Raw genomic sequence first — 57,671 nt, forward strand, 5'->3', positions numbered from 1 at the left:
CAGCGGGTTGACCGCGGCCGCGCGGCTTAGCGCGAAGCGGGCGTCGGCCGCGCGTGCGGTCAGGCGGTCGGTCGGGGTGCCTGCCGACGGGGTCTCCCGGTCCGGCGCGATCACCTCGAGCGCCGGCGGAATCCCGATGCCGTTCAGGCCCATGGCGGTGATGTCGTTGTCCTCGATCCGGATGCCATAGACGAAGGCAAGGCGCGGGTCCGGGCCGGTCTGCTGGCGGTTCAGCGTGATCTGCATGAGCACCAGCGAGCCCATCCCGAAATTGACGATCTGCACAATCTCGGCGCTGTCGATGCCGAACCCCGCGCTGACCGAGGAAAAGGTGTGGCTGCCCTGCTGGCCGGTACCTTCGATGGCGAATTCGCCCGCCGCCGAGGTGGTGAAGCTGCGCGGATCGCCCGTGGGCGGGGCGATCCGCAGCGTGACGCCCGCCGCCGCTTCGCCGTCAGGGCCGATCACCGTTCCGCGGATGGCGATGACGCTGCGGCCGAGGTTCACCGACTGGGTCAGAGGCCCGCCGCCGCCGTCCTCTCCCTGCGGAGGCAGGTGGCTGCCGCCCAGCGTGATGCCGTTGCCCGCCCCCCCGGTGATGCGGTTGTCGAGCACGCCGACGCGCTCGGCGCCCGCGCCGATCTGGATCCCGCCCAGCGCCCGGTAGGGCGGCGGCACGATGGCGGTCAGGGTAAAGCCGAAGACGAATTCCACGAAGCCGATCAGGAATCCGATATTGGCATAGACCAGGTCCGCATCCGCACAGGGGTCGTTCGGGTCCTCTGGCTGGTCGGGGGTGTCCGGGTCCTCGGGTGGGCGGGGTGTTGCCTCGGCGGGTACCACGCCGATGTCGTTGTCCTCGATCCGGCTGTCCTCGGCGGCCAGATAGACCGCCACGCCCGCGCCCGCCTTGTCGAGCATGCGGATCCGGTTCTCGCGGATCACGATCTCGGTGCCGCCCTCGACCTGCACCGCGCGGGTGCAGGCGACGATGCGGTTGCGCGCGATCCCGAACTGGCGCAGCGCGCCGTCCTCGATTTCCTCGGCCAGGACCGCGACCCCGGCCAGCGAGATCATCTCCATGTCGACAAGCTCGATGCACTCGCTGTCGATCACGTGGAAGATCGGCATGTCGCGGGCGCCCTCCCGCGGGATGACGCGGGTGTGCTTGCCGCAGCCCTCGATGCGGATGTTGCCACGTTCGGAAATCACCGCATTGGTCTGGTGCAGGCCCGGAAGCAGGCAGATGCGCCCGCCCGCCGCGGGCAGGCGGTCGATTGCGGCCTCGATCGAGTCCTCGTCGCCATGGGTGCTGCGCCCGTCGCCTACGGTGATGGTGCAGCAATGGCAGGGGTCGGTCAGCGGCGGAAAGCTGTCGCGGCAGTCGTCGATGTCGTCGGCACTGGCCTCGACCGGCGGGGCCGAGGCCCAGGTGACGATGCCGAGCGGCGCGCGGTGGTAGCGGATCGCCTGCGGCAGCGCGTTGTCGGGCCAGGTGGAGGGGTCGAACTCGGTGCCTGCCGTGCGCGCCTGGAACAGCCAGCGGTCGCCTTCGCGATAGTTCGTGCCGCCCGGCGCGACCGGCGAGAATTCCAGCCGGATGCCGTCGGCAAGGTCGGTCGGCCCGTCGTCGAAATCGGCGATGTCGCCGACCCCGTCCCACAGCCGGAACACAGCGTGGTTTCCGGCCGCAGCGGGCCAGGTTCCGATCGGGTCCGTGACGGTCAGCAGGTCGTCGGTCATCGAGACGGTGGCCTCGAACGCGACGCGCCAGCAGCCGGTGGCGCCGTCCCGTTCCAGCGCCTGCAACAGGAAGCCGCTGACGCCGGCGGCGTCGATCATGGCGCGGTTGTGGGTGATGGCGATGGTGCCCGCCACCGGATCGAACCGGCCACGGCCCATCAGCCCGCCGCCCAGGCGCGACCAGACGAAGCGCGTCCCGCCGCCCCGGGGTGCTGCAACCTCGATGCAGTAGAGTCGGTGGCCGTCGCCAGTATAGCCGCCGCCCGCCTCGACCGGGCAATCGCCCGCGATGGTGACCGCGGGCGAGGGCGTGACGGTCAGACGCCCGATCGTGGCCAAATCGTCCCGGAGGCTGGGGCCGATGGTGGCGCAATCCTCGTCGTCACCGAGGCGGCGCAGGCGCAGCCGGTGGCAGACTCTGACGCGCCCGGTCGTGTCCACGCCGCCCAGTGCGGGTTCCAGCAGTGTCTGGTGGTCCTGGAAGGCGCTGACGGCATCCTCCCAGACCTCGAGGATCACGGCGTCGCGCGTGCCGGCCGCGACGGGGCCGGGGGCGGGCTGGAACGGTGGCGGCAGGTGGGTGGCCGTCGCGGTGGTTTCCTGCCCCAGCAGCAGCGGGATGCCGTCGACCCAGACGCGGCCGGGCTGGCAGGTGATCTCGACGCCGGTCGCCGTGGCCGAGGCGGCGGTGATGCGGAAGCTGTCGCTTTCCTCGGCGGGCACGGCCACGCGCCCCGGCCCGAAGGCATCGCGCCCCATCAGCGTGCGGAGGCTGCGCGCGATCTCCTCGGCGGCGTTGCCGTCGCGGTCCAGCCGGACGCGGCCCTGCTGTTCCAGAACGCCGGTGTAGTTGTCGAGCGGCCGGTGATCGAACCAGGAGAAATCGCCCTTCATGATCGTGCCTCCTTCAAGTGACCGTCGCAAGGATCGGCCGGACGCCCACGGGCGTGAACTCGCGCAGCCGAATGTTGAGGTTCTTCCATTTGTGCGTGTTGAGCAGGAACCCGTAGGCGCCGATCTCGTCGGCGCCGGGGCCGTCCTCCAGCACCTGCCGCGCGGTGCGGATGCGGTGAAGCTGGCAATAGCCCGGCTGGTGATGGGTGATGGAGGTGAACGCGAGCGCCGTTCGCGACCCGAAGACGCAGGCGAAATGCGGCGGCAGGCGGTCCATGTCGCCCGAGAAATAGCCGTAGGACAGGCAGCCCGACTGATGGTCGCGCACTTCCAGCCGGTCGCGGAACAGCCCGCCCTGCCCGCTTGCAGCGCGCACGCGGACGGGACCCAGGATGGTGGCGCCGTCGATCGCCAGGATCGGGCCGAAGCCGGTGTCGGGGTCTTGCGTGGCGGCGATGGCGCGGCCAGTGCCGCCGTCCACGATGCTGTCCTTCAGTGTCAGGCGATAACGCGGCCCCATCGCAATCGGGCCCGCGACCGAGCGGACAAGCGTGACCTCGGGCAGTTCCTCGAAGGCTTCGAGATCGGCGGCGACGGCGAAGCCGAGATCGGGGGCGAGGTGCAGCGCGGGTTGCGGGGCGGCACGGGTGCCATCGGCGGTTCCGTCCAGCACCAAGTGGCCGCCAGGGTCCAGCGTCACGCCATGGAATGCAAGCGCGTTGACGGCGGCGCGGGCGACGATGGCCTCTGCCACGGGGGCGTTCCGGAGCGTCAGGACGGCGCCGTCGATGCGGATGTCGAGCGCGCGGACAAGGCCCTGGTCGGCCGGGTCCGCGGGGCGCATCCTGAGCGGCTGGCGGAACTCGATCACCGGGCGCTGTCCGGTGCGGGCACGGATCCAGAAGGGGCGCGCAAGCGTCAGCGTAGGGCCATCCTCGTCAACGATGTCATCCACGGCGGCCAGGTTGACGCGGTGCGTCATCGAGTCGGTGATCTCGATGATGCGGGGCGGGCCTGCGGTCGCCAGCCCCGACAACGCGGCGCGCAGGCCGGTGCCGCCGGGATGGGCGGTGACCGCGATCACCTCGGGGGTGCCGAGATCCGGCCAGATCGTGTCGGGGAAGCTGCGCGCGACAGGATGGGCGCCAACGGGGCCGGGGGCCGCATAGGCAAACGAGATACGCAGGCGGTTGCGCAGCGCCGCGCCCTCGGTGGTGTCGTCGGCGATGCCCAGCAGGACGCGGCCCCGCACCGGGTCGATGACGATCTCGCGCTCGCGCAGCGGGGTGGCGAGACCCTGTTCCCAGGCGCAGAGATTGGCGCCGCGCGTGGTCCATGCCGTGCCGGCGAAGGCACTGGCGGGCAGGTGCAGCGTCAGGCCCACCGCGGCGTCACCCGGATCGTCCGGACGGCTGCCGTCAAAGATGTCGACGGCGACGTATTCGGCCGCGTTGCCCGTGGGCGGGCCGTCCTGCAACCGCGCGGCGGGCATCGGTCCGGGCGTGCGGTCGGGCACCGAGAAGTCGGGGGGCTCGGCCCCGGGGTCGTAGCGGAAGGTGTTGAAGAGGCGCAGCGGCCGGCCCAGCGGTTCCACCACATAGCGCGCGGCGAAGGGCGCGTCGCCCGGCCCCGGAGTTGTCTGCGCGACGGTCTCGACATGGACCGGGCGGGTGACCGGCACCAGGAAATCCCTCAGCCGCCAGAGGAACAGCGCCATGTTGGGCAGGTTCGGACGGGCGTGGATGCCCCTGGTCGGCTTGAGGTCGGCAGTGCGCGCGAAGCCGTCGAAGGCGCTGCCAAGGAAACTTAGCACGCCGGGATCGCGCAGGGTCACGGTGCCGTGGCGGACCGGGTCCGCGATGTGATGCGGAAGGGCAAGGGGCGGGATGCCGCCCCGGTCGGGGCGCTGGTGGTTCAGATGCTGGGTCCAGACCAACCGTTCGCGCAGCTCGACCGCATGGGCCGCCCAGCCGGTCAGGTTGAAGGCGAGCGATTCCATCGCTCCCAGTGTCCCCCGGCGGCGGCGCAGCGCCACGGTGCGGGCGGTGTCCGCGCGGATCGTGAACGGGTCGCCCTTGAGCGGCGTGACGCCCAGCAGGTCGCCGATATAGGGAACCATCCAGTCCGCGCAGGTCTCGATGAACTGGTCGTGGTAAAGCTGGTCGATATCCGCGTCGATGCCCTGCAGGATCTCGTCCATCAGGCCGATGAACGCTTCGAACTGGCCCGCGCCGGCGGGGTCGGTATCGCGGGTCCGGTAGAGGGCGGGCAGTCGCTCGAACAGGGGTGTCCAGGTCATTCGGGGCACTCCGCATCAGAGGTGACGGTGCTGGCCGAAAGCGTCAGGTGCAGCGCGGAAAGAACCAGCACCTCGGCAGGCGCCGCCTGTAGCCGCGGCAGCAGCGCGGCCTTGGGTGGCACCGACAGGTCTTCGGGATCGTCCGATGTGGCGGGCAGCTTGCCGAAGGCAACGGGCCTGACCCAGACGATGCCGGGGACGGCCTGCGCCGCGCCGACCGCCTGCGAGATGTGGACGTCCTGCCCGAAGCGGCGAAGCGGCAGCGCGAAGAGGCCGGTTCCGGGGGCGCCCGTGCCGTCGGAGGGGTCTGTGCCAAGCGCAGTCCTGACGGCGGCGTCCAGATCGGCGCTGCGATAGGTCGGGTCATAGCCCAGCAGAAGCGACAGGTGAACCCAGCGGCGCCGACCCGGGACGACCTGAAGCGGATGCCGGGCGGGGCCGCGGCACCGGTCGGCGTGGCGCAGCGCGGCCGCGGCGGCGGCGACCGACTCGGGGCTTTCGTCTTCGGTCAGAACGGTGAGCGAGATCGAGGGGCGTTCGGCCTCGGCGGCGAACACGGCGCCTGCCTTGATCACGCCCGGAACCATCAGGGCCTCGGCCTCGTAATCCGCAAGCCCGACCAGCCGCCCGAGGCTTTGCATCCGGCCCGGTGCCGCGGCGCGGGCGGTTTCAGGCCCTTCGGCGGCCGCCCCGCCGGTGACCGGCCCCGGCATCAGGACACCGGACAGCGGCTTGAGCCGGTCCTTGGCCTTCGGTTCCTCGCCGTCCGCCAGATCGCCCGCGGCCCCGGCGCCGACGCGCCATGCGGCAGTGACGTTGTTGCGCCCCGAGGTGAGCCGCGCGCCCGACAGCCCGTCACCGAACTGCACCACATGGCCGCCCTCGCCGTCGGAGCGGACCACGTAGACCTCGGCATCGGCCGCCTGACCGAAGAAGGTGGCCACGCGCGTCCACAGCCGCCCGTCCACCCGGACCTCGAGTTCCGGTGCATAGGGCGGCGTGCGGGCGCTGTCGGGCAGGAAGGTGAGCGGGGATTTCGGGATAGCGAAGGTCTGGAAGGCAAGCCGCGCATCGCCCGAGCCGATGACCGCCTCGGCCTGGCTTTCGCCCTGGGTCGCGGTGACGATGTTGCCGTGGGCCGTCACCACGGGATCGGTTTCCGAGAAACCGGCGGCGCCCGACTTGGGCACCGCGCCAAGCGCGATCGGCCAGATGCGCCTGTCGCCCTGCGGCCCCTTCGGCGTGGCGTCGAGCTCGGGCTGCTTTTCGGCCACCGTGATCTCCTCGGGGGTCTCGGTGAGCCCGGCGAGCAGGATCGTGCGGCCCGCCAGCGCCTCGGCCTCTTCGCGGGTGCCGAAGAAGTTCACCTTGCCGTCCGCGACCGATGATTTTTGCCTGGGAGGCGCGCGCAGGATCATCCGGGCGCCGGTCGTCTCGTGCAGGCGCAGGCGGCGGATGTCGTGGGTCTCGGCGATGGCGACGACCTGCGCCTGAACCTGCTGGATCATGCCCTGAACCATCACCTGCATGGCGCCGGGCCCGGTATCGGATTGCGTCTGTATTTCCGCCACGATGTCGGGCAGCGATCCGATCTTCGACATGGCGCCGGTCTTGCCCTTGGCGATGGCACCGCCCTTTGAGATCGCAAGCTCGAACATCTCGGCGTCGATGACCTGAAGCCCAGGCGTCGCCTTGGCCCCGAACGCGCCGATTTCACTGGCCGAGATGGCGGCCAGCGTATCGGTTCGCAGCGCGGCGCTGAGCTCGATCAGCGACACGGGGGCGGTGGCGTTGGCCCAGAGTATGTCTCGCGGGGTGACCCGCTCCACCCGCCGGACGAAGGCGAAGTCGCGCGCCGTGGGCAGGACGGTGCGGCCGGTGCAGACGATCGTGCTGCCGGTGGCCAGATCGTCCACCTCGCTGTCGAGCGGTATCTCGCGCGCCTTCAGCGCCGAGTGGTAGGTGTTGCCCGCATGGTTCGACCCGGTGGCGCGGAAATAGGTGGTGTCATGCGAAAAGGTCTTTGGCGGATCCTCGCGGAAGGTGAAGAACTGGCGCGGCGCATCGGCGCCGTAGTGGCGGAAGGTGCGGCCAAGCCTGTAGGCCGTCACCTCGGCGGGATGGCTCTCGCGCACCGCGCCCTCCAGATGCAGCGTCACCCGGTCGAGATGCTCCTCGGTTTCCCTCACCACCAGGATTTCGTATGGGTCGAACGGACCCGAGAGGATCAGGATGCGATCACCCGCCGCGATGCCGTGCCCGGCGCGGGTGGCCAGATCGGTGGCGGTGCCCAGCCGGATGATGTCGAGCGCCGTGGTGCCGGGTGCGATCGCCTGCGCATCCTGGCGGCGGCGATAGAGGTGGAAGCTGCCCAGACCCGGCCATGCGGTGATCGCCGCGGTGCTCTCGAAGACGGCGGGCTTGTCCGCACCCTCAAGCTTCGCCTGGAAGCCAAAGCCCCTGGGCACGATGACCGGGTCCGCGCCCCGCAGGTCCAGCGCGAAGCGCGCGGTACCGCCCAGCCCCGGCGCGGGCCGGTAGCCGGTCAGCTGCACGAGGTCGAAGATGCTTTCCTGCCAGGCTGCGGTGCCGAGCCTGGTCTCGTTCGCGTAGAGTTCCTGATAGAAGGTGAGGATGTCGCCGAGGATCGCCGCGCCCTCCAGCAGCGCGATGCCGGGCTCGTCGGATTTCAGATGCGTCCAGCCCGAAAGTGCAGGCTCCTTCACCAGCCGGTCAAGTATGTGGCCGCGCATCGAGCCATAGTCGCCGATGCGGTAGGCAAAGCGCGAAAGGCCGGGGCGGTTGGCGACCGTTGCGGGGAAACGGGGCGGGCGGGCGCAGTCGTGGTTGCAGCTCACTGTCGGCCTCCCTTCACCTCGATGGTCATGCGCCCGAACTCCAGGGCGTTGGGGTCGTTGGCGACACGGATGATCTGGTTGGCGCCGACGTCGATCCGCAGCGCCGTGGGCGGGGGCAGGTCGTCGGCTTCGAGCACCAGCGTTTCGAGCGATGGCCCGCCGGCCTGGTCCCAGAGCCGCATGCCGACCTTGATCACCCGGTCCACGCCCTCGACGGCAAGCGCGCGGGCGATGATCTGGCTGGCGTGCAGGCTCTGGCCGAAAACCCAGTTGTCGGGGTGGAAGAAGCCGCGCGCGCCGGTCGAGGTGTAGCCTTCCGAGAACGCCTCATCGAGGTCGGCCGCCAGATCTTCGGGCCAGAAGCGCGGCGCGGCACAGACGACAAGCCGGATGTCCAGCGGCACGAAGTCGGGCGCGCGAATCTCGATATCCTCGCCGATCAGGCGTACATGGTCGAGATGCCTTGCCGCGGTCTCGCGCTGCGCGGCGCTGAGTTCGGTCGTGCCCCTGGGATCGAGCGTCACACGAACCGTGCGCCAGCTTCCGGTCCAGCCATAGGCCGCGGCGGCCCGCTGGACGAAGGGCAGTTCCTCGGCGCGGCGCTTGTAGTCGTTCAGCGTCACCGCGCGCAACTGGCGGGCGCGGTAGGCCTCGGGCGCGCGGCGGCGGATGACCTCGGGGGTTTCGGGCAGGCGGCCATTGGTGACGTCGAACGGGTTCCACAGCCGGGTGATCTGGGGGAAGGCGCCGGTATCATGGCCAGAGATGCTGCCCGCCCCGACATTGCCGTCCGGCCCGCTGCCGGTTTGGTAGCGCGCGGCGACATAGCTTCCTGGCGGCGGTGCCTCGCCATTGGGCGCGCGCCCGAACCGGATGGTGCTGCGGCCGAGTTCGTCTGTCTCGACAATGAAATGGTTCGCGTCCGCGCGGCTTTGCACCAGGTCGATCTGCTCGCCCCAGTCCGGGATGCCCTCGACCGAGACGCCAAGCGTGCTTTCGGGAGGGGTCTCGCCGCCGGGCGGGGTGTCGCGGTAGGCAAGCGGCCCCTCGGGCAGCGGGCACAGCCGCCCCCAGCGCGATTCCCGATAGGCGGCCTCGGTGATGCGGCCGAACGGGTAGTCGGTCGTGAACGCGGTGCGCTCGGCGCTCAGCGCTGCGGCGAGCGCCGCGTCCAGCGGGCGGGCGGGATCGGTGAACAGCGTGAGGTTGGGCCGGCCGTGCGCAATCTGGATTAGGTTACCGTGAAAGAGGCTTACGCCATCTTCCGGATCGGCGCCCGGGCAGCGCGCGACAAAGCAGAAGCGGGTGCCAAGCGCATCGGCACTGTCCCATTCGATGCGGACCATCCAGGCATCCGCGACGGGATCGTGCCGGGTCTCGGCGCCCGTCAGCCGCAGCAACTGGCGCTGCTTGGGATCGCGGCCGGCCGCCCGGCCGGTCTCGGGGTTCAGCGCCTCTTCGAGCAGCAGCGGGGTTTGCAGATCGCGCAGCAGGTCGCGCAGGTCGGTGGCCTGCGCCCCGGTCATGGACTGGCCGGGCAGCGTCACGTCCGCGGCCGTCGAGCCCTTTTCGAGCGCGCCGACCAGATTGCCCCAGGTGTAAAGCTCCAGCCGGTTCAGGTCCGGCTGCATCCGGCGCACCGCGCTCGTATCGTTGAGGAACACCTGGGATGCGGCAGTCAAGGTCCGGCCCGTCCAGCAGGCGAAGCTGGCGGGCAGTTCGAGATCGGTCGAGACCTCCATCGCCGCCCAGGTCGTGGCCTGGTTGCCCTGGTGGATGTGGTAGTCCATCAGCCGCGCATGGCGGGCCAGCGACAGCCGCTTGCGGGCGCGCGGGAAGAAGGCCTCGGCCGCTACCCGGTCCTGCTTGTCCGCCAGTTCGTCTCCGGCCGCGGCAAGAAGCCCGATCACCACCTGGTCGAGATCGGCCTCGGATGTTGGCTGCCAGCCGGGCACCCTTTCGGCCATCGCGGCGATCAGAAGGTGCCGGAACGAATGATAGTCGCGCGCCAGATAGTCAATGCGCGGCAGCGCGTCGGGCGCGTCGGGCGCTGTCCGGTCCGGGCGGCAGTTGAGGTTGAAGCAGCCGGGGCGGAACTTGAAGCCGATCCTGGCGAAGATCGGGTCGAAGAGCGGCGAGAGGGCCGTGAGCGTGTAGGTGGAATAGTCGCCGATCGGTTCGACGGTCAGCACGAGGCCCGGTGCGGGGCCGGGACCGGCGGCGATGGCGGTGACCTGGACCTGGCCCGGCAGCGGCCCGCCCGGTCGCCGCCGCCCGCCCGTGATCGCGAACAGCTGGTTGGCGGGCACGCCGCCGTCACCATGTGCGTTCAGGATGCCGGCCAGGGCCACATCGTTGAGGAACTCGGCCGTCAGCAGCGCCCGGGGCGGGGTGGCGGCCTCGTCAAGCTCGACAAAGACCAGATCGAAGCCGTTCAGCCCGGTGAGGTCCCTTGCGCGGTCGCGGCGTTCCTCGTCGTTCAGGATCTCGGCCATCACACGTCTCCGCTGCCCGATATCCCGTGCTCGAAGCGCAGCCGCCGCGTCTCGGACGTGTCGGCCAGTTCGTAGACCAGATCGACCGAAAGCGTGGTGTCAGTGGCGTCTGTCACAAGCTCCCGCACCACCAGCCGCTCGCCCAGATAGAAGCTGAGCGCCTTGCTCAGCCGCGCCCGCGCGAGCCCGGCGGTGACCTCGCTGTTGGCCTCGAACACCAGCCGTTTCAGCCCGCCGCCAAAGCGGGGCAGGAACGGCCGTTCGCCGGGATCGGTCAGCAGAAGCTGGATCACCTCGCCCCGCACGTGGTCGGACAGATCGGCGGGCGTTCGGGGGCGGCCGTCCTCGCCGATGGTGAAGGGGAAGCTCAGGTGCCGTCCGCTCATGGTCTCACTCCCAGTCGAATTCGAGCTGGTGATCGTGGCTGGTGCCGCTGCCGCCGGCCTGTTCCTCGGTGGTCTCGATGTCGTCGCGGTGGTCGTGCAGGTAGCGCAGCATCCCCCGCGCAATGGCCACGAACATCAGCCGCCGGTCCTCGACGCTGCGGGTGTCGGTGGGCAGGCCGGTGTCCTTCAGGCTGGCCCAGAGCGCCACGAATTCCGCGTCCATCGCCCCCGCGAGCGTGTCGGTCTGGAGGTTGCTGACGGTGCCGGCCCTGAGCTTCGCCATGGCATCTCATCCTGTCTTGACGCGCGTCGACAACAGCGCGGGCGTGGGCGGGATCTGGGGCGCGACCGGCGGGGCCGGGGTGACGGGAATCCCGATCACCGTCTCGCCGGGATGGGTGTGGGCGTTGAACGCGGTCACGAGCTGGTTTAGGTAGCTCAGCAGGTCGTCGCCAAAGACCAGCGGGTGGCGGGCGCCGTCCACCAGTTCGATCTGCGGGGCCTCGACCACCACCTTCGTCGCGGCCTTGACCTCGATCTTGCCGTCCTGCGCGGTGATCGTGATCTTGTTGCGCCCGTTGCCGTCCGAGATCACCAGCGTTTCGCTGTCGTCGTCGAGCGCCACCTGAAGGCCGCTTTCGGTCTTGAGCACCTTGGTCGGCTGCGCGCCCGCGCGGCCCTCTTCGGGGTCGGGCGCGTCCCCCTCGGGCCACCAGCCGCCCGACCAGATCGGGAGGTTCACGTCGCCCGCCTCGAACTCGATCCAGACGCCCGCATCCACGGGCGGCACCGCGAACAGGCCCGCATCCGGCCCGACATAGGGGGCACAGGGCAGCGCCCAGGCGGTCAGCTCGCCGCCGGGCAGGATCGCCGGAACGCGGGCGCGGATCCGGCCCATGCTGCGGGGATCGTCCACGTCGGCCACCAGGCCCTTGTACTTGCCGAAATGGCGGCCCTGTTGCTCCTCGATGAAGCCAGCCACCAGCCGCTCGAACGACAGACCGCGCATCACACGATCCCCCCGGGCAAACCGCCGCCCGCCGCCGAGGTTGCGTTGCGCCGCAGAGTGAAGGTCTGGGTGTAGCCCATGTCCTTGAGGCTGTGGCTGACTTCGCTGACCAGATAGCGCCCGCTCAGCCGTGTCCCCGCGCCCGCCACCGCCACGGTGCGATAGGGGCGCAGGACGCCCGGGTAAATCTCGGCCGAGACCTCGCCGTGGCCGGACCATGCGAAGGCGCCGCGATCCACGCTGGCCTGCACCGCCGCATCGAGCAGGGTCCGGTCGCCCCCCGGCGCGGTGGCGAAGACGATGCCGGGGCCGGTGTCTTCGGTGGCCGCCGTCTCGCCCAGAAGCGCATGGGCGGTGGCCTCGGCCTCGGCTTCCAGCAGGTCGAGACTGGCGGGGTCCACGTCATTGGCGCGGGCGGTGACGCCGGACAGCACGTCGAGTTCCAGCACCAGCCTGTTGACGTTGCGTTCCAACCCGGTGAGGACCAGTTCGGGAAGACCGTCGTCGTCGAGCGGCAGTCGGCGGAAATGGCCGGTGCTCTGGCCCGGCGCGCTGCCGGGCTCGACATGGACGACCATGTTGGCCTCGCGCGCAAGGCGCCTGAGCAGCCCGAAATCGGTGCCCCGCTGTGTGACGACCCGTTCAAGCGAGGGCGCGCCCACGCCGCTGGTCTCGGTCTCGGCCGCGATGCCGTACTCGCCGAAGACCTGCGCGGCGATGTCCTCGGGCGACATGTCCTCGAACAGCCGCGCCCGGTCGGTGCGGTTCATCATGGCACTTTCGTCGTTGACCACGATCACCGCCTGGCTTTCGTTCGGGCCGCCCGCCAGTTCGAACCGCTGCGCCACCACGCGCCCCTCGATCAGCGGTACGAAATCCCCCTCGCCCACCTGCACCTCGATGCGCACGCGGGTCAGCGGCCGGATCGCGTCGTCCAGCGCGCCCGGCCAGTCGCCGGTGTCGTCGCGGCCGAGCGGGATGGTGATCTGCGCCTCGGTCACCATGTCGATCGCCTGGTCGACGCGGATCTCCTCGATCAGCGCCAGCCGCGCCTCGTCGGCGGGGCTGTTGTCGAACCAGAGGCGGTACGCGGTGATCGCCATCGCTATCGCTCCGGCACGGCGATGACCCGGCCCACGGGCACGAGCAGGTCGTTCGCCTCGAGTTCGGTATTGGCGTCCGCGATGTGCCAGAACCGGGCGCCGTCGCGGAAGCAGCGGTCGGCGATCACGTCGAGCTGGTCGGCGGCGGTGACGGTCAGCGGCTGGCCGGCGGTATCGGGCAGGCTGCGCAGCTTGACGGCGGTGACGTCGCGGCCCGCGGCATCCTTGACGGTGACGGTGGGTGTCTTGGCGTAGCGGCTGTCCTTGGTGAACATTGGGGCCTCGTCAGAACGGGATGATGTCGGGGGCGTCGGTGATCGCCTTGCCGAGGTTCAGCACGGCCTGCGCGTCCTTAAGCGTCTTCATGTATTCGTTGGCGCCCTGGCCGATGATGTCGTCGCTGTCGGGCGTGAAGGTCACCACCTGAAGGCCCAGCGCGACTTCGGCGCGGATCGGCACCAGCCCGCGGCTGAACAGCGTCTCGCGCACCGAGAACGAGGTGATCTCGACCGGCAGCACCCGGGTCAGCCCGGCCACGAAGATCAGCCGCGGCAGACGTTCGGGCGGGATCGCGCGCGTGGGCTGGCTGGCACCGCCGCCAAGGGCCGAGCCCACGGCATCGACGATGGCCCCCAGCAGCTCACCGGTGCTTTCGGGGAAGACCATCTTTTCCAGCGCGGCCAGTTGCGGGCCGACGCCGAAGAGTTCCGCGCTGCCGTCGCCCTTGTCGAGGTCGTCGGCGGCGTCGAACTTGAGGTTCAGGGTGAAGCTTTCGACCGGGGCGGAATGGGCGCGGTGGGTTTCAAGCTGGCGGGCGGGCACGTTGTCGTCGGGCTGGCGGCGCTGGATGCTGAACTGCCGGTCAAGCTCCTCGACGTTGTACTGGAACACGACGATGTTCGGGATCGGACCGAGGAAGGTTTCGCCGTACTGGATAAGTGCGCCCTTGGTGAGACGGGTCATTGCGGCGCCTCCGTGCTGGCCCGCGCGCGCGGACGTCCTTCGGACAGCGCCGCCGTCAGCCGCAGCGCGATGGCCTCGCGCAGCGCGGCCACGTCGCCGGGGTCGGAGACCTCCAGATCGGTCAGGTCGATCCGGAACACGTCAGCCGTAGGCAGCGCCGAGACCGGAAGCCGCGCCAGCCGTCGGCCCAGTTCCTGCCCAAGCCCGTCGAGTGCCGCTTCGGCCACCGGGCGGGCCACCCCGCGCAGCCGGATCGAGAGGCTTTCCAGATGCAGCCGGTAGGTCATGCGCGCAACTCCTCGATCTCGTGCCAGTAGCGGCCGAAGGCGTCGGCGCCGGACTTGCGACTGAGCTTGTCCAGTTCGCGGCGGGTGGCGATCAGGACGTCGGCCATTCTGACCGAAGGCGTCTCGCCCCGCGCCGCCGCCTGAAGCGCCGCGTTCATCGCGATCGAGCGGATGTGGCCGCCGGTGATCTGGAACTGCCGGGCGAGGAAGGCGGTATCGAGGTCCGAGGCGTCGATCGCGGCGGGAAAGACGCTCTGCCAGATCGCCAGACGTTCCTCCGCGCCCGGCACCGGGAACTCGATGACGTAGCGCAGCCGCCGGGTGAAGGCCTCGTCCAGGTCCTTGCGGCGGTTGGTGGCAAGCACCGAGACGCCGGTGAAGCTGTCCATGCGTTGCAGCAGGTACCCGGTCTCGACATTGGCGAAGCGGTCGTTGGCGTCCCTGACCTCGGTGCGCTTGCCGAACAGCGCGTCGGCCTCGTCGAAGAACAGGATGCAGCGCACTTTCTCGGCGGCGTCGAAAACGCGGGCGAGGTTCTTTTCGGTCTCGCCGATATACTTGTTCACCACCTGGCTGAGGTCGATCCGGAAAAGCGGGAGGCCGGTTTCGCGCGCGATCACCTCGGCGCCCATGGTCTTGCCGGTGCCGGGCACGCCCGCGAACAGAAGCGGGATGCCTCCTTCGCCCAGCCTGCGCGCGCCGTCCCAGTCGTGGCGCAGTCGCGGCGCGCCCGCGATGGCGGCGATGGCCTCGTCGAACTGGCGGGCGATGGCCGGGGGCAGCACGATGTCGGCGCGGCCGTAGCGCGGGACAAGCGGTTCTGCGAGACCGTGGAAATCGACGCTGCACTCGGCGCGGGTGGCGGTGGCGAGTTCCTCTGCGTCAAGCCCGTTTCCCGCGAGGGCCAGGACCAGGCGCGCGGTCTCGCCTGTTTCCAGCCGGAAATCGCGGGCGATCCGCGCGGCGTGCCGCGCCAGGTGCGGAAAGGCGGTCGCAAGGCGGGCGGCTCGGACGGCCTCGGATTGCGGCGGTATCGGTACGACCGGCCCCAGCAGCGCGGGTGGCAGTGCGGCCGCGTGATCGCGCGCAGTCAGATGCAGGAAGAGCCGCAGCCCCAGACCCTCTGCCGCCCCTAGCGCCTGCGCAAGCGCCTGTGCCGCGTCCCGGGTGGCAAGCGGGGCCTCGGTCACGAGATCGCCCTCAAGCACCCAGGCCAGAAGGACATGCCCGGACAAGGCCGCGGGGTCCGTGAGCGCGGAGGCGAAAACGGTGCGCTCGGCGGCAAGGCAGGCCGCAAGGCCCGGTGCATCCGCGGCGGCGGGCCCGGTGAGCACCACGATCTCGAGGCCATCGGGCGCCTGTGCGAACCGACGGGCGATCGCCGCGGATGCGCCGGTGCCGCGCGGCAGGGGCCTGAGGCCAAGCGCCTCGGGCGCGGGATCGGCGGCCAGCAGCCGGGCAAGCGCCGGGGCGGCGGCCATCGGCGCCGCAAGCGTCGGCGCGTCGATCAGGCCGAACCGGCGCAGCGGTCGCGCGGGGTCGGCCGCTGCGAGGATGTCGAGCGGCTCGTCCCAAAGCCGCTGCGCAAGCGCCAGCGACGGTGCGCTGCGGCCCGCATCGCCTTCCAGTAGCGCCACAACCGGGCCGAGTGCCCCGTCGATCATCGGCAAAAGGGCCAGCGCCAGAACGAAGCATTCGGCAGGCTCCAGCCCGGCGCGGTCGGCGAGGCGCGCGAACCGGCCCCCGGAGGCGGGCGCGCGGCCCAGCCGGTCGGACAGGAACCGTGCCGCGACATCGTGTGCGAAGAAGTCGGCGCGCGCCTCGCGGTGCCGCAACAGGTCAAGCGACATTTGCGCCGGATCGCGCTCGTCTTCGCCCGTGCGGCGGCTCCATGCCACTTCGCGCCGCAGCCTCAGCACCGCCTGCCCGGCCCACCAGGCAAGCCCCGGATCGGCGATGCGCAGCTCGGGGGTCAGCCGCTCCGGACCGAACGGGTCGTGAGACAGGGGGGCGGAGATGCGGCTCATGTCCAGTTCACCTCCGGTGCATCCGCGGCCTGCTCGCCATTCACGCGGATCAGGATGCGGTAGGGACCGGGTGGCAGCGCATCGACCTGGGGCACCGTGACGCTCAGTGCGGTCTGGGCAAGGCTGCCCGCCACCTCCACCAGAAGGCGCAGGTCGCCCGACCCGTAGAAGCCTGCGAAGATGCTGTCGCCGGGGCCGCCGAGGCGGCTGCCGTTCACGGTCAGGCTGCCGAAAAGCGTGCCGCCCGCGCCGGGGCTGAGCGCCCCCGCGGCCGCCCCGGTCACCACGGGGCGCAGGCGGCCCAGCACGGCGTTGGACGTTTGCCGCCGCCCGCCGGGCAGGAGGCGCACCAGCGTCACCGCGTGGCTGCCCGACGACAGCGTCGCCGGCACCGCGACACGAACGGCACGGTTCGTCACGTCCGCCGGGGGCACGGCAACGCAGGTCTCGCCGAAGCAGACCTCCACCTGGTCCGCCCGCAGATCGCCGCCCTCCAGCATGACGGTGGCGCCCGCCTCGAAGCTTTCGGGCACGATCCGGTCCAGCCGCGGCCCCATCGACGGCAGCACCAGCACGCCGGGCGTTGCGGGCGGGCCGACAGTCCGGATCAGCGGCGCGCCGCCCGTGCCCGAGACGGTCGTCAGCATGACCGGTCGCACCTCGAACGCCGCCGACAGGCGATAATGCTCGTCGGTGCCCTGCATGACCGAGGACAGCAACTCCACCTCGGACTGGTCGAAGCTGATCTTGATCGGCTCGGGATTGTCCAGCAGCGCAAGTTCCGAGGGGCGCTGCATTTCGATGGCCCTGAGCGCCAGCATCCCCTGGCCCAGAAGGTCGAGCGCATCCGAACTGTCGCTGTCGCGATTGGTGTCGACGGCTGTCATCAGGAACTTCAGGCACAGCCAGATCGGCACGTCCTGGCCCCGGTCGAGCGGCGTGTTGCGCATGTGCGCGTCGTGGCGGAAGGCGTAGAGGAAGAGGTTGAGCTTGGGGCCGGCATCGCCGAACAGCGCCGACTGTTCGGGGCGGCCGACATCGACGGTCGTGGCGTCGGTGCGTGCGGCAAGCTGGATGGCAAGCCGGCGCGTCACTTCCCCGATGGCGTTGCGGGTGGCGGTCAGAGGCATCGCTCACGGCCTCCGCAGGTAGTTGCGCGCAAAGCCGCGGGTGCCGCTCCAGACCCCGGTCACGGCAGGTTTTGCCTGTGCCGTCCGGGGCCTTGGCGCCGCAGGGGGCGGCGGCGCAGGCGGTTCCATCGTCAGGATCACCGCGCCGATGGTGACCTCGACATCCGGACGAGGCCGCGGACCGGCAGGGGGTGACGCCGCGGGCATCGGGACGACTGGTTGCGAATACGGCGCGGGCCGCAGCGCGACGCCGTCGGGCATGTTCGGTGCCGTTGCGCGCTGCTCTGCGGTGGCAGGGGCGGCGGGCCGCGCCGTGGGCAAGGGGGGCTCCGCAGCCGGAGGCCTCGGCAGGGGGTCGGATCGCGTCGGCAGGGGCGCGGCCTGTTCGTCATCGTCCGCGCCTTTCGGGGGATTGGCGGTATTCCGGTTTGAAGGCTGTGCGGGATGGACGATGGTCCTGGCTGGCTCCGGGGCGATCGGCGGTTCTACCTCCGCCGCCGGTGACAAGGACGGGGGAGGAGCTGGCCCGACCGTGGCCGGGGGGTGCCGAGGGGGCGACTGGTCCGGCGGAGGGGGCTCCGGCCGGACGGGCGCCGTGAGGTCGAGATCGCGTCCCGGGGCCTCGGCGAACGAGGGCCGGGTTTCCGTTGCCGTGCCATCTGATCGCGGTCCGGACTGCGGGGATGCGCCGGGGCTTGGCGGGCCGGTCGCAGGTGCCACCGGCGGTGAAACGGTCGCCGATGTGGCCTGTGCCGGAACGGACGGCGCCGGGACGTCCGGTGCGGTGGATGCGCCGCCTGCCGCCTCGGTCGCGACGCCTGGCCCCGGGAGTGCCGCCGCGCCGGATGGCCTTGGCGGCGCGTACAGGGCGATGCCCCGCTTCGGCGGCGGTGGCGCCGGGCGGGCAAGGCTGACGAGGCGGCGGAAATAGCTCATGCCGCCCATGCCTCCCGTATTCGCGCGATGTAATGCCGGCGCCGCCCCGCCGGCAGCGCCATGATGTCGGGTTCGGTCCAGTTGTAGGCCAAGGCAAGAACGTGGATTTCATCCATCAGCCGCCCCGCCTCGCGCGCCAGTTCGGTGACAAGAAAGGTCTCCAGAACCAGCGGCTCGGCGATGTCGCCACCGCACCCGGGACAGGCACCGCTGAGCTCCAGATCGCCAAGCGGGTCGGCCTCTGCCAGCGCGGCCTCGGCCTCGGCCTCCCAGCCGCCCCGTTTGGGAGGGGGACCCTCGAAAAGGATGTGCGCCAGCCGCTCGGGCGCCGAGTCCCCGAGGTCCGCAAGGTCCACGGGGCACGGCAGCCGCAGCCGCCCCGCCTCGAACGGAACCGCCTTGACGCGCCAGTCTTGCCGGAACGCGGTCAGGTCGATCTCCAGGTCCAGCCTCTCGTCGCAGGCCGGATTGCTGCATTGCGTCGTGATCGAGCGGACCGGGCCGTTGGTGGCCACCGCCACGGCCAGCAGCCCCTGCCGCCGCTTCGCCAGGGTCCAGGCCGCGATCTCGGCCCCGGCGATGCCTTCGCCCTGGGGCGTGGACAGGCACAGTTGCAGGATCGCCCCGATGACGCTGCCCGTCGGCCGTTCGAAATCGACCATCAGATCCGCCATGCCCGTGCCGAACGGACGGGCGACGAGGCCTTCGGCCTCGGTTCTCTCGCCTGCCGGTGGCCACAGCACGAAGGTCATGGCCCGCTCACCCTTCCGTCGGTTCGGTGACCGACTCGTCACGTTCCCAACGCTCCACTTCCAGCGTGAGGGATTCCACCGCCACAGCGTTCTGCCCCGCGTCGAGATCGGGAAGGGCGGTATAGGACGAGGGCCAGCAGCGGAACAGGCGGTAGCTGATCGCCACCTGGCCTTGCAGGTTCAGCAGGTTCACGATCAGGTCGCGCTTGTATTCCCGAAGCTCGGCGTTGGACGACCCGTCATGGGGGTGCACCCGGGCGGCCCAGCGTTCGAATTCGGGGTCGTGCGTGATCCCGCGCTCCAGCGTCACCGCCTCGTACTTGGTGCGGCCGGGCGACTTGAAATCGTAGGTGTTCCCGCCGCCCGAACGATAGTTCACGACTTCAGTGGTCCGCTTCAGCGCGCCCATCTTCGAGACGCCCATCACCATGCGGCCGTCCAGCATGACCTGGAAGCGGAAGTTCTTGTACGGGTCGAAACGGTGAACGTTTACGGTGAATCCCTGTGGCATGTCAGACTCCTTGGCAGCGGGATCAGGTCTCGACCTGGCCGACGATCTGGCGGAACCGGATCACGACGAACTCGGCGGGCTTCAGCGGCGCAAAGCCGACCTCGATGTTGACGATGCCCTGATCGATATCGTTCTGGGTCGTGGTCTCGCGGTCGCACTTGACGTAATACGCCTCGCGCGGGGTGGCCCCCTGGAACGCCCCCTGCTGGAAGAGCCCGTTCATGAAGGCGCCGATATTCATGCGGATATTGGCCCAGGTCGGCTCGTCGTTGGGCTCGAACACGACCCACTGGGTACCGCGGAACAGACTTTCCTCCAGCATGAGCGCCAGCCTGCGGACCGGGATGTAGGCCCATTCCGAGGCGAGCGCGTCGGCGCCGACCATGGTGCGCGAGCCCCAGGCGATGGTGCCGTAGACCGGGAAGGTGCGCAGCGCGTTCACGCCGAGCGGGTTCAGCACGCCGTTCTGGCCGTCATTGACCTGCGCGTCGAGCTGGCTCACGCCGTCGAGGTTGGTCTCGATCCCGGCGGGGGCCTTCCAGACGCCGCGGGCCGTGTCCGTGCGCGCCCAGACGCCCGCCATGGTGCCGCTCGCGCCGACGTCGCGCAGGCGGAAGTCGTCGGTCGGGTCGGGGATCTGGACGCGGGGATAGAAGATCGCCGAGTTCGCCGATCGCAGCCCGGCCGCTTCGAGATCGGCAATCAGGTCGGTCATCTCGGTCAGCGTGTTGGTGCCGGACGGGATGTCCAGGACGCACATGGCCCGCCGCTGTTCGCAGTAGTTGATGGCGTTGGCATAGACGGCGTTGCGGTTGGTCTCGGTCAGGTCTGCCGCGGCGGGCAGGCACAGGATGTTGAACAGGTCGACATTGTCGAGGGCGAACATTCCAGTGGGCGGTTCCAGCGCGTTGGAACCGATGATCTCGGTGGGGCCGGGCAGGGCGCCATCGGCCCCAGCCTCGAGTTCGTATTGCTGGGCGCTGACAGTCTCGTTGCCCGCATTGAAGTCGAGCGCGGCCGCGGTGCTGGTGCCCGCGACGGTGATCGTCTCGTCGGGATCGTAGCCGGTGCCGCTGCGTCCGGTCAGAAGCCGCAGCCGGGTATTCTCAAGTGTCACGCGGGCGCCGGCGAAGGTCGGGTTGCCGGGATCGGCGGCGCGGATCGCCGCCTCGACGCGGCCGCGCAACTGGCTGAGCGTGGTCACGTCGCCCGCATCCCATGTCAGCGTGGCCGTCGCCGTCGCCGCGCCGACCACGAGATCCAGGGTCTGGTCGCCGCCAAGCCCGTTGAGCGCCGCCTGGCTGAGACTGAGCGGACCGCTGACGGTGCCATTCGCGGCCGGGCGCACCGTCCCGTCGGGGCTGCCGATGACCGCCACCTGCACAAGCTGCGACTCGTCGTTGACGATGGTCTCGACGAAGCGCGCGCTTGCCGCGTCCATCGAGAGGTTCAGGAAGGTCTCGGACAGAAGCCCCCGCGCGTTGCCCGCGGTCGAGGCAAAGCGGATCACGCGCATGTTGAAGCGCAGGTCGGTGGCGTTCGCGTCCACCACGTTGTGGTCGATCTCGACCCGCAGCGTGTCGCCCCAGACGCCCGGGTTCGCCGCGGTCACGGTAAGGATGTCGGTCGGCGTCGCGTCGGCGATGTCAATGGTCGAAGCCGCGAAGGCCCCCGAGGCAACGCGAACCACCCAGGCTTCGGGGCCGCCATTCAGGAAGAACTGCGGGATGGCAAAGCTTGCCTCGGACCGCGTGTCGTAGCCGCCGAAGACCCGCTGGAAATCGCCGGTGCCGAAGATGCGCACGGGCGTGTTCATCGGCCCTTCGCGGAAGAAGTCGACGAACGCGCCGACGCTGGTGGCGACTGACCGGATCACGCGCCGCCCGCTGGGAATTTCCTCGATGTAGACGCCCGGTGCGCCAAGTCTCTGTGGCATCTCTCTCACCTCCGTGGCCGATGTTCCGGGGGCCACCGGCGAGACGTCCGCACTGTGCCCGCGCAGGCTGCAGCAAGCCGCGTGCCAGGGTTCGGTGCGGAGATGCCGTTGAATATTCGTGAAAAACTGGGATCGAGTCGGTCGGTCTGGGACCATTTTGACCCGGTTCGGGTTCCCGGCGTCCCGGCTTGGCGCAGGCCGGCCGGACACCCGATCGGATGCGCGGCTGACCCCAGGCCAGCGGCGCGGATCAGAAGAAGGCCTGCACTCCGGTCTGGGCCCGGCCAAGGATCAGCGCATGCACGTCATGCGTGCCCTCGTAGGTGTTCACCGTCTCGAGGTTCTGCGCGTGGCGCATCACCGCATAGCCGATCTGGATGCCGTTGCCGCCATGCATGTCGCGGGCCATCCGCGCGATGTCCAGCGCCTTGCCGCAGTTGTTGCGCTTGATCAGGCTGATCATCTCGGGCGCGGCCCGGCCCTCGTCCATCAGACGCCCGACGCGCAGTGCGGCCTGAAGCCCCAGCGCGATCTCGGTCTGCATGTCGGCCAGCTTCTTCTGGTAAAGCTGCGTGCCGGCCAGCGGGCGGCCGAACTGCTTGCGGTCAAGCCCGTAGCCGCGCGCCCTGAGCCAGCAATCCTCGGCCGCACCCAGCACCCCCCAGGCGATTCCATAGCGGGCGCGGTTCAGACAGCCGAACGGCCCCTTCAGCCCCTCGACATCGGGCAACAGCGCCTCGTCGCTGACCTCGACGCCATCCATGACGATTTCGCCCGTGACCGAAGCGCGCAAGGACAGCTTGCCGTCGATCTTGGGGGCCGAGAGGCCCTTTTGCCCCTTGTCCAGCACGAAGCCGCGGATCGCACCGCCGTGGGCGTCGGATTTGGCCCAGACCACGAAGACGTCTGCGACGGGGCTGTTGGAAATCCACATCTTCGACCCGCGAAGGCGATAGCCGCCGTCGATCCGCTCGGCCCGTGTCTTCATCGCGCCCGGGTCGGACCCCGCCTCGGGTTCGGTAAGGCCAAAGCAGCCGATCCACTCGCCCGAGGCGAGTTTCGGCAGATATTTGCGCCGCTGCGCCTCGGAGCCATAGGCGTAGATCGGGTACATCACCAGCGACGATTGCACCGACATCATCGAGCGATAGCCCGAATCCACCCGCTCGATCTCGCGCGCGATCAGGCCATAGCTGACATAGCCCGCGCCGATCCCGCCGTAGTCCTCGGGGACGGTGACGCCCAACAGGCCAAGCGACCCCATTTCGGCAAAGATCGCCGGGTCGGTCCGTTCCTGTGTATAGGCATCGACGATGCGGGGGGCCAGCCGGTCCGCGGCGAAGGCCCGGGCGGTGTCGCGGATCATCCGCTCGTCCTCGTCCAGTTGCGCATCGACCAGCAGCGGGTCGTCCCAGCAGAACGATGCCATCTGCGGCGCGTCCTTGGGCTTGAGCGGCGATTTGTCCAGCATGCTGCGTCCTTCCTGTCGCGGGCCGTTCCGGCCAATGGCGGCGATCCTAGAGACGCCCCGGTCTGGCCGCCAACGAATAGATTTGCAAAGATTATGAGTTTGGCGCATGAACTCTGTTGGCGCCGCAGACCCGGGATCCCGATGCGCAAGACCTATCTTCCCACGGTGAACGAACTCGAGGCCTTCGTGGCCTGCGCCCGGCTGGGCACCACGACGATGGCCGCTCAGGCGTTGAACCTGACGCAGAGCGCGGTCTCGCGTTCGCTCTCCACGCTGGAGGCCCGGATGGGCGTCGCGCTGTTCGACCGGGTGCGGCAAAGGCTGGTGCTTTCGGCTGCGGGGCGGGCGTTCCTCGACCGGGCCGAGCGGTTGCTGCACGATCTCAACGAGGCGTCGGTGGGGGTCATGGCCTTTGGCGGCAGCAGCGAGGTGTTGCGCATGGCGGTGTTGCCCAGCTTTGCCCGAAGCTGGCTGATTCCGCGCCTTGCCGGGTTTGCCCGCACCGCGCCCGAGATCGGTCTGGACATCTCGGCCCGCCTGTCGCCGGTGGATTTCCAGGCCGAGGCCGTCGATCTGGCAATCATGCGCACCCAGCATGAACCACCGGGGACGCGGCGTGAGGATATCCTGGCCGAGGAATTGGTGATCGTCGCGGCCCCCCACCTGCTCGGCCAGCGCACGATTCTATCGGAAACGGAACTGCTCGACCTGCCGCTGCTGCAGCAATCCACCCGCCCGACGCTCTGGCTCGACTGGTTTCGCGACAGTGGAATCGACCCGCGTCAGGCGCTGCGGGGCGCCCGACTCGACCATTTCGACATGATCCTCGACGCAGTCGCGGCCGGCATGGGGGTCGGTCTCGTGCCCGAGATTGTCGCCCGCGGGGCGATGGAGCGGGGTCACGTCCGGCAGGCGACGGTGCGGCGCATGGTCACGGGCGAGCACTATGCCCTGATCCTGCCCGAACGCTCGCTCGAGAGCCCTGCGGCGCAGGCCTTCCGCGCGTGGCTGCTGCGGGAAATCGCCGGTTGAGGGCGCCCCCGCTGGCGGCCCGCCAAGCCCGCTGCGGCAGCACATTCCGGCGTGGTTATGCTTTCGGCGCATGACGCCGCCCTTGGCTTTGCGTGGCTAGTTCGTCGATACTGCCTCCGCCGCGCCGCCCCCGGGAAGGGCGCCGGCACCGGGTTTCGCCATGCCGGGGCCCGGAATTCCTTCAATGGGACCCCGGAAACGAGCGGCGGTTCGCGCCGGATCGGACGGGGTCGACAACCCCAGGAGACGACCATGGTTCTCAAGATCATAGCCTCGCAATGCACCGTCTGCGGGGCCTGCGAACTCGAATGTCCCAACGAGGCGATCAGTTTCACGAACGATATCTACGTCATCGACCCCGCGACCTGCACGGAATGCGAGGGGCTGTTCGACAGCCCGCAATGTGCCTCGGTCTGCCCGGTGCCCGATACCTGCGTGCCCGCCTGAAACACTGAAAACGACCTGGCCGCCTTCGCGTTCGGCGCACCGGGCGATGGATCGGGTCCATCCGCCAGCCATCCGGGACCCCTCGTGGCAGATTGGCGCTGGTCAAGGGGCCCCTGAAACGCTTGACACGGGGGCGGCCTGCCGCAAAATAGGTAAAGCGGTACCATAATGCATGCCAGCGGAACGAACCGGCGCGCTCCTCTCGGGGGCGAAGATGGACCGGGCGTCCCGGAAAGCGCAGCCAGCGAGGCCGCGAAAGGGAGGACGGATGAGCTTTCTGAACCTGGAGGATCGCGCGGCCGCCGCATGGCCCATAGCTCCTGATGGCGCATTGGCGTTTCCGCATGGTTTCAACGTGGCGCGCGTGTTCATCGACCGCCACCTGGCCGAGGGCCGGGCGGCAAAGATCGCCGTCCGGACCGCGCAGGGCGACACCAGCTATGCCGAGCTGGTGGCGGGCGTGAACCGGGCCGCCAATCTTCTGACCTGCCTTGGGATCGCGCAGGGCGAACGGCTGCTGATGATCGTCAAGGACTCGGTCGCGTTTCTTCAGCTGTTCTGGGGGGCGATCAAGGCGGGTGTCGTTCCGGTGCCGCTGAACACGATGCTGAGGGCCAAGGACTATGCCTTCATGATTGCCGACTCGGGCTGTGCGGCGCTGGTCTATTCGCCCGAGTTCGCCACCGAGGTCGAACCGGGGCTGGCAGGGGCCGCGCATCGACCCGGCGTCGTCATGCGGGCCGAGGGCGCGGAGGACGGTTTCGCCGCCCGTCTGACCGGGCAGTCCGACCGGTTCGAGGCGATACCGGCGTCGGCCGAGGACGATTGTTTCTGGCTCTATTCGTCGGGGTCCACCGGAAATCCCAAGGGCGCGGTCCATCGCCACCGCGACATGGTCGTGACCTCGGAATTCTACGGGGTGCGGACGCTTGGGGCCCGCGAGGATGACGTGTTCTTCTCGGCGGCAAAGCTGTTCTTCGCCTACGGTCTGGGCAACGGCATGACCTTTCCACTTTGGGTCGGGGGCACGTCGGTGCTTCTGGATGCGAGGCCGACGCCGCAAAGCACCTTTGCCATGGTCGAGCGGTTTCGGCCGACGCTCTATTTTGGTGTTCCGACGCTCTACGCGGCCCAGATCCACGCGCTGGACGAGGTGCGGCCGGATTTCTCGTCTGTGCGTCTTTGCGTTTCGGCGGGCGAAGCCCTGCCGGCAGAGACCTTGCGGCGCTGGAAGGATCGTACCGGTCTGGACATCCTTGATGGCATCGGCTCGACGGAACTGCTGCACATCTTCATCTCGAACCGCCCGGACGACATTCGCCCGGGCACCAGCGGCCGCATGGTCGAAGGCTATGATGGCGCGGTCTTCGACGACGAAGGCAATCGCCTGCCCCCGGGGGAATCGGGGCGGCTGATGATCCGCGGCCTGTCGGCGGCGCGGTGCTATTGGAACAACCCGGAAAGGACCGCCAGCACCATGCTGGGCGAGTGGCTGAACACCGGCGACACCTATATCTGCGACGCGGACGGATACTTCACGTATTGCGGCCGGTCCGACGACATGCTGAAGGTCGGCGGCATCTGGTGTTCGCCCTTCGAGATCGAGGCAGCGCTGATCGAGCACCCGGACGTGCTGGAGGCCGCGGTCGTCGGCAATCCCGACGCCGAGGGCCTGATCAAGCCCGAAGCCTATGTGGTGCTGGCAGATGGCGTTCGGGGAACCTCGTCACTGCAGCACACGCTTGCGCAGCACTGCAAGGCGCGGCTTGCGCCCTACAAGTTTCCGCGCCGGTTCCACTTCGTCGACGACCTGCCCAAAACCGCCACCGGAAAGATCCAGCGGTTCCGCCTGCGGACGCAGGTCTAGACCGTGCTCGATGGCTGCATCTACGCGGGGGCTCGCACGCCGTTCGGCCGGCATGGGGGGGTGCTGGCCGCGGTGCGGCCCGACGATCTGGCCGCAGGCGTGATCGCTGCCGCGCTGGCGCGAACGCCCTTTGCGGCCGAGACGGTCGAGGAGGTGATCCTCGGCTGTGCCTGCCAGTCGGGCGAGGATGCGCGCAATATCGCCCGCCACGCCGCGTTGCTGGCGGGACTGCCGGTCGAGGTGGCCGGGGTCACGGTCAACCGGCTGTGCGGGTCCGGCTTGTCGGCGGCGGTGGATGCGGCGCGGGCGGTCACGCTGGGCGAGGCGGACATCGTGGTGGCGGGCGGCGTCGAGTCGATGACCCGCGCGCCGTTCGTGATGGGCAAGTCGGCCTCGCCCTTTGCGCGCAGCATGGAGGTCTACGACTCCACCATCGGTGCGCGGTTTCCGAACCCGCGCTTCATGGCGGCGTGGGGCAACGACACGATGCCCGAGACCGCCGACAACATCGCCCGTGAGATGGCGATCACCCGGGACGAGTCCGACCGCATTGCTGCCGCCTCGCAGGACCGTGCGGCACGGGCGCAGGCGGCCGGAATCTTCGCCGAAGAGATCGCCCCGGTCGAGGTGACCGGGCGGCGCGGTGCCACGCGGGTGGACGAGGACGAACATCCCAGGCCCGAAACGACGCTGGACAGCCTCGCCGCGATGCGCCCGCTGACCGGGGGCGGCGTGGTGACGGCGGGCAATGCCTCGGGCATCAACGACGGGGCGGCGGCGCTGGTGATCGGTGCGCGCGCGCTGGGCGATCGGTCTGGGATCGCGCCCCTGGCCACGATCCGGGCCGCCGCCGTGGCGGGCGTGGCCCCGCGGGTGATGGGGCTGGGCCCTGCGCCCGCCTCGGCCAAGGCGCTGGCGCGGGCGGGCCTGACGCTCGCCGACATGGACCTGATCGAGGTCAACGAGGCCTTCGCGGTTCAGGTGCTCGGCGCCTGCCGGCTGATGGGGCTCGACCCGTGGGACACGCGGCTCAACCCGAATGGCGGGGCCATCGCGCTGGGCCATCCGCTGGGCGCGACCGGGGCACGGCTGCTGCTGACCGCGGCGCTGGAACTGAACCGGCGGGGCGGGCGCTATGCGCTGGTGACGATGTGCATCGGCGTGGGCCAGGGGATCGCGGCGGTCATCGAGCGGGGGTGAACCCGCTCAACCCAGGGCAAGGCGGCACTCCATGATCCCGTGTTCCGCTGCGGGGTGCACGTCGAATCCGCCGCGCCGGGCAAGCCGCAGCATCGGCTCGTTGTCGGTCAGAACCTGCGCGCCGATCTCAGCGGTGCCACGCGCGCGGTGATAACGCACGATCTTTTCCAGCAGGATCCGGCCAAGCCCCGTTCCCTTGAGATCGCTGCGCACCAGGATGGCGAGTTCCGCGCGAAGGTTGTCGGAATCGGTCGATGTGCGCACCACGCCCAGTGTCTCGGGCCGGCCGTCGGTGCCGGTCCGGGTGGCGATGAAGGCCATCTCGCGGTCGAAGTCGATCTGGGTCAGGCGGGCAAGCTGATGGTGGCGCAGCTTCTGCGTCGCGCCGAAAAACCGATAGCGCAGATCCTCGGGGCTCATCCGGCCGATCAGATCGGCATGGGCGGGCTCGTCCTCGGGGCGGATGGGCCTCAGCAGGACCGCGCTGCCGTCGTAGAGCGTCGCGGTCTCTTCCAGGCCCGCCGGATAGGGCAGGATCGAAAAGCGGCGCAGCGGGCTGTCGTCCACCGCCGCCACCCGGATGCGCGCGTCGACCGCGATTACCCCGTTCTCGTCGCAGAACAAGGGGTTGATGTCGCAGGCCACGATCTCGGGATTGTCCACCAGCATTGCCGAGAGCCGCACCAGCGCTTCGGCGATGGCGTCGCGGTCGGCGGCGGGCCGCAACCCGTGGGAGTCCAGCCGGGCCGAAAGGCGGGTGCGGGCGATCATCTGCCGGGCCAGCGCCATGTTCAGGGGCGGCAGTGTCACGATGTGGTCGCGCACCAGTTCCACCGCCCGGCCGCCTTCTCCAAACACCAGAACCGGGCCGAACAGCGGATCGCAGGCGATGCCCATCATCAGTTGTCGCGCGTTGGGGCGCAGCACCATCGGCTGGATCGCAAAACCCTCGATCCGGGCCTTTGGGGCGGTGCGGCCGACCCGGGTCAGGATGCCTTCGGCGGCCGAGCGCACCGCCTCGGGCGTCTCGATGTTCAGCGCGACGCCGCCCACGTCCCATTCCCGCGGCAGATCGGGCGAGGAGATGGTCAGCGCCACCGGAAAGCCGACGCGCGCGGCCGCCTCGGCGGCCTCTTCGACGGTGGCGGCAAGCGTGCTGCCGACCGTCGGGATGCCGTAGGCGGCGATCAGTGCGCGCGTGTCGGGGTCGCCCAGGGTGCCGCCTTGCCGGTCGAGACCCCGGGCGATGATCGCGCGCGCGGTCTTGCGCCCCTGCTGCACGTCGGCGGGATCCGCGGGCGGGGTCTCCAGCAGCATCGCCTGGTTGCGGCGGTACTGCACGAGGTGGCCAAAGCCGTGGATCGCCGCGCCGATCGAGTTAAAATTGGGCAGCCCCGCCTCGGCGAACAGCCGCAGCGCCGGATCGGCCGACTTTCCGCCCAGCCAGCAGGCGAGAAGCGGGCCGTCCATCCGCCTTTGGGCGTCGATCACGCGAAGCGCGACCTCGCGGGCGTCGACGATGGGGTTGGGCGAGTGGACAACCAGCACGCCATCGACCTCTCCCGCATCGAACAGCACCGCGAGCGCAGCTTCATAAAGCTCCGCGGGCGCTGTGACCCCCAGATCGACCGGGTTCTGCGGCACCCAGCCCGCGGGCATCAGCCGGGCGAGGCGTTCCAGCGTGTCCGGCGCAAGGTCGGTCGCCCGGCCAGCCGTGGTCGAGTTGATTTCGTCCAGGGCGATCTTGGCCGCGCCGCCCCCGTTCGACAGGATCGCCAGCCGCTCGCCCCTAATCTGCTTGGACCTTGCCAGCGTCTCGACCGCTCCGAACAATTCGTCCACGGTGTCCACCCTCAGCGCGCCGGCCCGGCCGACCGCGGCGGTGAAGGTCTCGTCGGGCGAGGCCAGCGCCTCGGCAAGAAACGGGCCGATGGCGCCGCTCGGGCGGTGGATGCGTCCGCCGCGGGTCAGAAGCACCGGCTTGTTGCGTGCGGCGGCCCGGGCGGCCGACATGAACTCGCGCCCGGCCACCATCTCGTCGATATGCAACAGGATCGCCTTGGTCTCGTCGTCGTTCGACAGGTGGTCGAGTACGTCGGAAAATCCGACGCCGACCGAATCGCCCAGCGACAGGACGCAGGAAAAGCCGATGTCGCGCGGCTCGGCCCAGTCGAGCACCGCAGCGCACAGTGCCGCGGATTGCGAGACGAAGGCGACGCGGCCGGGTTTCGCCGAGAGATGCGCAAAGCTCGCGTTCAGATGCGCGCGGGGTACCACCACGCCGAAGCTCGCCCCCCCGAGGATGCGTAGCCCGTGCGGTTTGGCCGCGGCCAGCATCGCGGCCGGGTCGGCGTCATCGGCGGCGACGATCGCGGCGCGGGTGCCCCGGCGTCCAAGCGCGTCGATCAGGGCGGGCACGGCGGTCCCTTGGGTGCAGATCACCGCCAGATCGGGGCAGAGCGGCAGCTCCTCGATGGTCGGATAGGCCAGAACCCCGGTGACCGACCGCCAGCGGGGGTGCACCGGCATGATCGGCCCTTCGAACCGCCCCGCCAGCAGGTTGCGCATGACGATGTTGCCCAGCGAAAGCGGCCGTTCCGAGGCGCCGATCACGGCCACCGAACTTGGCGCGAACAGGCCGGACAGGTTCAGGATCGACATCGTTCCTCCTTGTTCACCGGACCGGGATTGGCCGCGCCCGGACCCGTGGCGGGACTATGGCGCAGGATTGGGCGCTTGACAAACAGGTAAATAGGTACTACTATGCGTAAATACAGAGGGCCCATCGCCACCGCTGGCGCTTGGCCAATTACGCGAGGGGGAGGAGCCATGCTGAAAGCGCCATACCGGTGGACCATGACGGCTGCGGGGGATCCGTTGTCCCGCCAGCCGTTGCAGTTGGATGCGCCCGCCCCCGGCCAGGTGGTCGTCGAGATCGCCGGGTGCGGCGTCTGCCACACCGACCTCGGATATTACTATGACGGCGTGCGCACCAACCGTCCCCTGCCGCTGACGCTGGGCCATGAAATCTCGGGCCGCGTGGTCGAGGTAGGTGCGGGCGCCGACGTCTGGCTCGGCCGCGCGGTGATCGTGCCTGCGGTGATGCCCTGTGGCGAATGTGATGCCTGCAAACGCGGCAAGGGCACGATCTGCCCGAACCAGGCGATGCCCGGCAACGACATCGAGGGCGGCTTTGCCTCGCATATCGTTGTGCCGGCCCGCGGGCTTTGCCCCGTGGATGAGGAAAGGCTGGCCAAGGCGGGCCTGACGCTGGCCGATGTCTCGGTGGTGGCCGATGCGGTGACCACGCCCTATCAGGCGGTGGTTCAGGCCGGTGTCGAGCCCGGCAGCCTGTGCATCGTCATCGGCACTGGCGGGGTGGGCGGCTATTGCGTGCAGATCGCCGCGGCGTTTGGCGGAACCGTTGTCGCCATCGATGTGGACCCCGCCAAGCTGGAGGCGATCGCCCGCCACGGCGCCTCGGCCACGTTCAACGCCCGCGACCACGACGCCCGCGCGCTGAAAAAGGCGATCCTGGCCTTTGCGGCCGAGAAGGGCCTGCCGACGCGGGAATGGACCATCTTCGAATGCTCGGGTTCGGCGGCGGGGCAGACAACGGCGTGGAACCTGCTGGTCCATGGCGCGACGCTGGCCGTCGTGGGCTTTACCATGGACAAGCCCGACATCCGGCTGTCGAATCTGATGGCCTTCCACGCCCGAGCGCTGGGCAACTGGGGCTGCCCGCCCGAGCTTTACCCCGGCGCGCTGGATCTGGTGCTGGACGGCAGGATCGAGCTTGGCGCCTTTGTCGAGCAGCATCCGCTGGACGAGATCAACCAGGTCTTCGCCGCCGCCCATGACCACAAGCTGACGCGCCGCGCGATCCTCGTACCCTGAACCCCATTCCGACAGCCAGAGAGGAAGACAGCATGTCTGCCCATCCCGCCCCCGCCCTTTCCGAACCGGCCCGCGACCTGAAGGATCACAACATCGTTCCCGAAACGGTGGTTCCCGGCATCCTGTATGAAAAGCGCCCTGCCCGCACGCCGGACGGCGCCGTGGTGCCGGGTCTGTTCAACGCCTGGATCACGCTGGACAACCCGGCGCAGTTCAACTCGTACACGACAGAGATGGTGAAGGGCACGATCTTGGCCTTTCGCGCCGCCTCGAACGCACGCGACGTGGTGGCGGTGGTGTTCACCGGCGCGGGCGACAAGGCCTTCTGCACCGGCGGCAACACGAAGGAATACGCCGAGTACTACGCGGGCAACCCGCAGGAGTATCGGCAATACATGCGGCTTTTCAACGATATGGTGTCCGCCATCCTGGGCTGCGACAAGCCGGTGATCTGCCGGGTGAACGGCATGCGCATCGGCGGCGGGCAGGAAATCGGCATGGCCTGCGATTTCTCGGTGGCGCAGGATCTGGCGCGATTCGGGCAGGCGGGGCCCAAGCACGGCTCGGCCCCCATCGGCGGCGCGACCGACTTTCTGCCGGTGATGCTGGGCTGCGAGATGGCGATGGTCTCGGGCTCGCTGTGCGAACCGTGGTCGGCGCACAAGGCGTACCGTCTGGGCATGATCACCGACATCGTGCCCGCGCTGAAACTGGACGGGCGGTTCGTGCCGAACCCCACCGTGGTCACCGACCGCTGGCTGGACGAGTTCGGCAAGATCGTCCACGGCGAGCCGCGCACCGGCGAAGAGGCTGCCGCGGGCCGCGAGGCGCTGAAGCGCGGCACGGTGGACCTTTCGCTGCTGGATGCCAGGGTCGAGGAGTTGTGCGCGAAGATCCTGCTGACCTTCCCCGACTGCTTTACCAAGACCATCGAGGAACTGCGCAAGCCCAAGATCGAAGCCTGGAACGCCAACAAGGAAAACAGCCGGGCGTGGCTGGCGCTGAACATGATGACCGAGGCGCGGGCGGGTTTCCGTGCCTTCAACGAGGGCTCCAGGGACGACCGCGAGATCGACTTTGTCGGCTTGCGCCAGGCGCTGGCCGCGGGCACGCCCTGGACCGATGACCTGACCGAAAGCCTGATGCCGAAAGCGCGCGGGGCGGCGAAATGACCGCGAAGCCCCTGAAGGTCTGGCATGACCGGGACGGGCGCCTGCTGCGGCTGCGGCTGGCGCGCCCCAAGGCCAACATCGTCGATGCGCCGATGATTGCGGCCATCGACGCGGCGCTGGCCGAACACCTGGATGACCCGCGCCTGCTGGGCGTGCTGATCGACGCCGAGGGGCCGCATTTCAGTTTCGGCGCCAGCGTCGAGGAACACCTGCCCGGCCAGTACGAGGCGATGCTGAAGGGCTTTCACGCCCTCATCCTGCGGATCGTCGCCGCGCCGGTGCCTGTGCTGGTCGCGGTGCGCGGCCAGTGCCTGGGCGGCGGGATGGAGGTTGCCATTGCCGGAAACCTGATCTTCGCCGACCCCGACGCCCGCTTTGGCCAGCCGGAAATCGTGCTGGGGGTGTTCGCGCCGCCCGCCTCGGTCATCCTGCCCGAACGGATTGCGCGCTGCGCGGCCGAGGGGATGCTGTTCACTGGGCAATCCATCTCGGGCGCCGAGGCGCACCGGCTGGGCCTTGTCCATACCGTGACCGAGGACCCCGAGCGCGCCGCGCTGGACTGGTTCGACACCGGCATCGCCCCGCACAGCCCGTCGTCGCTGCGGCTGGCGGTGCGCGCGGCGCGGGGCGACTACGTTTGCCGTGTCCGCGACCGGCTGGCCCAGGCCGAAGACCTGTACCTGACCCACCTGATGCAGACCCCGGACGCCGTGGAGGGCCTGACCGCCTTTCTGGAAAAGCGCCCGGCCCAATGGGAGGCCCGCTGATGCCCGCCACCACCGCAGAGACCGTCGCCCGCTGCCAGACGCTGTTCGACGACCTGGATTTCACCGCCGCCCGCGCCTGGAAAGAGGCCGCACCGGGCCGCAAGGTGGTGGGCTTCCTGCCGGTCTATGCGCCGCTGGAACTGATCCACGCCGCGGGCTGCCTGCCCTTGGGCATCTTCGGCGGCGGCGACCGGATGGAGGTGATCCACGGCGACGCCTTCTATCAAAGCTATATCTGCCGCATCCCGCGGTCCACCGTCGAACTGGGCGTGACCGGGCGGCTGGATTTCGTGGACGGGATGATCTTTCCCTTCGTCTGCGACGTGATCCGCAACCTGTCAGGCATGTGGAAGATCATGTTCCCGCAGGTCTGGACCAAGTTCTTCGACACGCCGCAGAACTTCGACCCCGAGGTGGGCGGAGCCTATTACATCGAGGAACTGAAGGAACTGCGCGAGGGGCTGGAGCGGCTGACCGGCCGTCCGATCACTGACGCAGCCCTGCGCGCCTCGATCCTGCATTACAACGAGAACCGGCGGCTGGTCCGGGCAGTCTATGACTTCCGCGCCAACGCGCCGTGGAAGGCGCCGGCCTCGGAGGTCTATTTGCTGATGCGGGCCGGGCTGATGATGCCGGTCGAGGACCATAACGGCATGCTCGCCGACTACCTTGACGCCGCCGAGGCCGAGGATCGGCCGCGCCGGGACAACGTGCGGATCGCGATCTACGGCTCGTTCTGCGAACAGCCCCCCCTGAACCTGATCAAGTCGGTCGAGATGGCCGGCTGCTACGTGGTCGAGGACGATTACGCGCTGGTGAACCGCTTCCTGACCGAGGACGTGCCGGTCGATGGCGACCCGATCGAGGCGCTGGCCACGGCCTACCTGACGAAGTCGGTCGAGACCTCGTGCAAATACGTGCCCAGGGAAGAGGACAAGGGCCGGTTCCACATCGCCCAGATCCGCAAGGCGCGGGCCGAGGGGGTGATCTACGCAAGCCCGTCATTCTGCGATCCCGCGCTGCTGGATCGTCCGATGATCGCGCGGCGCCTGACCGAGGCGGGGATCCCCCACATCTCGTTCAAGTACGCCGAGAATTCCGGCCAGATGCAGCCCATCCGGGAACAGGCCGGCACCTTTGCCGATTCCATCAAGCTCTGGAGCTAGGCCATGTCCGATGCCGTCAAGGAACCCTCGATGCTCCTGCAGAAGGAGCTGATCGCCCGCAATTACGACGCCATCACCTCGGCACGCGAGACGGGGCGCAAGGTGTCCTCGACCTTCGTGCCCGGCAACCTGAACGAGCTGCTGCTGTGCTTTGGCATCGTCAACAACCTGCCCGAGATCAACGCCATCCAGAACGGGATGCGCAAGCTGTCGGGCGACTACATCATGACGGCCGAGAAATCGGGCCATTCCGAGGACGTGTGCACCTACGTCAAGGCCGACATCGGCATGATGGGCAAGGGCAACATCGCGCCGAACGGCAAGCCGTTCCCGAACCCCGACGTGCTGCTGCTGTCCTACACGGGCTGCTACACCTTCATGAAGTGGTTCGAACTGCTGCGCGAAGAGTACAAGTGCCCGACGCTGATGCTGCATGTCCCCTACGAGGGCGACGGGCAGTCGACCAAGAACATGCGCGACTACATCGTCAAGCAGTTGAAAGAGGTCATCATTCCCGGCCTCGAAGAGGTCTCGGGCGTCAAGTTCGACATCGACCGGCTGCGCGAGGCGCTGCGCAATTCCGCCCGGGCCGAGGATGACCTGGTCTGGGTGCTGGAACAGGGCAAGCGCACGCCGTCGCCGATCGACGCCTATTTCGGCGGCGTCTATTACATCGGGCCGATCTTCACCGCCTTCCGCGGCACGACCGACGCCATCGACTATTACCGGACGCTGCGGGCCGAGGTGCAGGCCCGCGCCGATGCCGGGCTCGGGCCGCTGATGCCCGACGGGACCACGCTGAGCGAGCAGAAATACCGGCTGGTGGTCGAGGGCCCGCCCAACTGGACCCATTTCCGCGAGTTCTGGAAGATGTTCTCGGACGAGGGCGCGGTCGTGGTGGCCTCGACCTATACCAAGGTCGGCGGAATGTATGATTTCGGCTTCCGCCACGATCCGGACAACCCGTTGGAGTCGCTCGCGGATTACTGCCTGGGCTGCTACACCAACCGCAATCTGCCCAGCCGCGTCGAGATCCTGACGAAGTATATCGAGGAGTATCAGGCGGACGGTTTGCTGACCAATTCCATCAAGTCGTGCAACAGCTTTTCGGCCGGTCAGCTGATGATGATGCGCGAGGTCGAGAAACGCACCGGAAAGCCCGGCGCCTTCATCGAGACCGATCTTGTGGACCCGCGCTACTTCTCGGCCGCGAACGTCAAGAACCGGCTCGAAAGCTATTTCCAGATGATCGAACAGAAGCGCCGCGGCGGATCGCGGGCCGCCTGAGGGAGACCATACATGCAGTGCTTCATCGGAATCGACCTCGGCTCGACCACCACCAAGGCGGTGGTCATGGACGAAAACCTGCAGGTGCTGGGCCGCGGCATCACCAATTCGCGGTCGAACTACGACACGGCGGCCAAGGTGTCGAAGCAGGAGGCGATGATCGACACCCGCCTGACGCTGTTCCGCCGGGCACTGGCGGACGTGCCGGGGGCGGCCGGGCATGTCGACGAGATCCTCGCCGATCTGGAACGCAACTTCCGCCGCATCCAGTTCCTGGAACAACTGGAGGACCTGGAGGCCACCGCGATCGGCAACATCCGCGGCCCCCGCTTCGAAGGCAGGGAGGCCGCCGTCCGCGAGGTGCTGGAAGAGACCTTCCGCCGGTTGCGCGACAAGTCGGCCGCACTCTTCGCGCCCGGCGCCCGGCGCAAGTCCGACTTCTTCCGCGATCTGGCCGGGGCCGATTTCATGCAGGTCGGCGAGGCGGTCAGCAAGGCGGCGGGCCTGCCGTTCGACCTGATCCTGAACCTCTACGACAAATCCATCATCGAGGTGGAAAACCGCCCCCCCGCCGGCGAAATGGAGGCCAAGTTCCTGCGCGCGCTCGAGTCCGGGACGATGGAGGCGGGCACCATCGCAGCCCCCGTCCAGGCGGCCCTGGCGATCCCGCTGGAAGAAACCTATGTGGTCGGCACCGGCTATGGCCGGGTGCGCCTGCCCTTCCCGAAAGAGCATATCCGCTCAGAAATCCTGTGCCACGGGCTGGGCGCGCACATGATGTATCCGGGCACCCGCACGGTGCTGGACATCGGCGGGCAGGATACCAAGGGCATTCAGGTCGATCCCGCGGGCATCGTCGAGAATTTCCAGATGAACGACCGCTGCGCCGCGGGCTGTGGCCGCTACCTGGGCTATATCGCCGACGAGATGAACATGGGGCTCCATGAGCTTGGCCCGCTGGCCATGGCCTCGACCAAGCAGGTGCGCATCAACTCGACCTGCACGGTCTTTGCGGGCGCGGAATTGCGCGACCGTCTGGCGCTGGGCGAAAAGCGCGAGGATATCCTGGCCGGTCTGCACCGGGCGATCATCCTGCGCGCGATGTCGATCCTGTCGCGCGCGGGCGGGGTCAAGGACCAGTTCACCTTCACCGGGGGCGTGGCCAAGAACGAGGCCGCGGTGCGCGAATTGCGCAAGCTGATCAAGGAAAACTACGGCGACGTCCAGATCAACATCGACCCGGACTCGATCTACACCGGCGCGCTGGGCGGGGCGACCTTCGCCGCCCGCGCCGTCCTGAACTGAGGGAGGACCCCCATGACCGCCATCATCACCGCAGGCATCGACATCGGCTCGGGTTGCATCAAGACCGTGCTGTTCCGCGTCGACGGCGAAACCGTCGAATGGCTGGACAAGGACGTGGCCCGCATCCGCAACCGCGATCCGTTTCTTCTGACCGACGAAACCTATGACGCGATGCTGGCCCGGCAGGGCCTTTGCCGCGAGGATGTCGCCTATGTCGCCTCGACCGGCGACGCCGAGGCGCTGCGGTTTGCCACGGGGCATTTCTACTCGATGACGACGCATGGCCGCGGCGCGGTCTACCTGAACGACCGGGCGCGCTCGGTGCTGGATATCGGCGCGCTGAACGGGCGGGCGATCCGGATCGACGACAGCGGCAAGGTGCTGGGCTACCGGATGACCAGCCAGTGTGCCTCGGGGTCTGGGCAGTTCCTCGAAAACATCGCCCGCTACCTCGGCATCGCCCAGGATGAGATCGGCCAGCTTTCGAAATCGGCCGACGCGCCGGAAAAGGTGTCCTCGATCTGTGCCGTGCTGGCCGAGACCGACGTGATCAACATGGTTTCGCGCGGCATTTCGGCTGCGAACATTCTCAAGGGGATCCATGTCTCGATGGCGACGCGGCTGGCCAAACTGCTGAAGGCCATCGGCGCGACCGAGGGTGTCGTGCAGATGACCGGGGGGCTTGCGCTGGACGAGGGCCTGGTCGCGGCGCTGAACGAGGCGCTGGCGGCCGAGAACATGGCGCTGACGGCCCAGAGCCACGCAGACGCGATCCATGCGGGTGCGATCGGCGCTGCCCTGTGGGGCGCGTTCCGCCACCAGAAGCTTGCCCTTCTGGACGAGATGGCCGCCTGACACGGCCTTGGCGGCGCGCCGGGGCGCGGCGCCCTTTCCCGTCTCCGAGCTTTGACGAGGTCCCACCATGACGCGGCTGGCCCGTGAGTTCCATTCGGTCGTCTGCATCAAGCAGGTGCCCGACAGCGCGCAGATCCGCGTTCACCCGGTGACCAACACGATCATGCGCCAGGGCGTGCCCACGATCATCAACCCCTACGACCTCTTCGCGCTGGAAGAGGCGATGCGGCTGAGGGACGAATACGGCGGCACCGTCACCGTGCTGACGATGGGTCCGCCGATGGCAGAGGACGCACTGAGGCGTGCGCTGGGGCTGGGTGCGAACAGGGCTGTTCTGATCACCGACCGGCGTTTCGCGGGCTCGGACACGCTGGCAACCTCCTTCGCGCTGTCGAAGGCCCTGACCAGGATCGGCGAAGAGCACCCGATCGACATCGTCTTCACCGGCAAGCAGACGATCGACGGCGACACCGCGCAGGTCGGCCCCGGCATCGCGCGCCGGCTGGGGCTGAACCAGTTGACCTATGTTGCCGCCATCGACGCGCTCGACCGAGACGGGGCCACGATCACGCTGCGCCGCCGGTCGGAAGGGGGTGTGCAGGTGCTGCGCTCCAGGCTTCCCTGCCTGATCACCATGCTGGAAGACACCAACACCCTGCGCCGGGGCACGATTCAGGACATGCTGCGCGCCGCGCGTGCGCCGGTCACCACCTGGTCGGCCGAGGAGGCCGGGATCGCGGATCCGATGCAATGCGGGCTGCGCGGTTCGCCCACCGTGGTCAAGCGGGTTTTTGCGCCGCGGCCGCGTGCGGACAAGGCCGAGATGGTGGTGGTCGAGGGCAAGACACCCGCGCAGACCGCCGACGCGGTTCTGGACCTGCTGTTCGCGCAGAGCCCGAACCTCGAAGCGGCGCTGTCCGCCCGATTCAAGTCCTGAGGAGATCGTGCCATGGCTGACGCCCCCCAGCAACCCGCCGGCGGCCGCGCCGCGATGCAGATGCAGCTTGCCGCGAAGTTCAAGGATTACAGGCACGTCTGGGTGTTCGTCGAGATCGAGCGGGGGTGCGTCCATCCCGTCTCGTGGGAGTTGATGGGCGAAGGCCGCAAGCTGGCCGACGACTTGGGCGTGGATCTCTGCGCCGTGGTTCTGGGCCCCCGCACCGACGACACCAAGGCGGCCATCAGCCAGACGTATCACTACGGCGCGGATATCTGCTACATCTGCGAGGATCCGCTGCTGGCCGATTACCGCAACGAGCCCTATACCCGGGCGCTGACCGGCCTGGTCGACAAGTACCAGCCGGAAATCCTGCTGCTGGGCGCGACGCCTCTGGGCCGTGATCTTGCGGGGTCGGTGGCGACCATGCTTCAGACGGGCCTGACGGCGGATTCGACCGAGCTGAGGATCGCCGACGACAAGTCGCTGGCCGCCACCCGGCCCACCTTCGGCGGCACGCTTCTGTGCACGATCCACACGCTGAACCACCGCCCGCAGATGGCGACCGTTCGCCCCCGCGTGATGGCCATGCCCGAGCCCGACCGGTCGCGTACGGGCCGGATGGTCTGGCACTCGCTCGGGATGGCCGAGGGCGACATCGTCACCAAGGTGCTGGAATTCGTCTCGGACGCCCGGATCGAGAAGGCGAACTTGGCCTATGCCGATATCGTCGTGGCGGGGGGCATGGGGTTGCGGCAACCCGGCAACCTGGCGCTGGTGCAGCGGCTGGCCGAGGTGGTGGGCGGCGAATGGGGCGTCTCGCGGCCCCTGGTGCAGAAGGGCTGGGCGCCCGCCGAGCGCCAGATCGGCCAGACCGGCACCACGATCCGGCCTAGGCTCTACATCGCGGCCGGCATCTCGGGGGCGATCCAGCACCGGGTCGGGGTCGAGGGCTCGGACCTGATCGTCGCGATCAATACCGACCCCGATGCCAGGATCTTCGACGTCGCCCATCTGGGCGTGGTGGCCGATGCGCTGACGATACTTCCGGCGCTGGCCGATGCCTTCGCCCGCCGGCTCCCGGGCCGCGCGCTGGCAAGCTGAGGAGGACCTACCGATGCCTGTGGAACATTTCGATGCGATCGTCGTGGGGGCCGGGCCTTCGGGCAACGCGGCCGCCTACACGATGGGCAAGGCGGGGATGAACGTGCTGCAGATCGACCGGGGTGAATATCCCGGATCGAAGAACGTGCAGGGCGCGATCCTTTATTCCGACGCGCTGGAACGGATGATCCCCGACTTCCGCGAGACCGCACCGCTTGAACGTCATGTGGTCGAACAACGGTTCTGGATGCTGGACGAAAAGTCCCATACCGGCACCCATCACCGGTCCGACAGCTTCAACGAGGAGCGGCCCAACCGCTATACCATCCTGCGGGCCCAGTTCGACAAGTGGTTCGCGAAACAGGTGCGCGCGGCGGGTGTCACGCTGATCACCGAGACCACGGTGATCGAGCTGGTCCGCAATGCCGAGGGCAGGGTGATCGGCGTGCTGACCGACCGCGAGGGTGGCCCGGTCCATGCCGACGTGGTGGTGCTGGGCGAGGGCGTGAACGGGCTGGTGGCGCAGCGGTCGGGGTTGCGCCCGGAACTGCGGCCCCAGCATGTCGCATTGGCGGTGAAGGAGACCCACTTCCTGCCCGAAGAGACGATCCGCGAACGGTTCAACCTGTCGGACGAGAACGAGGGCGTGGTGATCGAGGTTCTGGGCTCGGTCAGTTCGGGCATGGTCGGTACAGGGTTCCTGTACACCAACAGGGAGTCGATCTCGATCGGGGTCGGCTGCCTCGTGTCGGACTTTGCCGAGAAGCAGATCCCGCCCTACGCATTGCTCGACAGGTTCAAGAACCACCCCTCGGTCCGGCCGCTGCTGAAGGGGGCCGAGATGAAGGAATACGTCGCCCACCTGATCCCCGAGGGTGGCTATGACGCGATCCCGAAACTGACCGGCGATGGCTGGCTGATCGTGGGCGATGCCGGGCAGTTCGTGAACGCGGTGCACCGCGAGGGGTCGAACCTGGCGATGACCACCGGCCGGATCGCGGGTGAGTGCCTGGCGCGGCTCAAGGCCGAAGGCCGGCCTGCGACCGAGGCGAACCTCAAGGTCTACCGCGACGCGCTGGAACAGAGCTTCGTCCTGAAGGACCTGAGGAAATACCGGAAGATTCCGAAGCTGTTGAAGCAGAACCGCCAGCTCTTCACCACCTGGCCCGCGGTCATCAATCGTTCGATGCAGGCGTTCCTGCGTGTGGACGGGCGCGACAAGCGGGCGAAGGAGGCAGAGATCCTGCGGGGCCTGAAGACGGCCCGCGGCAACTGGCTGAACGTGGCGGCCGACATGGTCAAGGTGGCGAGGGCATGGCGATGACGAACAAGGCTGCGGAAACGACGGTGCCGCGGATGGAGGAGCGGCTTTACCAGAACCGCTACATGGTGGACGAGGGCAACCCCCATGTGCGCATCCTCCCACGGCAGGGGGGCGACAGCCCCGAGTTGCGCGCGCTGGTGAACATCTGTCCGGCGGGATGCTACAGCCTGAACGAGGCGGGCCGGGTCGAGGTCGCCGCCGATGGCTGCATGGAATGTGGCACCTGCCGGATCGTCTGCCAGGGCACAGGCGAGTTGGACTGGTCCTGGCCGCGCGGAGGCTATGGGGTGCTGTTCAAGTTCGGCTGACGGGGAGAACCGAAGCTCCGGGCATCGAGCCCGGAGCTTCGGTGTCGGAGCCGCCCGGGGCGGCCCTCCGGCCCGGTCATAGCGGACGGCAGAAGCTCAGGCGTTGCGAGGGCGTGAACCCGGCCGTCTCGAAGAAGGCCATCAGGCCGTGGGCGTTCCAGTCGACGCGGGTGTGCAGCGTTTCGACATTGAGCGAGGCGAGGTTCGCCAGAAGCTGGCGCAGCAGCGCCGCGGCCACGCCCCGGCCCTGGAAGGCGGGCTCGACCCCGATCGTGTCCAGCACGGCCGAGGGCGCGGTGCGGCCGTACTCGCCGTAATCGACCCGCGCCATCACGAAACCGGCGAACTCGCCCTCGATCTCGGCCACGAGCGAAACGCGAACCCCGCTTTCGCCCAGCATCTCGGTCAGCTTGGCCTCGTAGTACCGGGTGCGGGGCTCGCCGCTTCCGTTCAGCTTGCGGTCAATCGCGACGACCGCGGGCAAGTCGGTCTCGAGCATCGAGCGAACAGGCAAAGGGTCGCGGCTGAACGCTTCGGCGGAATCGCTCGACGGATCGCTGAAGTCCTTTTCGCAGGTGTTCATGGACCTTCCTCAGTTGGCAACAGGGCGGTGCAGGACAAGGTGCGGGGCAAGGGCAAAGCCCGACGCAGCGAAGAACCGGACCATCTCGCGGTCGCTCCAGTCCGCCTCCGAGCGGATCTCGGTCACGCCCTGGGCGCGCAGGTCGGCCTCGAGCGCCGCCATGAGCGCCCGGCCGATGCCGCTGCCGCGCTGGGCGGGGTCGGTGGCGATTGCATCGATGACCGCGGCGCGCGCGGTGCCGCCGAATTCCCCCTCTTGCAGATGGGCGGAGACAAAGCCCGCCAGGGCGCCGCCGCGCTCTGCGACAAGCCAGGCAAACCGGCCGGCATTGGTCGCAAGCCTTGCATGGCGTTTTTCGAAGAAACCGCGGCGGGAACGGCCGGTCAGTTGGCGGTCAAGCGCGATGGCCGCCTCGATATCGGCGGCGACGACGGGCCGGACCGTGATGGACGCATCGGACAATTCTCACCCCCTGACGGCTTGTTTTCGCTAAATGGGTACGTTAATACCTATTTTGAGCGGCGTCAAGCTTTCGAGGGGCACAGATGGCAGCCACAGCGGGATGGGACTGGGCCGGGCGGCGGGCTATCGTGACCGGCGGCGGGCGCGGAATCGGACGGGCCATTGCCGAGGGGCTGGTGGCAGGCGGGGCCGAGGTTCACGTCTTCGACCCCGCCGGAGCAGAGGGACCGGAGGGCGCCAGCATGCACGCGGTCGACGTGACACAGCCGGCCTCGGTGGCGCAGGCGGTCGGCGGGCTTGGGCCTGTCGAGCTTCTGGTGAACAATGCCGGGATCACCCGGGACCGTTCCATCCTCAGGATGACGGACGACGAGTGGCGGCAGGTGATCGACGTGAACCTGTCCGGCGCCTTCCACATGATCCGCGCGGTGGCGCCCGGAATGACCGGAGCCGGAGTCGGCCGGATCGTGAACCTCGTCTCGATCAACGGGCTCAGGGGCAAGTTCGGGCAGGCCAACTATGCCGCGTCCAAGGGTGGCCTCGTGGCCCTGACCAAGACCGCGGCGCGGGAATTCGGGCGCAAGGGCGTGACGGTGAACGCGGTCGCGCCCGGCATGGTGCTGACCGAGATGACGATGGCCCTGGCCCCCGAACTGCGGCAGCGGGCGCTGGACGAAAGCCTGCTGGGCCGCCTGCCGGGGGTGGAGGACGTGGCGGCGGCGGTGCTGTTCCTGCTGTCGGACCGGGCGGCCTTCATCACCGGGCAGGTGTTGCAGGTCGATGCGGGGCAGTATGTCTGATCGGGCTAGAGCCCGACCGCGGCTCTTCGGACGGCATCTTCGGCGGGTGCGTCCTGCGTCCGGCGGCTGATCTTGAGCATCGTGTCCACCGTGATCGACGAAAGCGTGGCGCGCGTGGCCTCCTCGATCTCGCCCAGCACCCGCCGCAGGGCCTGCCCGTTGCGGGTGTGGTCGCCCGGCTCTGGCGCGCCCTGTCCGATCGGCCAGATCGGTTCGAAGAGTTGCACGATGTCCAGCAGGTTCAGCCGCTTGGCGTTGCCGCAAAACCGGTACCCGCCGCCCACGCCGCGCGAGGCCTCGACCAGTCCGGCGCGGCCCAGCGTGCGCAGGACCTTGGCAAGGTGGTTGGTGGACAGGTCGTACTTGTCCGCGATCTCGGCGGCCGAAAGCTGGCGGTCTGGCCGGGAGGCCAGTTCGAGAATGGCGAAAAGCGCGTGGCGGGTGGCAAGCTGGAGCTTCATTCGTCGAGATCCTTCTCCAGTTCCACGAAGGGGCCGGCCATCATCCCATGCGCCCGGAAGAACGACATGATAAGCTGCGCCTCGCGGGCGATCATGGTGCGCACCTTGGTGACCCCCGCCTGCCGGAAGCCCGCGCAGATGGCGTCGAACAGTTGTGTGCCCACCGCCCGCAGCCGCCAGTCGGGTTCGACCCCGATGGCGAAGATCCAGCCGCAGGGGGCCGAGCCGAACTCCCACGCCCGGATCTCGCCCGCGATGAAGCCAAGCCGCGTTCCCTGGCTGCGCGCGACCAGAAAGAAGCTGCGGTGCGGTTCGGTCCGGGCGCCGTCGAGCAGCCGCCGCCAGTAGTCGGGCTTGGGCATGCCGGTATTCTGGGTATCGAGGGCCACGATCCAGGAAAGGTCGCTTTCCTCGACCGGGCCGATGGCGACCTCGGCGGTGTCGGGTTGGGTCTTGCGCTCTGCCATGTCCTGCACAAATTGCAGCGCGGTCAGGGCCGCGCCTTCTTGGAGTTGTCCTAAACTAGTACCGGTATGCGGAAATGGCAACCGTACCCGCCGGAACGTCAGACCCCCAGCCAGCGGTGCTGCAGATCGGCATCGGCGCGAATCTCGGCCGGGCTGCCCGACCAGACGACACGGCCGCGGCTGACCACCGCCACGTCGTCGGCCAGCGAGGTGGCGAAGCCGAAATTCTGCTCGACCAGGACCATCGACATCCCGGCCGAGCGCAACTCGGCCAGCTTGTCGTGGATCAGCTTGACGATGATCGGGGCCAGACCTTCGGTTGGTTCGTCGAGGATCAGCAGGCGCGGGTTCATCATCAGCGCCCGGGCGATGGCCAGCATCTGCTGTTCGCCGCCCGAAAGCTGTGTGCCGCCGTTTTCCAGCCGCTCTCCCAGCCGCGGGAACAGGTCGATCACCCGCTCCAGTGTCCACGTGCCCTTGCGCGCCACGCGGGCGGCCAGCATCAGGTTCTCGTGCACGCTGAGCGAGGGGAAGATGTCGCGCGTTTCGGGCACGTAGCCGATGCCGAACCGGGCGATGTGATAGGGCCGCCGGTCAAGTGGCGCGCCGGCAAAGCGGATCGCGCCACGGCGCAGCGGCAGCAGGCCCATGACCGTCTTGAGCGTGGTGGTCTTGCCCGCGCCGTTGCGCCCCAGGATCGCCAGCACCCGGCCGGGCTGCGCGGTCAGGGTCATGCCGTGCAGCACCTGCGTTTCGCCATAGCCGGAATCGACGTCAGAGAGTTCAAGCATTCTCCCACGACCCCAGATAGATGTCCTTCAACATCGCCGAGTTCCGCGCCTCTTCGGGTGCGCCGTCAAAGACCACCTCGCCATAGTTCAGAACGGTGATCCGGTCGGCCACGTCAAAGGCCAGATCCATGTCGTGCTCGACGATCAGCAGCGTCAACTCGCGCGGCAGCGAGGCCAGCATGTGGTGAAAGCCATGCGCCATTTCCGGGCCGATGCCCGAGGTGGGTTCGTCCAGCAGGATCACCCGCGGGCGGGTGGCCAGCGCCAGCCCCACCTCCAACTGGCGGCGCACCCCGTAGGAAACGGCCGAGACCGTCGCATCCAGATGCGGGCTCAGGTGCAGCCGTGCGGCCACCTCGCGCACCGTCTCGCGCACCTCGGGCATGGCAAGGCAGTCGCGCAGGATCGACCGCGCGGCACCGGTCGCCACCGCGGCGGCAAGGCCGAGGTTCTCGGCCACGCTCAGCGCGTCGAACAGCGTGTTCTTCTGATAGCTGCGGGCCAGCCCCTGACGCGCACGTTCTGCCACGGGGGCGGCGGTGATGTCGCGCCCGCCCAGCAGAATCGCGCCCGCATCGGGCGCAAGCTCACCCGCCAGCAGGTTGAAAAGCGTCGTCTTGCCCGCGCCGTTGGGGCCAAGGATCACGCGGCGCTCGCCCGGCTCCAGCCGCAGCGAGACGTCGCGGGTGACGTGGATCGGGCCGAAGCGCTTGTCGAGATGGCGCACCTCAAGCATCGTGAGGCTCTCCCCGAGGGGCGGCGGCCCTTGCGGCGCGGCGGGCGGACATCCGGGAAAGCCGGTCTTCGACAAAGCCGAAGATGCCGTTCGCGCGGCTCATCACGACCGCAATCAGGATCAGGCCCACGACGAGGTGCCAGTAGGGGGTGATCGCGCTGACCTCGTGGCGCAACACCACGAAGGCCACCGCCCCGACGATGGGCCCGACAAAGGTGCCAAGCCCGCCAAGGATCACCACGACCAGGGCCTCGCCCGACACTGTCCAGGCCAGAAGCCCAGGCGAGATGTACATCACATGCTGGGCGGCCAGCACGCCCGCAACCCCCGCGATCATCCCCGACAGGCCGAAGAGATGCGCCTTGGTCCGCCACACGGTCAGACCCAGCGCGCGCATCCGCCGTTCGTTGTCGCGGATGCCCACCAGCGCGCGCCCCAGCCCCGACCGCAGGATCTGCGCGGCTGCCAGCACCACCAGCACCAGCGCGGCCAGGCAATAGAGTGCAAAGGCGCGGGACGTGTTCAGGTCGATCCCCAGCGCCGAAAGGTCCGGCCGCGCCAGTCCCGCCAACCCGTCGTCGCCGCCGAAGATCGGGCTTTCGAACACGAAGGAATAGCCCATCTGCCCGAAGGCCAGCGTGACCATGATGAAATAGATCCCTTGGCTGCCGGCGCAGATCGCGCCGACGATCCAGCCCACCGCGCCGGTGAACAGCACGGCGAACAGCATCGCCGCCCAGACCGGCAGGCCAAGCGACAGGCCCGCCATGGCGAAGGCATAGGCCCCCGCCCCCATCAGCGCGCCATGGCACAGCGAGACCATGCCACCGAACCCCGCCACCATGTCCAGCGCGATCACCAGAATGGCGAGGATCAGGATCTCGGTCAGCATTTCGAGCCCGGCAAAGCCGCTGGCGAAGGCCGCGCCCGTGGCCGCCGCCAGAAGCAGCGCCAGAGTTCCGAGGCGGAGGGGCGAGAGGCGGAACATGCCCTATCCCCGCGCCGGAAACATGCCCGCGGGCCTGAGGATCAGCACAGCGGCCAGAAGCGCATAGATCAGCACCGAGGCCAGCCCCGGCAGCAGGACCGCGCCAAAGGTCTGCACGAACCCGAAGATCAGCGAGCCCGCCATCGCGCCCCACAGGCTGCCGAGGCCACCGATCACCACCACGATCAGCGTGGGGATCAGGATTTGCAGCCCCATGTCGGGCGTCACCGACAGGATCGGTGCCGCGACCGCTCCGGCCAGCCCGGCCAGCCCGCATCCGACGCAGAACACCGCAAGGAACAGCCGCTCGACATTGATGCCCAGGCAGGCGGCCATCTTGTCGTTGTCGACGCCCGCCCGGATCATCGCACCGATCTGGGTGCGTGCCAGCACCAGCGCCAGCGCGGCGAAGATCGCCGCCCCCAGCGCAATGATGAACAATCGGTAGACCGGATAGGTCACGCCGCCGATCTCGATCCGGCCCGCCAGGGCTTGCGGCACCTCGATACCCAGGGCGATGTCGCCCCAGACGATCCGCGTCAGGTCGAGCAGTACGAAGATCAGCCCGAAGGTGACGAGAACCTGCGCCATCGGCCCGCTCTGGCGCATCCGGCGGATCAGCAGCCAGTAGAGCAGCAGCCCCAGTTCCGCCACGACCAGCGGCGCCGTGATCAGCCCTGCCCAGTACCCCACCGTTCCCGCGACCGTCGCCGCCACATAGGCGCCCACGGCGTAAAGCGCGCCATGGGCCAGGTTGACGAAATGCATCAGGCCGAAGATCACCGTCAGCCCGACCGAGAGCAGGAACAAGAGCATCGACAGTTGCAACGCGTTCAGCGTCTGGAACAGCCAGAATCCGAAATCCATCCGGTCCTCCGTCGCGGGCGGGCGGGGGCCGCCCCCCGATCGGGGGACGGATGCGCAGGCGAAGGGGCCGGCCCCGGCATGTGCGCCGCGGGGCCGGCCGGGTCGGTTCAGTTGGTCGTCGACAGGGTGCAGCCGTTGGCCGGATCGGCCTCGGCGGGCAGTTCCGCAACAACCTTCTGGGTCAGTCCGCCGTCGCCCGCCACGGTCTCGTAGACATAGATCGGCTGGACGATGTTGTTGGTCGCGGGGTCGATGGCCGTCGTTCCGCGCGGCCCGTCGAACGAGACCTGGGCAAGCGCCCTTGCAAGGCCTTCGCGGTCGGCCGCGCCTGTGGCGCTGGCCACCACCAGGGCGCGGGCCGCGTCATAGCCCTGTACCGCATATTCCGACGGCATCCGCCCGGTTTCGGCCTTGTACGCCGCGACGAAGGCGGCGTTGGCCGGGTTGTCGATGGTCGGCACGTAATGCAGCGCCGCGATCACGCCCTCGGCGGCCGGCCCCTCGGCCTCGACATAGAGTGGCGAGGTCAGGAAGCCCGCGCCGTACAGCGGCATCGCCGCCTTCAGCCCGAAGCTGTCGTATTGCTTGACGAACGAGATCGCCTCGCCCCCGGCATAAAAGGCATAGACGGCGTCCGCGCCGCTGGCCTTTGCCTTGGCCAGGTAGGGGCCGAAATCCTGGGTCTTCTGGAACGGCGTGTACTCCTGCCCGACCACGTCGCCACCGGCCGCGGCAAAGCCTTCGACGAAGCCGCCGATCATCTGCCGGCCCGCGGCATAATCGGGCGCGATGGTAAAGACCTTCTGCACCCCTTGCGCATGCAGCCAGTCTCCCATCGGCCGGTTCACCTGCCGGTTCGAGAACGACATCCGGGTGATGTAGGGGCTGCACTGCTCGCCGGTGGCCTCGTCGTTGCCGGCATTGGCCACGATCAGCGGCACGCCGCTGCCATGCACGAAGTCACGGATCGCCCCCAGAACGCCGGAACTGACCACCCCGGCGATCACGTCCACCTGGTCGTCCAGAACCAGCTTGCGCGCCTTGGCCAGGCCCACGGGCGGCTTGACCTCGGTATCTTCGGTGACGATGGCGAAACTGGCCTGCGTTTCGGGCGCGAAGGTCTGCAACCCAAGCCGGAACCCCGCCTCGATGTCATTGCCGAGCGCGGCGTAGACACCGGAATAGGGCAGCAGAAGTCCCACCTTTATCTCTTCGGCTGCGGCCTGCACCGCCAGGCCGCCTGCGCAGAGTCCGGCGAGGACCCCGATCAGCTTGTCTTTCATTGTTGTTCCTCCCTGGGTCGTTTTCTGGGGTGACGTCTTCCTTCTGCCCCGGGTTTCCGCACCGGACCGTCAGGGAAGGCGCCGTCCGAAGGTCTGTCTCTCTCGCGATGTTTCGGGGGCAGGGCATCGGTCCGTTCGCCGCGCGTCCTGTGCCCGCAGATTCGGACACCCGCGGCGCCTGATCCCCGAAGCCCAAGCCGGACCCGTGTCGAACAGTCAGTGGCGGTATTAATGTGGCATTAGAGTACCTATTTACTATTTGTCAAGATGCCGATATCTCCGGAGCCTTGGCTGGACACCCCCGGGCGACCTTTCGTCGCGGGGCGGCCTTGAGAAGTCGCACTGGGTTCAGAAGGGATCGACCGGAAGTCCGGCCCGATCCCCAGCGATGAAAGGGCGCGGCGGGGACGCTTCACATCGCGTGCAATCGTGATGTAACAAGGGTTTGCACGTTCATTTTACGCCGCGCAGCCTGTACTGGACCCGCCAGAGTGATCGAAGACCCCTCTGCCTTTCTGGCGCGCTGCCTGTCCATTGATCTCGAGGTCGATCCGGCCGCCGCCCGCATCTTTGCCCTTGCGGCGGTTTGCCATGATGCGCCCGGCGCCCTGGTGGCCCGAAAGGGCGTTTCCGCCGAGGTGCTGGACCGGCTGGAAGAGATGGCCGCGGGCCACGATCACCTTCTGGGCCACAACATCCTGCGGTTCGACCTGCCGCACCTGGCTGCGGCGCGGCCCCGGCTGGCTGCGCTGGGCCCGGCGGCGATCGACACGCTGTGGCTGAACCCGCTGGCCTTTCCGCGCAACCCCTACCATCACCTTGTCAAGCATTACCACGACGGCCGGCTTCAGGCTGGCCATGTCAACGACCCCGAACTTGACGCCCGGCTGGTGTTCGAGGTTCTGGCCAACCAGATCGAGGCGCTGGGCAGACTGGCGGCCGAAGCGCCCGACGCCCTGGCCGCCTATCACTTCCTGACCACGCGGGCCGAGGGCAGCGCCGGGTTCGACGCGGTGTTCCGCCTTGTCCGGGGTCGCCCCGCCCCCGCTGCGCCCGAGGCAGAGGCGGCGATCCGGCGAATGCTGTCGGGGCGGGCCTGCGAGCGGCGGACCGGGCAGACGCTCGGGCGGCTGTCCAGCCCGCAACTCGGCTGGCCGATGGCCTATGCGCTGGCCTGGATTTCGGTCGCGGGCGGGGATTCGGTGATGCCCCCCTGGGTCCGCGCGCAGTTCCGCGAGGCCGCGCTGATCGTGCGCCACCTGCGCGACACAGCCTGCGACGATCCCGGATGTGCCTGGTGCCGCGAGCAGGCGGACCCGAGGCGCGCGCTGAACCGCTGGTTCGGCTTCGACGCCTTCCGGCCCGAGCCGATGGACGAGATGGGAAACTCGCTTCAGGAACGCATCGTGGCCGGGGCGATGGCGGGCGATAGCCTGCTGGGGATCCTGCCCACTGGGACGGGCAAGTCGGTCTGCTACCAGATCCCGGCGTTGTCGAAATTCGACCGGACCGGGGCGCTGAGTGTCGTGATCTCGCCGCTGGTGGCGCTGATGGCCGACCAGGTGCAGGGGCTGGCGCGGCAGGGCATTTCCGCGGCCGTCACCATCAACGGCCAGATGTCGATGCCGGAACGCCAGCAAGCGCTCGACCGGGTGCGGATGGGTGATGCGGCGATCCTGCTGATATCGCCCGAACAATTGCGCAGCGTCGCGATCCGGTCGGTGCTGCAACAGCGCGAGGTGGGGCTTTGGGTGCTGGACGAGGCGCATTGCGTCTCGAAATGGGGCCACGATTTCCGGCCGGATTATCGCTATGTCGGCCGCTTCATCCGCGAATTCTCGGGTGACGAACCGCCCGCGCCGATCCTGTGCCTGACCGCCACCGCCAAGCCCGAGGTGGTGCGCGACATCCGCGAGCATTTCGAAGCGCGGCTGGGGGTGGCGCTTGCGGTCCATGATGGCGGCGCGGTGCGCCGGAACCTGTCCTTTGCGGTGCTGCCCACCCGGAAGAACCGCAAGCTTGCCGATATCCTCGACGCGATCGAGGCCCACCTGCCGCCTGAGGGCGCTTCGGGCGCCATCGTCTATTGTGCGACGCGCAGCGCGACCGAGCGGGTGGCGGCATTCCTGCAAGGGCAGGGACTTGCGGCCGAGCGGTTCCACGCAGGCCTCGGGACCGAGGACAAGCGCGACATCCAGGAACGCTTCCGCATTGGCGAATTGCGGGTGATCGCGGCCACCAACGCCTTCGGCATGGGCATCGACAAACCCGATATCCGCGTGGTCGTGCATGGCGACATTCCCGGATCGCTGGAAAACTACCTGCAAGAGGCGGGGCGCGCGGGCCGCGACCGCGACCCGGCCGCCTGCGTCCTGCTGTTCAGCGCGGACGACGTGGAGCGGCAGTTCTCGCTTTCCGCGCGCTCGCGGCTGGCCCGGCACGAGATCGGCGCGATCCTCAAGGCTCTGCGCCGGATCGACACCCGCACCAGGAAGACCGGCGAGGTCGTCGCCACCCCCGGCGAGATCGTCCGTGAAGAGACCGAACAGGAATTCGAACGCGACCGCGCCACCGACGACACCCGCGTGAAGACCGCCGTCGCCTGGCTGGAAGAGGCAACTCTGCTGTCGCGCGAGGAAAACCGGGTGCAGGTCTTTCCCTCGTCGCTTCGGGTCCGCACGATCCCCGAGGCCGAAGAGATCCTGTCGAACGCGCGGATCACCGGCACGCGGCGGCGCCAGTTGCTGGACATCGCGCGCCATCTGATGAACGCGCCCGGGGATGTCGGCATCTCGACCGACGAGTTGACGGGCATCAGCGGCCTGTCGCCCGGCGGCCTGCGCAAGGCGCTGGCGGATCTCGAAACCCTTGGTATCGCCGTCGACGACACCGCGATCACCGTCTTCGTCCATGTCGGCGGCGAGGGGGCTTCCTTGCCGCGGTTCCAACAGGCGGCGCGGATGGAAACCGACCTGATCGCGCTCATGCGCGAGGCCCTGCCCGACGCCGAGGGCGCGGGGCCGCAGCCGCTGCACCTGGCCGAAACCTGCCAGGCCCTGCGCGAGGCGGGCCATGCCGGGGTGCGCCCCGACATCGTCGAAACCCTGCTGCGCGGCATCGCCGAGGATGGCCGCGACCGGGACGGCGGGCGCGGAAACATCCACCTGCGCAAGGCGTCGCGGAACACCGCGATGGTGCGGCTGCAACGGTCCTGGTCGGTGCTGGACCAGACTGCCGCCCTGCGCCGGCAGGGGGCCGAACGGCTATTGGGCCACCTGATCGGGCGGGTGCCCAAAGGGGTCCGGGGCAAGGACATCGCCGTCGAGACGACCCTTGGTCACCTGCTGGCGGAACTCAACGGCGACGCCTTCCTGCGGGGGGCGGTGCAGGACGCGACGCGGCTGATGGACCGGGCGCTGTTGTGGCTGCACGAACAATCGGTGGTGACGCTGGGCAAGGGACTGACGGTGTTTCGCCCCGCGATCACCGTGCATCTGCGCCCCGGCGGCGGGGCGTTCACGCAAAAGGACTTCGTCCCCCTCGAACAGCACTACACCGAACAGACGATCCAGACCCATGTGATGGCCGCCTATGCCGAGAAGGGCCTTGACTCGATCGCCGAGGCCGAGCGGCTGGCCGAGGATTATTTCGTGCTGGACCGCGATGCTTTCCTGCGGCGCTGGCTGCCCGGCAAGGGCACGGAAATCCGCCGCCAGACCACCCCCGCCTCGTGGAAGGCCATTGTCGAGAACCTGGGCAACCCGGTGCAGGAAAGGATCGTCGCCGACGATCGCGAACAGACCAACGTGCTGGTGCTGGCCGGGCCCGGCTCGGGCAAGACGCGGGTTCTGGTGCACAGGATCGCCTGGCTGATCCGCGTCCGGCGCGAGGACCCGCGTGGTATCCTCGTGCTCAGCTACAACCGCCATGCCGCTGCCGAGATCCGCGAGCGGCTCAAGATCCTGATCGGCGACGAGGCGGGGCTGGTCACGGTCTCGACCTGCCACGCGCTGGCGATGCGGCTGGTGGGGGCAAGCTTCGCAGGCCGGGCCGAAACCGACACCCCGCGCGATTTCGACGGCATCGTGCTCGAAGCGGTGCGGCTGTTGACCGGCGAGGGTCTTGCCAAGGCCGAGGCCGAGGCGCTGCGCGACACGCTGATCCAGGGCTATCGCTGGATCCTGGTGGACGAATACCAGGACATCGGCCCCGAGGAATACGCACTGATCGCCGCCGTCGCGGGCCGGTCTCTTGAGGATCCCGACCTGCGGCTCAGCCTGTTCGCGGTGGGCGACGACGACCAGAACATCTATGCCTTCGCGGGCGCCTCGGTCACGTTCATCCGCCGGTTCGAAGAGGACTACGCCGCCCGGCCGGTATTCCTGACCGAGAACTACCGCTCGACCCGCCATATCGTCGAGGCGGCGAACCGGGTGATCTCTCCGGCGGACGGGCGGATGAAGGCGGGCCACGACATCACCGTGGACCGCGCCCGCGACAAGGCGCCCCCGGGCGGCGATCTGGCCGACCTCGACCCGGTGGCGCAGGGGCGGGTGCAGCTTCTGGCCTGCGGACCGGGCGAGGCGGCGCAGGCCGTCGCGGCCGTCGACGAGATGGTACGCCTCTCACGCCTGATCCCTGACTGGACCTGGACGCGGGCGGCGATCATCGCGCGGGAATGGCGGCTGCTGCAGCCCGTGCGCAGCTATGCCGAGGCGCTGGGGCTGCCGGTCGAGATGGCGAACGAGGCGCTGCCCAGCCTCTGGCGGCTGCGCGAGATGCAGGAATTCGTCGCCGCGCTGCGCCGCGATCCGGGCCGCATGCTGGACGTGGCCGCCCTTGTCGACACGCTGAACAGCCTGCGGCAGGACCGCTGGACCGACCTGATCGCAGAAGGGATCGCCGCGCTCAACCGCGAGCTTGCGGGCCGGCCCGCGCCGGTGCCGGATCTTGTCGAATGGTTCGCGGAATGGGCGCGCGATACGCGGGGCGAACAGCGCGGGCTGCTGCTGCTGACCGCGCACCGGGCCAAGGGGCTTGAATTCGACGACGTGGTGATCCTGGAGGGCGGCTGGGACCGGACATCGCGCGGCGAGGACGCGGATGCGCCCCGCCGTCTGTTCTATGTCGCCATGACCCGCGCCCGCCGCAGCCTTGCCGCGGTTGCGCGGAATACGCATCCGTTCCTGAGGCCCGGCGACAACCCCGAACTGCTGCTGCGGCGCGTGGCCCTCGATCCCGGTGCCCTGTCGCGCTGCGGCCTGCGCTATCTTTCGGCCGATCCGAAGATGGTGGACCTGTCCTATGCGGGCCGTCTGCCCGCGGGCCATCCGTCGCTCAAGGCCATCGAAGCGGCCATGGTCGGCGATCCGGTGACGCTTGGCGAGGACAACGGCCGGTGGACCATCCGCAACGCCGACGGAATCCCCTTGGGACGCATGGCCCGCGCCTTTGTTGCGCCGGTCGGGGGAACCTTCCTGCGCGGCGAGATCGGCGCCATCTTCCGCTGGCGCAAGGCCGACAGCGCCGAAGACTACCACGCCAGCCTCAGGCGTGATCAATGGGAAGTGGTTCTGCCGGAGCTTGTCTTCGCCTGACCGGCAGGGACAGCTTCGCCGCTTGCACCGCCGTTGGAGATGACACCCCGGACCCCGTCCGCGCCGGTGCCTTGCTAGAGGAAATACCGGGCGCCGTGCCGAGTGCCCCGGCATCGTCCTCTCCGGGAAAGCCGCGCGCCGGGGGCCGGACCAGATCGCCCTTGTCGAAACCTTTAGCAAGGGTCCGCCCCGGCCCGTTCGCCCTTCGTCGTCCTGCGGGACACCTGCCTGTCCCCGGTCGCGATGCGAAAGGCTGGCTGCGGATCAGGCGGGTCGCGTCCTTTCCTTCGGCACCGCGTCCGCCGCGGCATCGCTCCAGGCCTTGTGGTCGAGGTCGAGGTCGGGGAAGTCGGCCGGGTTGAACACCGGCACCTTGCCGGCCGCCTGCTGGTCGCGGAAATCGTTCAGTACCCGCAGGGCCGTGGGAAACAGCATCGCCAGCGCCAGAAGGTTGACCAGTGCCAGGATTCCCATAAGCGGGTCCGAGAAGAAGAACACCGCCGTTGCCCCCGGTGCGATCGCCCCAAGGAAGACGACGCCGACGATGGCGATCCGCAGCAGATGCAACGCCACGGGCTTGTTGCCGGTCAGGAAGGTCAGCGCGTTCTCGCCCAGATAGTAGTTGTAGATGATCGAGCTGAACGCAAACAGCAGGATCGCCCCGGTCAGGAAATAGCTCGCCCACTCGCCGACATGCGAGACCAGCGATTGCTGGGTCAGCACCACACCGTCGATATCGGCCCCTGGCTGGTAGACATCGCCCAGAAGGATCACGAAGGCTGTGCAGGAACAGATGATGATCGTGTCGATGAACACCGAGAACGCCTGCACGATGCCCTGGTTCACGGGATGCGGCACATAGGCGACGGCGGCCACGTTGGGCGCCGAGCCCAGCCCCGCCTCGTTCGAGAACAGCCCCCGCCGCAGCCCCTGCGAGATCGCGGCACCCATGCCGCCGCCCACGGCCTCCTGCCAGCCGAAAGCGTTGGACACGATCTGCCAGATCATGCCGGGCACCTCGAACAGGTTGATCAGGATGACGAAAAGCGCCATGGCCAGATAGCCGATCGCCATGATCGGGATGATCACGTCAGCCACCTTGGCGATACGCTTGATCCCGCCATAGACCACCAGCCCGGTGATCGTGGCGAGGCCGATCCCCGTCCACAGCCGGTCAAGGCCCAGGCTTTCCTGCGCCGCGCCCGCGACGGTGTTGCCCTGGAACGCGTTGAAGCCGAAGGCGAAGGCCGCGATCAGGCAGACGGCGTAGATCACCGCCAGCCAGCGGTAGTCCGCCCCGAGCCCGTGGGTGATATAGCGCGCCGGACCGCCGCGATAGGTGCCGTCGCCCTGGTCCTCCTTGAAGGCCTGGGCAAGGGTACATTCGAACAGGCTGGTGGCCATGCCGACCAGGGCGATGGCCCACATCCAGAACACCGCACCCGGCCCGCCCAGCGTGATCGCCACGGCGACACCCGCGATATTGCCGCCGCCCACGCGCCCGCCGACCGACACCAGCAGCGCCTCGCGCGAACTGACATGGCCACGCCTGCCGGCCTCGGGGTCGGGGCGCAGCACGCGGAACATCGTCGTGAAATACTGGAACTGGACGAATTTCGAGACCAGCGTGAAGAAGACCCCCAGCACGACCAGGAAGGGGATCAGCGCCCACCCCCAGGTCAGGTCGGAAATCAGGTTGAAGAAATCCTCGATCGGCGCCATGGCGATGCCCTCCTGTCGCTGTTCGCTGGTCCGAATTCCCTTGGCACGGTCCCGGCCCGTGCCCGGACCATCGTCACGCACCACCGCCGGCGCGTGGAGCCCTTTGGAAAGCGCCGCGCTTTCAATGGGCGTGATGATCACTATTCAGGCGATGTCCACGAAGGGCGAGCGTTTTTTTTGCGGTGCGCGGGCGGCATTTCCCTGATGTCGCCGGGGCGCCGGGGTCTGCAATGCAGGATGTCCGGCACGCGCGGCTATCCATCCCGCGCCTTGGCGGCCCTGGCGGCACGCCCATGGGCATGATCCGTATTCTTCAATGCCAGAAAGAGCTTTGGTGGGTATGGCGGTACTCGGCCAGGGCGGTCAGGCGGGCCCGCAAGAGCGCGCGCCGGCCTTCGACGGTGCGGGTGAAAACCAGCCGCGCCGGGCCCACGTGCCGGTTCCAGGAGTCGAGGAATTGCGTCGCCCGCTCCTTGTGCGTCCCGAAGGGCGTGGGAACGGCATAGGGCGCCGCGCGCAGGACACGGCCGAGATAGCTCTCGGCGATCAGCAGGTAGCGCGGGTTGCCGATCGGCGAGAGCAGCTCGTCCAGCAGTGCGAGAAAGCGCATTTCTTCGGGCAGCGTTACGCCGGTCGGGCTGCACCAGGCAAGGCCCGCCGCGTCCCGGCCCGTGGCGATGCCGACCGCGTCCAGCGGCGTTTTCAACAGCCCGGTGCTGGCCATCGCATGTAGCAGCGCGAGACCGGTTTCGCGCAGGCTTCCCGTCAGTGTGCCATGCCGGATCAACCGCCAAGCCTGGCGCGAGGCCGGCGCCAGAGCCAGCCCCGAGGCGATGGCCACGCCAAGACCGGGCAGCGCCTGACCGGACAGCACGGCCCAGCCCCCGGCCAGACCCGCGGCCAGCCCGACCCCCGGCAGCCCGCGCGCCAGCGCACCCCGAACCACGAGGGCGCGCGGGGTCCGCCGCGTGGCCAGCCGGTGGTGGACGCGCGGCGCCGCACTGCCGGTTTCCAGCGCATCCTGCCAGGCGCCCGCCATGTCGGCCCGGCACCGGGCCAGCGCCGCGGACCGGGCGTTCACCGCCGCGGGATCGCCCAGTGCGGGGGCGCCAGAGCGAATCTGCTTGCCGTCGGGGCTGAGGCGCAGGAACGCGCCAAAGCGATCCTCCAGCGCGGCGATTTCGGGGCCGCCGCCGGGCAGGCCGGGGGCGCGGGTCGCGATGTGCCAGATATGGGCGGCCTTGACGGGATCGGCCGGATCGCGCCGGATCACCCGCCCCCGCGCCTGGTTCGCACCGACGAAGGATTTCACGTTGCCCGCCAGGACCAGCGTGTTCAGCGCCGGAAGATCCCAGCCCTGTCCCAGAAGCGCGCGGGTGCCGATCAGCAGATGCACCGCGCCTCGGGCCAGAAGGCCCGAGACGAGATGCACCCTTTGCTCGGATG

Annotated in this window: 46 protein-coding genes (2 of these 46 cut by a window edge); 17 read left to right on the top strand and 29 right to left on the bottom strand. The window is 68.8% G+C overall.

The genetic code is table 11. The features are described from left to right. From EV655_RS13605 to EV655_RS13680, 17 genes are all read right to left on the bottom strand, one after another. Positions 1-2,637, bottom strand: the 5' portion of a protein-coding gene (locus EV655_RS13605) for a DUF6519 domain-containing protein (protein WP_132545761.1). It extends 1,830 nt beyond the left edge of the window; 2,637 of the gene's 4,467 nt are visible here — the first part of the coding sequence; it begins with the start codon at positions 2,635-2,637; its stop codon lies off the left edge, out of view. A gap of 13 nt (positions 2,638-2,650) precedes the next feature. Next, positions 2,651-4,936: a hypothetical protein gene (locus EV655_RS13610; protein WP_132545763.1), complete on the bottom strand. Its 2,286-nt coding sequence runs from the start codon at positions 4,934-4,936 to the stop codon at positions 2,651-2,653. Continuing rightward, positions 4,933-7,794 (bottom strand): baseplate J/gp47 family protein, encoded by a 2,862-nt coding sequence (locus tag EV655_RS13615; RefSeq protein WP_132545764.1) that lies wholly within the window; start codon positions 7,792-7,794, stop codon positions 4,933-4,935. Before EV655_RS13615 ends, EV655_RS13610 begins: the two co-directional genes overlap by 4 nt. Then, complete coding sequence (locus tag EV655_RS13620) at positions 7,791-10,289, bottom strand: baseplate J/gp47 family protein (protein ID WP_132545766.1); 2,499 nt, start codon at positions 10,287-10,289, stop codon at positions 7,791-7,793. Before EV655_RS13620 ends, EV655_RS13615 begins: the two co-directional genes overlap by 4 nt. Then, positions 10,289-10,675, bottom strand: a complete 387-nt coding sequence (locus EV655_RS13625) for a GPW/gp25 family protein (RefSeq protein ID WP_132545767.1) — start codon at positions 10,673-10,675, stop codon at positions 10,289-10,291. Before EV655_RS13625 ends, EV655_RS13620 begins: the two co-directional genes overlap by 1 nt. Before the next feature lie 4 nt (positions 10,676-10,679). After that, positions 10,680-10,958 (bottom strand): hypothetical protein, encoded by a 279-nt coding sequence (locus EV655_RS13630; RefSeq protein WP_132545769.1) that lies wholly within the window; start codon positions 10,956-10,958, stop codon positions 10,680-10,682. Positions 10,959-10,964: 6 nt separating this feature from the next. Further along, positions 10,965-11,684, bottom strand: coding sequence for a phage baseplate assembly protein V (locus EV655_RS13635; protein WP_132545771.1), 720 nt, complete (start codon positions 11,682-11,684; stop codon positions 10,965-10,967). Next, a complete protein-coding gene (locus EV655_RS13640) occupies positions 11,684-12,787 on the bottom strand; it encodes a phage late control D family protein (RefSeq protein ID WP_132545773.1) in 1,104 nt (367 codons plus the stop codon). The genes EV655_RS13635 and EV655_RS13640 overlap by 1 nt, the downstream gene beginning before the upstream one ends. 2 nt (positions 12,788-12,789) lie before the next feature. Then, entirely contained in the window at positions 12,790-13,062 is a 273-nt protein-coding gene (locus tag EV655_RS13645) for a hypothetical protein (protein ID WP_132545775.1), read from the bottom strand. Positions 13,063-13,072: 10 nt separating this feature from the next. Next, entirely contained in the window at positions 13,073-13,750 is a 678-nt protein-coding gene (locus EV655_RS13650) for a hypothetical protein (RefSeq protein ID WP_132545777.1), read from the bottom strand. After that, the gene (locus tag EV655_RS18730) at positions 13,747-14,037 is read right to left on the bottom strand and encodes a hypothetical protein (RefSeq protein WP_165905358.1); all 291 of its coding nucleotides are present in this window, start codon (positions 14,035-14,037) and stop codon (positions 13,747-13,749) included. Before EV655_RS18730 ends, EV655_RS13650 begins: the two co-directional genes overlap by 4 nt. Beyond that, on the bottom strand, positions 14,034-16,064 hold the full coding sequence (locus EV655_RS13655) for an AAA family ATPase (protein ID WP_132545779.1): 2,031 nt from the start codon (positions 16,062-16,064) through the stop codon (positions 14,034-14,036). The genes EV655_RS18730 and EV655_RS13655 overlap by 4 nt, the downstream gene beginning before the upstream one ends. Next, complete coding sequence (locus EV655_RS13660) at positions 16,061-17,194, bottom strand: Pvc16 family protein (protein WP_132545781.1); 1,134 nt, start codon at positions 17,192-17,194, stop codon at positions 16,061-16,063. The genes EV655_RS13655 and EV655_RS13660 overlap by 4 nt, the downstream gene beginning before the upstream one ends. A 932-nt stretch (positions 17,195-18,126) precedes the next feature. Continuing rightward, on the bottom strand, positions 18,127-18,882 hold the full coding sequence (locus EV655_RS13665) for a hypothetical protein (RefSeq protein WP_132545783.1): 756 nt from the start codon (positions 18,880-18,882) through the stop codon (positions 18,127-18,129). 7 nt (positions 18,883-18,889) lie between these two features. After that, a complete protein-coding gene (locus tag EV655_RS13670) occupies positions 18,890-19,393 on the bottom strand; it encodes a phage tail protein (protein WP_132545785.1) in 504 nt (167 codons plus the stop codon). A gap of 22 nt (positions 19,394-19,415) precedes the next feature. Further along, positions 19,416-21,329, bottom strand: a complete 1,914-nt coding sequence (locus EV655_RS13675) for a phage tail sheath C-terminal domain-containing protein (RefSeq protein WP_132545787.1) — start codon at positions 21,327-21,329, stop codon at positions 19,416-19,418. A gap of 250 nt (positions 21,330-21,579) precedes the next feature. Next, entirely contained in the window at positions 21,580-22,800 is a 1,221-nt protein-coding gene (locus EV655_RS13680) for an acyl-CoA dehydrogenase (protein WP_132545788.1), read from the bottom strand. Between the two features lie 141 nt (positions 22,801-22,941). Here EV655_RS13680 and EV655_RS13685 point away from each other — a divergent pair, with 141 nt between their 5' ends. The 4 genes from EV655_RS13685 to EV655_RS13700 all read left to right on the top strand — a co-directional run bounded on the left by EV655_RS13685 (position 22,942) and on the right by EV655_RS13700 (position 27,346). Next, on the top strand, positions 22,942-23,832 hold the full coding sequence (locus EV655_RS13685; protein WP_132545790.1) for a LysR substrate-binding domain-containing protein: 891 nt from the start codon (positions 22,942-22,944) through the stop codon (positions 23,830-23,832). A 252-nt stretch (positions 23,833-24,084) separates the two neighbouring features. Next, positions 24,085-24,279, top strand: coding sequence for a 4Fe-4S dicluster domain-containing protein (locus EV655_RS13690; RefSeq protein WP_132545792.1), 195 nt, complete (start codon positions 24,085-24,087; stop codon positions 24,277-24,279). Positions 24,280-24,547: 268 nt separating this feature from the next. Continuing rightward, positions 24,548-26,146, top strand: a complete 1,599-nt coding sequence (locus EV655_RS13695; protein ID WP_132545794.1) for a benzoate-CoA ligase family protein — start codon at positions 24,548-24,550, stop codon at positions 26,144-26,146. 3 nt (positions 26,147-26,149) lie between these two features. Beyond that, positions 26,150-27,346 carry an acetyl-CoA C-acyltransferase gene (locus tag EV655_RS13700; protein ID WP_132545796.1) on the top strand — a complete coding sequence of 399 codons (1,197 nt, stop codon included), beginning with the start codon at positions 26,150-26,152 and terminating at the stop codon, positions 27,344-27,346. Positions 27,347-27,352: 6 nt separating this feature from the next. On the opposite strand, the gene EV655_RS13705 is transcribed toward EV655_RS13700, so the two are convergent. After that, on the bottom strand, positions 27,353-30,007 hold the full coding sequence (locus EV655_RS13705; RefSeq protein ID WP_132545798.1) for a bifunctional acetate--CoA ligase family protein/GNAT family N-acetyltransferase: 2,655 nt from the start codon (positions 30,005-30,007) through the stop codon (positions 27,353-27,355). A gap of 168 nt (positions 30,008-30,175) precedes the next feature. Between EV655_RS13705 and had the strand changes: the two genes are divergently transcribed. From had to EV655_RS13760, 11 genes are all read left to right on the top strand, one after another. After that, entirely contained in the window at positions 30,176-31,243 is a 1,068-nt protein-coding gene (gene had / locus EV655_RS13710) for a 6-hydroxycyclohex-1-ene-1-carbonyl-CoA dehydrogenase (RefSeq protein WP_132545800.1), read from the top strand. Between the two features lie 32 nt (positions 31,244-31,275). Continuing rightward, complete coding sequence (gene oah / locus EV655_RS13715; protein WP_132545802.1) at positions 31,276-32,415, top strand: 6-oxocyclohex-1-ene-1-carbonyl-CoA hydratase; 1,140 nt, start codon at positions 31,276-31,278, stop codon at positions 32,413-32,415. Next, positions 32,412-33,182, top strand: coding sequence for a cyclohexa-1,5-dienecarbonyl-CoA hydratase (locus EV655_RS13720; RefSeq protein ID WP_132545804.1), 771 nt, complete (start codon positions 32,412-32,414; stop codon positions 33,180-33,182). The genes oah and EV655_RS13720 overlap by 4 nt, the downstream gene beginning before the upstream one ends. After that, positions 33,182-34,348, top strand: coding sequence for a benzoyl-CoA reductase subunit C (gene bcrC / locus EV655_RS13725; RefSeq protein ID WP_132545806.1), 1,167 nt, complete (start codon positions 33,182-33,184; stop codon positions 34,346-34,348). Before EV655_RS13720 ends, bcrC begins: the two co-directional genes overlap by 1 nt. Before the next feature lie 3 nt (positions 34,349-34,351). After that, positions 34,352-35,635 (top strand): benzoyl-CoA reductase subunit B, encoded by a 1,284-nt coding sequence (gene bcrB / locus EV655_RS13730; RefSeq protein WP_132545808.1) that lies wholly within the window; start codon positions 34,352-34,354, stop codon positions 35,633-35,635. A gap of 12 nt (positions 35,636-35,647) precedes the next feature. Then, a complete protein-coding gene (gene bcrA / locus EV655_RS13735) occupies positions 35,648-36,940 on the top strand; it encodes a benzoyl-CoA reductase subunit A (protein ID WP_132545810.1) in 1,293 nt (430 codons plus the stop codon). Between the two features lie 12 nt (positions 36,941-36,952). Then, positions 36,953-37,795: a benzoyl-CoA reductase subunit D gene (gene bcrD, locus EV655_RS13740; RefSeq protein ID WP_132545812.1), complete on the top strand. Its 843-nt coding sequence runs from the start codon at positions 36,953-36,955 to the stop codon at positions 37,793-37,795. 67 nt (positions 37,796-37,862) lie between these two features. After that, entirely contained in the window at positions 37,863-38,732 is an 870-nt protein-coding gene (locus EV655_RS13745; protein ID WP_132545814.1) for an electron transfer flavoprotein subunit beta/FixA family protein, read from the top strand. Positions 38,733-38,744: 12 nt separating this feature from the next. Continuing rightward, complete coding sequence (locus tag EV655_RS13750; RefSeq protein ID WP_132545816.1) at positions 38,745-39,836, top strand: electron transfer flavoprotein subunit alpha/FixB family protein; 1,092 nt, start codon at positions 38,745-38,747, stop codon at positions 39,834-39,836. A 13-nt stretch (positions 39,837-39,849) separates the two neighbouring features. Then, positions 39,850-41,160 (top strand): FAD-dependent oxidoreductase, encoded by a 1,311-nt coding sequence (locus tag EV655_RS13755; protein WP_132545818.1) that lies wholly within the window; start codon positions 39,850-39,852, stop codon positions 41,158-41,160. After that, positions 41,151-41,468: a ferredoxin family protein gene (locus tag EV655_RS13760; RefSeq protein ID WP_132545820.1), complete on the top strand. Its 318-nt coding sequence runs from the start codon at positions 41,151-41,153 to the stop codon at positions 41,466-41,468. Before EV655_RS13755 ends, EV655_RS13760 begins: the two co-directional genes overlap by 10 nt. Before the next feature lie 76 nt (positions 41,469-41,544). On the opposite strand, the gene EV655_RS13765 is transcribed toward EV655_RS13760, so the two are convergent. Together EV655_RS13765 and EV655_RS13770 are read right to left on the bottom strand one after the other, a co-directional pair. Beyond that, the gene (locus EV655_RS13765; protein WP_132545822.1) at positions 41,545-42,051 is read right to left on the bottom strand and encodes a GNAT family N-acetyltransferase; all 507 of its coding nucleotides are present in this window, start codon (positions 42,049-42,051) and stop codon (positions 41,545-41,547) included. Positions 42,052-42,060: 9 nt separating this feature from the next. Then, complete coding sequence (locus tag EV655_RS13770) at positions 42,061-42,513, bottom strand: GNAT family N-acetyltransferase (protein WP_132545824.1); 453 nt, start codon at positions 42,511-42,513, stop codon at positions 42,061-42,063. Between the two features lie 83 nt (positions 42,514-42,596). Between EV655_RS13770 and EV655_RS13775 the strand changes: the two genes are divergently transcribed. After that, positions 42,597-43,313, top strand: a complete 717-nt coding sequence (locus EV655_RS13775; protein ID WP_132545826.1) for an SDR family oxidoreductase — start codon at positions 42,597-42,599, stop codon at positions 43,311-43,313. Between the two features lie 5 nt (positions 43,314-43,318). Here the strand turns inward: EV655_RS13775 and EV655_RS13780 are convergent, their stop codons facing one another. The 7 genes from EV655_RS13780 to EV655_RS13810 all read right to left on the bottom strand — a co-directional run bounded on the left by EV655_RS13780 (position 43,319) and on the right by EV655_RS13810 (position 48,906). After that, the gene (locus EV655_RS13780; RefSeq protein ID WP_132545828.1) at positions 43,319-43,774 is read right to left on the bottom strand and encodes an Rrf2 family transcriptional regulator; all 456 of its coding nucleotides are present in this window, start codon (positions 43,772-43,774) and stop codon (positions 43,319-43,321) included. Next, positions 43,771-44,241 carry a GNAT family N-acetyltransferase gene (locus tag EV655_RS13785; protein WP_132545830.1) on the bottom strand — a complete coding sequence of 157 codons (471 nt, stop codon included), beginning with the start codon at positions 44,239-44,241 and terminating at the stop codon, positions 43,771-43,773. The genes EV655_RS13780 and EV655_RS13785 overlap by 4 nt, the downstream gene beginning before the upstream one ends. Before the next feature lie 98 nt (positions 44,242-44,339). Beyond that, entirely contained in the window at positions 44,340-45,032 is a 693-nt protein-coding gene (locus EV655_RS13790; protein ID WP_132545832.1) for an ABC transporter ATP-binding protein, read from the bottom strand. Beyond that, a complete protein-coding gene (locus EV655_RS13795; protein ID WP_132545834.1) occupies positions 45,025-45,768 on the bottom strand; it encodes an ABC transporter ATP-binding protein in 744 nt (247 codons plus the stop codon). Before EV655_RS13795 ends, EV655_RS13790 begins: the two co-directional genes overlap by 8 nt. After that, positions 45,761-46,756, bottom strand: a complete 996-nt coding sequence (locus tag EV655_RS13800) for a branched-chain amino acid ABC transporter permease (RefSeq protein ID WP_132545836.1) — start codon at positions 46,754-46,756, stop codon at positions 45,761-45,763. Before EV655_RS13800 ends, EV655_RS13795 begins: the two co-directional genes overlap by 8 nt. 3 nt (positions 46,757-46,759) lie before the next feature. Then, positions 46,760-47,623 carry a branched-chain amino acid ABC transporter permease gene (locus EV655_RS13805; RefSeq protein ID WP_132545838.1) on the bottom strand — a complete coding sequence of 288 codons (864 nt, stop codon included), beginning with the start codon at positions 47,621-47,623 and terminating at the stop codon, positions 46,760-46,762. A gap of 107 nt (positions 47,624-47,730) precedes the next feature. Next, complete coding sequence (locus EV655_RS13810; RefSeq protein ID WP_132545839.1) at positions 47,731-48,906, bottom strand: ABC transporter substrate-binding protein; 1,176 nt, start codon at positions 48,904-48,906, stop codon at positions 47,731-47,733. Positions 48,907-49,397: 491 nt separating this feature from the next. Here EV655_RS13810 and EV655_RS13815 point away from each other — a divergent pair, with 491 nt between their 5' ends. After that, entirely contained in the window at positions 49,398-54,503 is a 5,106-nt protein-coding gene (locus EV655_RS13815; RefSeq protein ID WP_424511316.1) for a RecQ family ATP-dependent DNA helicase, read from the top strand. Positions 54,504-54,767: 264 nt separating this feature from the next. Here EV655_RS13815 and EV655_RS13820 read toward each other — a convergent pair whose 3' ends face one another. Both EV655_RS13820 and EV655_RS13825 read right to left on the bottom strand, forming a co-directional pair. Next, positions 54,768-56,225 carry an alanine/glycine:cation symporter family protein gene (locus tag EV655_RS13820; RefSeq protein WP_132545841.1) on the bottom strand — a complete coding sequence of 486 codons (1,458 nt, stop codon included), beginning with the start codon at positions 56,223-56,225 and terminating at the stop codon, positions 54,768-54,770. Between the two features lie 313 nt (positions 56,226-56,538). Next, positions 56,539-57,671, bottom strand: the 3' portion of a protein-coding gene (locus EV655_RS13825) for a DEAD/DEAH box helicase family protein (RefSeq protein WP_132545843.1). 1,396 nt of this gene lie beyond the right edge of the window; only the last 1,133 of its 2,529 coding nucleotides appear in the window; the start codon falls outside the window, past its right edge — the gene reads right to left on this strand; the stop codon is at positions 56,539-56,541.

It is taken from the genome of Rhodovulum euryhalinum, assembly GCF_004342445.1.
In the GTDB taxonomy this organism is placed as follows: Bacteria; Pseudomonadota; Alphaproteobacteria; order Rhodobacterales; family Rhodobacteraceae; genus Rhodovulum; species Rhodovulum euryhalinum.

Bases quoted from the DNA above. Each gene is read 5' to 3' on its own strand.
- EV655_RS13610 (WP_132545763.1), bottom strand. From the start codon at position 4,936: ATGACCTGGACACCCCTGTTCGAGCGACTGCCCGCCCTCTACCGGACC.
- EV655_RS13620 (WP_132545766.1), bottom strand. From the start codon at position 10,289: ATGGCCGAGATCCTGAACGACGAGGAACGCCGCGACCGCGCAAGGGAC.
- EV655_RS13625 (WP_132545767.1), bottom strand. From the start codon at position 10,675: ATGAGCGGACGGCACCTGAGCTTCCCCTTCACCATCGGCGAGGACGGC.
- EV655_RS13630 (WP_132545769.1), bottom strand. From the start codon at position 10,958: ATGGCGAAGCTCAGGGCCGGCACCGTCAGCAACCTCCAGACCGACACG.
- EV655_RS13635 (WP_132545771.1), bottom strand. From the start codon at position 11,684: ATGCGCGGTCTGTCGTTCGAGCGGCTGGTGGCTGGCTTCATCGAGGAG.
- EV655_RS13640 (WP_132545773.1), bottom strand. From the start codon at position 12,787: ATGGCGATCACCGCGTACCGCCTCTGGTTCGACAACAGCCCCGCCGAC.
- EV655_RS13645 (WP_132545775.1), bottom strand. From the start codon at position 13,062: ATGTTCACCAAGGACAGCCGCTACGCCAAGACACCCACCGTCACCGTC.
- EV655_RS13650 (WP_132545777.1), bottom strand. From the start codon at position 13,750: ATGACCCGTCTCACCAAGGGCGCACTTATCCAGTACGGCGAAACCTTC.
- EV655_RS18730 (WP_165905358.1), bottom strand. From the start codon at position 14,037: ATGACCTACCGGCTGCATCTGGAAAGCCTCTCGATCCGGCTGCGCGGG.
- EV655_RS13655 (WP_132545779.1), bottom strand. From the start codon at position 16,064: ATGAGCCGCATCTCCGCCCCCCTGTCTCACGACCCGTTCGGTCCGGAG.
- EV655_RS13660 (WP_132545781.1), bottom strand. From the start codon at position 17,194: ATGCCTCTGACCGCCACCCGCAACGCCATCGGGGAAGTGACGCGCCGG.
- EV655_RS13665 (WP_132545783.1), bottom strand. From the start codon at position 18,882: ATGACCTTCGTGCTGTGGCCACCGGCAGGCGAGAGAACCGAGGCCGAA.
- EV655_RS13670 (WP_132545785.1), bottom strand. From the start codon at position 19,393: ATGCCACAGGGATTCACCGTAAACGTTCACCGTTTCGACCCGTACAAG.
- EV655_RS13675 (WP_132545787.1), bottom strand. From the start codon at position 21,329: ATGCCACAGAGACTTGGCGCACCGGGCGTCTACATCGAGGAAATTCCC.
- EV655_RS13680 (WP_132545788.1), bottom strand. From the start codon at position 22,800: ATGCTGGACAAATCGCCGCTCAAGCCCAAGGACGCGCCGCAGATGGCA.
- EV655_RS13685 (WP_132545790.1), top strand. From the start codon at position 22,942: ATGCGCAAGACCTATCTTCCCACGGTGAACGAACTCGAGGCCTTCGTG.
- EV655_RS13690 (WP_132545792.1), top strand. From the start codon at position 24,085: ATGGTTCTCAAGATCATAGCCTCGCAATGCACCGTCTGCGGGGCCTGC.
- EV655_RS13695 (WP_132545794.1), top strand. From the start codon at position 24,548: ATGAGCTTTCTGAACCTGGAGGATCGCGCGGCCGCCGCATGGCCCATA.
- EV655_RS13705 (WP_132545798.1), bottom strand. From the start codon at position 30,007: ATGTCGATCCTGAACCTGTCCGGCCTGTTCGCGCCAAGTTCGGTGGCC.
- had (WP_132545800.1), top strand. From the start codon at position 30,176: ATGCTGAAAGCGCCATACCGGTGGACCATGACGGCTGCGGGGGATCCG.
- oah (WP_132545802.1), top strand. From the start codon at position 31,276: ATGTCTGCCCATCCCGCCCCCGCCCTTTCCGAACCGGCCCGCGACCTG.
- EV655_RS13720 (WP_132545804.1), top strand. From the start codon at position 32,412: ATGACCGCGAAGCCCCTGAAGGTCTGGCATGACCGGGACGGGCGCCTG.
- bcrC (WP_132545806.1), top strand. From the start codon at position 33,182: ATGCCCGCCACCACCGCAGAGACCGTCGCCCGCTGCCAGACGCTGTTC.
- bcrB (WP_132545808.1), top strand. From the start codon at position 34,352: ATGTCCGATGCCGTCAAGGAACCCTCGATGCTCCTGCAGAAGGAGCTG.
- bcrA (WP_132545810.1), top strand. From the start codon at position 35,648: ATGCAGTGCTTCATCGGAATCGACCTCGGCTCGACCACCACCAAGGCG.
- bcrD (WP_132545812.1), top strand. From the start codon at position 36,953: ATGACCGCCATCATCACCGCAGGCATCGACATCGGCTCGGGTTGCATC.
- EV655_RS13745 (WP_132545814.1), top strand. From the start codon at position 37,863: ATGACGCGGCTGGCCCGTGAGTTCCATTCGGTCGTCTGCATCAAGCAG.
- EV655_RS13750 (WP_132545816.1), top strand. From the start codon at position 38,745: ATGGCTGACGCCCCCCAGCAACCCGCCGGCGGCCGCGCCGCGATGCAG.
- EV655_RS13755 (WP_132545818.1), top strand. From the start codon at position 39,850: ATGCCTGTGGAACATTTCGATGCGATCGTCGTGGGGGCCGGGCCTTCG.
- EV655_RS13760 (WP_132545820.1), top strand. From the start codon at position 41,151: ATGGCGATGACGAACAAGGCTGCGGAAACGACGGTGCCGCGGATGGAG.
- EV655_RS13765 (WP_132545822.1), bottom strand. From the start codon at position 42,051: ATGAACACCTGCGAAAAGGACTTCAGCGATCCGTCGAGCGATTCCGCC.
- EV655_RS13775 (WP_132545826.1), top strand. From the start codon at position 42,597: ATGGCAGCCACAGCGGGATGGGACTGGGCCGGGCGGCGGGCTATCGTG.
- EV655_RS13780 (WP_132545828.1), bottom strand. From the start codon at position 43,774: ATGAAGCTCCAGCTTGCCACCCGCCACGCGCTTTTCGCCATTCTCGAA.
- EV655_RS13785 (WP_132545830.1), bottom strand. From the start codon at position 44,241: ATGGCAGAGCGCAAGACCCAACCCGACACCGCCGAGGTCGCCATCGGC.
- EV655_RS13790 (WP_132545832.1), bottom strand. From the start codon at position 45,032: ATGCTTGAACTCTCTGACGTCGATTCCGGCTATGGCGAAACGCAGGTG.
- EV655_RS13795 (WP_132545834.1), bottom strand. From the start codon at position 45,768: ATGCTTGAGGTGCGCCATCTCGACAAGCGCTTCGGCCCGATCCACGTC.
- EV655_RS13800 (WP_132545836.1), bottom strand. From the start codon at position 46,756: ATGTTCCGCCTCTCGCCCCTCCGCCTCGGAACTCTGGCGCTGCTTCTG.
- EV655_RS13805 (WP_132545838.1), bottom strand. From the start codon at position 47,623: ATGGATTTCGGATTCTGGCTGTTCCAGACGCTGAACGCGTTGCAACTG.
- EV655_RS13810 (WP_132545839.1), bottom strand. From the start codon at position 48,906: ATGAAAGACAAGCTGATCGGGGTCCTCGCCGGACTCTGCGCAGGCGGC.
- EV655_RS13820 (WP_132545841.1), bottom strand. From the start codon at position 56,225: ATGGCGCCGATCGAGGATTTCTTCAACCTGATTTCCGACCTGACCTGG.